This is a genomic window from Novosphingobium sp. HR1a (assembly GCF_015594425.1).
GTDB lineage: Bacteria > Pseudomonadota > Alphaproteobacteria > Sphingomonadales > Sphingomonadaceae > Novosphingobium > Novosphingobium resinovorum_A.
The window spans coordinates 1-57,671 of sequence record NZ_JABXWS010000056.1; the positions used below are offsets into that span (position 1 = coordinate 1).

A 57,671-nucleotide genomic window follows, 5' to 3' on the forward strand; every position below is an offset into this window, starting at 1 on the left:
AGAGCGCCTGAAACGGTCGACATGCAGCATGGAGACTGAATCCAACGCCGGTCCGACGCAGTCGCTGCCGTGCCTGAATGGTTAGAATTCATTCCTGCAATTGCCTAACGGCGCACTAAGCGGTAGTCCTTATTGCGCTGCAAAAAATTGGAAGAGAATCATGAGCGGACCGACTTACGATCTTGCCGGCAAGAAAGTTTACGTTGCGGGACACAAGGGTATGGTCGGGTCAGCTCTTGTCCGCCGCCTTGCTGCCGAGAAATGTGAAGTCATCTTCCCCGCAACGCGCGTGGATTTGCGCGAGCAGTCCGCCGTCCGGGACTGGATGAATGCCAGTCGTCCGGATGCCGTCTTGGTTGCCGCCGCGAAAGTTGGCGGGATTCTTGCGAACGACACGTACCCGGGGCAGTTTCTCTACGATAACCTGATGATCGAGGCCAACGTCATCGAAAGCTCGCGGCAGGTTGGTGTCGAAAAGCTGCTGTTCCTCGGATCATCGTGCATTTACCCCAAGTTCGCGGAACAACCCATCACCGAAGACGCCTTGCTAACAGGCCCCCTCGAGCCCACGAACGAGTGGTATGCAATCGCCAAGATTGCAGGAATCAAGCTCTGCCAAGCCTACCGAAAGGAATATGGCCTGGACTACATTTCGGCGATGCCTACAAATCTTTATGGCCCCGGAGACAATTTCGACCTTACATCCAGTCACGTCATGCCCGCCCTCATCCGCAAAACGCATGAGGCAAAGCGCATCGGCGCCCCCTCGATAGAAATCTGGGGGTCGGGTTCACCGAGAAGGGAGTTCCTGCACGTCGACGACCTGGCAGACGCCTGCATCATGTTGCTGAAGAAATATTCCGGCCACGAGCATGTTAACATCGGCTCCGGTGACGATGTGACGATCCTCGAACTAACCGAGATGGTGATGAAGGCAATCGGCTTCGATGGCGAGATCATCAAAGACGAGACCAAACCGGACGGGACGCCGCGCAAACTCATGAGCGCCGACAAGCTGCGTTCGATGGGATGGAGCCCTTCGATCGGGCTTCTTGAGGGAATTCAATCCGCCTACGATTGGTTCCTTGACCACAAGTCGGCCATGGCCTGATGCGCATTCTGTTTCTCGGACTGAATTACGCTCCCGAGGAAATCGGTATCGGTCTCTACAGCGGAGACATGACCAAAGCTTGGGTAAAAGCGGGTTACGACGTACGCGCGGTCGTCGCCGTACCCTACTATCCTGCCTGGAAGGTCCATGCCACCTATGTCGGCAAAGGCTGGCGACAATCCGTAGAAGGCGGCGTCGATATTATCCGCTGCCCAATCTATGTGCCCGCCAAACCAAGCGGCATGCGCCGGTTGATCCACCACATTTCGTTTTTAGCAACAGCGCTGCCGCCGATGGTGGCTGCAGCGCTGGGACGCAAGCGGCCGGACCTGGTTTTCACGGTCGCCCCCTCACTGATAAGCGCTCCAGTCGCATGGCTGGTGTCCCGACTGAGCGGCGCCCAATGCTGGCTCCATATTCAGGACTTCGAAATAGAGGCGGCGCTTGCGACGGGTCTGGTCGGCGATGGTGGGGGGCTTGCGAAGCTGGGGCGATGGTTCGAACAGCGCGTTATCGGCCTGTTTGACCATGTCAGTTCGATCTCGCCACAGATGTGCGCCAAGCTGGCCGAGAAGGGTGTACCCCGCTCACGCATCCATGAATTACGTAACTGGGCGGATATAGCGGCGATTACTCCCTATCAGGGACAGTCGCCCTACAAAGCGAGATGGGACGTCACCACGCCTTACGTGGCGCTATACTCCGGCAATATCGCGAACAAGCAGGGTATAGACATCGTGCTCGATGCCGCCCGGCTGCTACGTAATCGCACCGATTTGACTTTCATAATCTGCGGCCAGGGACCGAACCGCGCCGCGCTGGAAGAATTGGCCGGCGACCTTACCAATATCCAATTTCATGATCTTCAGGATCGCGAGCGCCTCAATGAGCTGCTGGGTCTGGCGACAGTACATCTTATGCCGCAACTCGCAGGTGCAGCCGATTTGGTCTTGCCTTCAAAACTGACGAATATGCTCGCATCGGGTCGGCCTGTCGTGGCCACTGCCGAACCTGGCACTGGTTTAGCCGAAGAGATCGTCGATTGCGGGATCATTACCCAACCCGGTTCTGCGAAGGCGTTTGCCGAAGGGATCGAGTCGCTGCTCGATAATCCAGCTGTTGCAGCGCACTATGGGGAAAACGGCCGTCAGCGGGCGGAAAAGCGTTGGGCCAAGGATCAGATACTCTCACGCCTGGATGCGGAGCTGATCGAGGTGGTCAATGCGTCGAAGGTATCCCACCGAATGGACCCTAAGCGGTCGGCCGGCACCATCTGAAGAAGGCGCGGCACACCCACGCCAATCGATTGCATACCGCTTATGATTCGAGGCGCCGAATTTATTTGCAGCTGTGGGCGGTGTCTCAACTGGACGCCTCGAAGAACTACCGGTTCAACGCGAGAGCGGCGCGATGGATGCTCGTAGCAGCCTTGGCGGCATGATCTCGGGTATGCTCCTTTTCCTTCGGGCGGATATGATCGGCCGCTCAGCGCCGGATCGGAGACACGCGGGCGCAGTATTGATAGTCGAAAAATTAAAAACAATTAGTCCAACCCGGATTTTAACCACCGTTTTGCATTGCAGCATTTGCGCATCCGGATTATCTCCTTTGGGAGAGTCACATAGGAATGCGGCGCAGATGACCAAGACGGCATTAATTACGGGCGTGACGGGCCAGGATGGATCGTACCTTGCAGAATTCCTCCTTGAAAAAGGATACGAAGTTCACGGCATCAAGCGCCGCGCTTCCCTTTTCAACACCGCCCGCGTCGATCATATTTACGAGGATCGCCATCAGCATGGTACCCGCTTCAAGCTCCATTACGGTGATTTGAGTGACACGTCGAACCTGACCCGGCTTATCCGCGACATCGAACCAGATGAAGTTTACAATCTGGGCGCGCAAAGCCACGTCGCAGTCAGCTTCGAGGCACCCGAATATACCGCCGACGTCGATGGGATCGGCACGCTGCGCCTGCTCGAGGCGATCCGGTTCCTTGGCCTCGAAAAGAAGACCCGTTTCTACCAGGCGTCGACCTCAGAACTCTACGGCTTGGTCCAGGAAATCCCGCAACGCGAGACCACCCCGTTCTACCCCCGCTCGCCGTACGCGGTAGCAAAACTGTATGCCTATTGGATCACAGTGAACTATCGTGAAGCCTATGGCATGTATGCCTGCAACGGCGTGCTCTTCAATCACGAATCCCCTCGCCGCGGCGAGACGTTCGTGACGCGAAAAATCACGCGCGGCCTCGCCAACATAGCGCTCGGCCTCGAGCCGTGCCTGTACATGGGCAACATCGACTCGCTGCGCGACTGGGGCCACGCGAAGGACTACGTGCGCATGCAGTGGATGATGCTGCAGCAGGAAGAAGCGCGAGACTTCGTCATCGCCACCGGCGTTCAATATTCGGTGCGTCAGTTCATTGCATGGGCAGCCAAGGAACTGGGACTGACTCTCGAGTTTTCCGGCGAAGGCGTCGATGAAATCGCAACCGTAGCGGCCATCGAGGGCAATCTCGCACCGGCTCTGGACGTTGGTGACGTGATCATGCGCATCGACCCGCGCTACTTCCGCCCCGCTGAAGTCGATACCCTGCTGGGCGATCCGGCCAAAGCCAAGGAACTGCTCGGCTGGACGCCGGAAATCACAGTGCAGGAAATGTGCGCGGAAATGGTCGCAGAAGATCACAAGGCTGCACGTCGCCACGCCCTGCTCAAGGAGCATGGCCTCGAAGTTGCCGTCAGCGTTGAAGGTTGATCAAAGCTTTGCAGACTAAATAAGACGTGAGGGCGGCGGCGAGTAAATCGTTCGCCGCCCTCATATTTTTGGCAAACGTGCATCAACTAAGCTCCTGCATCACTCTTTCAAGATGATCTTTTTCTGGGCTAACACAACAGTCCCTACTACACCGCACCGCATCACTTGCGGAAATAGTATAGTCCAAGCTCCATTCAAACGATGGAAATTTATATTATTATTGCCCTTTTTACTCTTTGGAATTCCCGGTCACTTTCGATGAATGTGGCGAGTATCAGCGGAACAAGATCTGTAATCTTAATTTCGCTGCCATATACTTGCGCATAGACACCCGCATACTCCAGAAGGCTTTGATGCAGATCGGGGTGTAAGCTGATAGAGAGCTTGACGGGTGTCGTCTCCCGCAACTTTGGCAATTTCAGTACGCTCATCTGGGCATCTCCTCATTGGGTACCTCAATGATGAGGTCCTGCCGCACCAGCAGATGAACTGGCGCACCGGCCCGGATCGTGATGGTAGGCGAGATATCGAGGTTGCGCCGGGTAATCTCGTCCGCTGCTCGGGTAGCACCTGTCTGCGTCGCCTCCCGAACGGCGCGCACCAATTCTCCGTCGCCGGAGATGGACAATTCGGTGCCCGCCCCCAGCAATGTCGCAAGAGCCATTCCCTTCGCCAAACGGCCCGTGTGATGATTGACTTGGCCTGATAGCCCTCCGCGGCCCGAGCCGTCCGTCGCCGGCATGTTATCAAGCCTCAGCGATCGCCCATCGGGCAACATCAGGCGCTGCCAGACTACGAGCACGCGGTCCTGGCCATACGCTACGGCGCTATCATAGGTGCCAATCAGCCGCGCGCCCTGCGGTATCAGGAGATGCAATCCCGTCGCGCTATCGAATACGTTCTGCGTAACCTGAGCGATGACCATGCCCGGAAGATCGGAATTCAGGCTTGTGATGAGGCTTGCCGCGATGATGCTCCCTGCCTCCAGGATGTAGGGCGACGCCGCCGCATCGACGGCATGCGGATTGACGGCGCTTCGGGCATCAAGTTTTTCAACAAATCTGACTTTCCGATCCGCCGTGGGCGCCCCTTCATTGCCATCATTGCTTTTGGATACTGGTGCGTCTTGTCCCTGACTTGTCTGGACTGGGGACATAGAGCCTTGCCGCGCGGCGATGCCTTCCACCGCAAGCAGCGGCGATCGCCACGCGGCGGACCGCTGGTCGGCGTGTCGTTCGGCAATCTGGCCTCCAGCATCCTTGTGTGCAGGCATGCCTTGCGCCCCGCGCCCGCGTTCCTGAGCTCGCAGTATGGGCCGGCCCAGATCCCCAGGGAGCGGTGGCCCAAGTTTCGGAACATCTCCGTAGCTTTTCGGCAAGGCGTCTACCATGTCCGCTGGCGCTGCGAGTTTCGGGCGCGCCAAGTCATCTTCCGCAAGTGTTCGGGAATAGATGTGCGGTTTGAGGGCGATCCAGGCGACGGCGCCAAGGGCGATGGCCGCAGCCGTACTCCCCGCGATGATGACTTCGCGGCGAAACCGTATAGCCCTTGGCGGACGCCCCCGGATCGCTAGCGTCTCCGGCTCAACCTTCGGCACCCTTCCGGTCGGGTTTGAGTCCCGCGAAGCGGGCTCGCGCTGCAAGGCGCTGTCGCTTTCCGACTTGTCTTTCGCGCCGGACGCCTGATCGGGCTTGTCGTACACTGCGCTCATCGTGTCGCCCTTTCGGCACCGAGGCGGGCGATCCTGACCACCCGCTGCTTCCTGGAGCCGATCCGCAGTTCTGCCACGGCGAAGAGCCGATCTATGACGTAGAAGCGGCCTCGCATGCGATAGTTGACGAGTTCGGCCTTGCCTTCCGCGTTCAACAGAAACAGCGGCGGAGCTTCATCGACACCAATGGCTGCGGGGAACTCTACAAAGGTCTGGCGGCCGTCGTCGAATGCCCGCAGCGGACGCCATGACGGCTTGTCGCCGCTGATGGTGTAACCGAAATTGAGCGTCTCGACCGCGAGCCCGGCGGCCACGGGTCGTACCCGCTCGGCCGCCTCGCTCGCGCGCTTGATCGCAAGCATGTCATCGAGCGGATAATTCCAGGACAGCGCCGTCAATCCGCCAGTGCCCCCGCTCGTCAACTGCAGATGATAGGTTCGCCGGTCAGTCGTGATCACCAGGTTGGTCGCCAATCCTGCACTGAAAGGCTTGACCAGGACATGCGTGTGCTTGTCTGCGCCGCTGCCGCTTGCCGTATCGCCGATTACCCAGCGCGCGGTGTCACCCGCCGCGACCGCAATCAGCGCTTCGCCGGACTGGAGCATGATGTCGGTAATCATGCCGGGCTCGGTCGAGGCCCGGTAGATCGCACCATCCGACCACAGGTACACGTGGCGCTGATTGACCCATGTGCCTGCCGAGGGTTGGCGCAGCGACGGTTCGCCGCTCGGTAGAGCCGAGACCTCGGGCAGTACGGGCGAAGTCGGCTGAAATGGGCTGCCGGTCGCGAGCGCGATTGCAGCCAGGACATGACCGCTCATGGCAGGGTCTCCATCGGTGACAGTGAAGGGGAAGCTGGCGTTCTGGGGCCGACCAGATGGGCTGAGCCGGCAGAGTCTGCATTCGGCTGCGTGGACGTCTCGCCGGTGCTTTCGTATTCGCGGCTCCAGTCGATCGCATCGACATATATGCCGAGCGGATTGCGGCGCAGGGTATCTGTATCGCGCGGTGGTTTTTCAATTAGGGTCAGAATTGCAGTCCAGCGGCTGCTGGCGCTCAGGCTGCCCCGCTCGAACTCCTGCTCCATCCACTTAACCTGAAAGCTCTTGTCGGATGCGCGGACAACGCTCGTGATCTGCACCGATACTGTGCGCTCGCCAATCCGGGTCAGTGCACCCGAGGCCCGGGCATATTCGCTGAGGAACTTTGCCCCACGCTGGGTCGTGTAATCGTAAGCTTCGAGCCAGTCACGCCGCGCGATCACCGGGTCCAGCGACAGGCCGCGGACGTGAGCGATGAATTTGGCCAGTGCCCAGGCGACCTGAGGATCAGTCGGACGATAGTTCGTTTCAGCCTTCGATATCGCCCTCGGCTCGCCCAGACGATCGACGGCCACGACATAAGGGACGACCCGGCTCTGCAACGATTGCCACAAAAGCCCTGTCGCCATCGCCCCTGCAAGCCCGAGACAACCGAAAGCGATGTAACGCCAGCTGCGTGCCTGGACCCGCGCCGAGCCGATTCGCTCATCCCAGAGCTGACCGGCGCGCTGATAAGGCGTTTCCGACTGCGGGCTTCGCCCATAAGTCGATGTGCTACGTTTGAAGCGCATGGCCTAGTCATTCCTTTCGCTGATGTCTGGTGAAGCGCCGCCGCCGTGATGATCGCCCTGCTGAACGGCATGAAGCGCGAGTTGGCGATGGTGGCGTGCGGCGTGATCTGCCTGGGCTTTTCGCGCCCAGGGCGGAGCGGCCTGCGCTGCGCGCGGCGCGGACGGCGGGGAGTGCGAACTTTCGAAGGCGGCGTCGGCAGCGGCCCGCCCTTGCGCAGCCGCCTGGCCCAGTCCGAAACCTCCCGAGGCGCGTGATCGCACAGCATGACCGGCCGCCTTTGCCACCCCTCCCAGACCAGCTTTCACCGAGGCGCTTCCGGCACTTTGCTGACCCAGCGCGTAGCCTCGCGCTGCACCGGCGCCCATCGACGCGCCCGCACGGATCGAGCCCATACCGGCGGCGGCAGCGAGACGCGCTCCGCCGATTGCCGCACCGCCCGTCACCATGGCCGCCGCCCCCGCACCGGCCATGGTGCCCAGCGCAGCGCCGGCGCCTAGCTGCGGGGCACCTGAGGCCAGCCCACTCGCGACCGCCGGGGCAAATATGCCCAGGCCCAGCAGGGCAAGGCTGGCCAGGACCAGGCTCATGGCCTCGCCAATGTCGGGCTCCCGCCCCTGCAGCCCTGCCGTGAACTGATCGAAAAAGGTGGAACCGATGCCGACAATGACCGCCAGCACCATGACCTTGATGCCTGAGCTCACCACATGGCCGAGCACCCGCTCGGCGAGAAAGCTGGTGCGGTTCCACAGGGCGAACGGCACCAGGATGAAACCCGCGAGGCTGACCAGCTTGAATTCGAGGATGCAGACGAACATCTGCACGGCCAGCACGAAGAAAGCGAGAATGACGATAAGCCAGGCGACCAGCAGCACCGCAATGGCCAGGAAATTGTCGAAGAAGCTGGTGAAGCCCAGCATTTGGGAAACCTGCTCGAGCAGCGGCCACGCCGCCGAAAAGCCGATCCCGGCAAGCCTGCCGGGCTTCAGAAGGTCGGCCGCGCTCAGATTGCCGCCACCGGCGGTGAGCCCGGCCTGCGCGAAGGAGCGGTAGATGATCTCGGAAAGCGCGGGAAAGCTGTTGATGATGTAGGCGAAGGCGCCGACGTAGAGTATCTTGCGGATGAGGCGGCCAAGGACGTTGTCTTCGCCGCCCAGCGTCCAGAACAGCGCTGCAATCGTAACGTCGATGCCGATCAGCGTCGCCGTCAGGAAGCGCACATCACCGCCGAGCAGACCAAAGCCACTTTCGATATAGGCGATGAACGTAGCCATGAACTGGTCGATGACATTGAGGTCGTCCATTGGCGCTAAGCTTCCTTTCTCAGTGCTGTTCGTGACCCTCACGGTGTCGCGGGACGGGACCCGGAGAGGCAGCAGCCCCCGCCCCGCGACGCGGCAGCGCAGGGGAGACGCTGCCGCAAACGCTCACTCGCAAACTCGCGCCGATCACGACGGCGATCGTCAGTCTGACCCTGCCGCGCCGGATGCCCTTTGGCGGCTTGGTCCGGCCGGGTTCGCAGCGGCTCGGATGCCCCCGTTTTCGGCTCAATGCGGGGTATAGGCCGAGCCAGTGCCGAGGAACTTGGCCGCCGCGCTTTGCGCCTGCGCGCGGGCCTGCGCCTCGTTGGCGCCCGACACAGTCTGCGAGCGAAATTGCGCGGCCATCATCTGCTGAACCTGCAACTGCTGCTTCACGACGAGCGCGAGGAGCTGATTGGTCGCCTGCTGGGCCTGGAGCGAGCCTTCCGCCCCCTGGCTTCTTTCCACCAGCGCCGTCAGCGCGGTTCTGTCGGTCTCGACGTTCTCGGCAATCTGTGCCTGGACGCTTGCCGTCTGGCGATAGGCGGCAAGCTCGGTATCGAGCCGCGCGCGGGCCGCCGCGACCTGTGCGTCCTGCTTCAGTGACTGCCGGAAGGCGTCCGGATAAAGGTCGCCGAATTGCTTGTCGACGTCTGCGATCCGAAACTGGATGCGCCCCGCCTGCCCCATGAGCCTGTCGATCTGCTGCAGCGTGCCGGTAAGTTCCTCCAGCTCGGGAAAGCTGATGGTCGAGAGGTTCTTGCCTTCATTGATCAGGCTTTGCGCCTGATTTTGCAGCGCCTTGATCTGATTGTTGACTTGCTGGAGCGTGCGCGCCGCAGTCAGAACATTCTGCGCATAGTTTGACGGATCATAAACGACCAGCGCGTGTGCTGGCTTGCTCGAGAACAGGCCGGCTACCCCAAAGGCGGCCACCACCGTAACGCCAAGCGCAGCTGCGGCGCCAATGGATGCTGTGCGTGACTTAACTTTCATCGGTCGTCTCCTGGGTTGCAGGTAGGTAGGGGGCAACGGTGTCGGACAGCTCGGCTGCCCAGGTAAGCCCGGCGCCTTCGAGGAAGCGGGCCAGGAAGCGATCGCTTCCATGCTCCTCGAGCTGTGCATCGATGCGGGCTTGGCTTGCCGGGTCGGAAGATCCGCAAAGCGCCAAGGCTACGTCTCCCAGTCCAAGCTCGAATAGCCGATTGCCGCGAGCGGACTGCAGATAGTACTCGCGCTTGGGACTGGCCCGCGCGACGAGTTCGATCTGCCGGGCGCTGAGGCCGAAACGCTCGTAAGTCTGCCGGCTTAGCGGTTCGACAGCGCGGTCATTGGGAAGCAGGATACGTTGCGGGCAGCTTTCCAGGATGGCCGGGGCGATCGGGGAGGCAGCGATGTCGGAAAGGCTCTGCGTCGCGAAAACGACGGACACATTGCGCTTTCTGAGGACTTTGAGCCACTCGCGGATGCGAGCTGCGAACAGCGGATGGTCAAGGAAGATCCAGGCCTCATCAAGCACCAGCAGGGTGGGACGGCCATCGAAGCGCGCCTCGAGGCGGTGGAACAGGTAGCTGAGCACCGGGGCGACCACGCCCTTGCTCGCCATCAGCGCTTCGGTCTCGAAACACTGGATGTCGAGGAAACGCATGTCGCTTTCGACCGCATCGAGCAGCGCGCCGTAAGGTCCCTCGATTGTGTAGGGGCTCAGCGCCGCGCGCAGATCAGTGGATTGCAGGAGCAGCGTGAAGCCGGTCATCGTGCGCTCGTCAGCGGGCGCGCTTGCCAGGCTGGTCAATGCCGACCACACCTGATCCTTGACGCCGGGCGTGACGGTCAGGTTCTCCTGGACCAGCAAAGCCGCGATCCACTCGGCCGCCCAAGCGCGCTGCGCCGGACCGTCGATTGCGCGCAGGGGCTGGAAAGCGAGACCAGCCCGCGCACCTGACGCGGCGTTGCCGATATCGTCAGCGATGCCCTCGCCCGCGCCAAGACCCAGCGCGTGATGCGCCCCGCCGCAGGCAAGCACTGCCGCCCGGGCGGACAAACCCTTGTCGAAGATATAGACCTGCGCCCGGGGATACCGGCGAAACTGCAGGATCATCAGCGCAAGCAACACGGACTTTCCCGCGCCGGTCGGACCGGCGATGAACATGTGTCCGACATCGCCCACGTGGGTGGAGATACGAAACGGCGTCGAGCCGGACGTGCGCACATGAAGCAGGGGCGAGCCACCAAGGTGCTCGTTGCGTTCGGGTCCCGCCCACACCGCGGAGAGCGGCATGAGATGGGCGAGATTAAGGGTATGAACGAGGGGCTGGCGCACATTGGCATAGACATGGCCGGGCAGCGACGAAAGCCATGCCTCAACGCCGTTGACGCGCTCACGGATCGTCGTGAAGCCCAGGCCCCCGAGGATCTTCTCGACACTGCGCACCTTGGCTTCCACGCCGTCACGGCTGGCGTCCGCGAGGGTCACCGTCGTCGTCAGATATCCAAAGGCGACATGGTCGCCGCCAAGCGCCTGAAGGGCGAGATCGGCATCCGCGACCTTGTTATCGGCATCGCTGTCGAGCAGCTGCGCCGGACTGTTGTAAAGCACCTCGCGCAGCATGGCGCTCAGGGACTTGCGCTTGTTGAACCATTGCCTGCGCAGCGAAGTGAGCTGCCGGTTCGCCTCGGCCTTGTCGAGGGCGATGAAGCGGGTGACCCAGCGGTATCCGAATGCCTGGTGATTGAGCGCATCGAGCAGCGCCGGGCGGCTGACATTGGGGAAACCCAATACCGAGATCGAACGCAAGTGCAGATTGCCCAGTTGCGGCTCCAGCCCGCCCACGAGCGGGGTATCGACGAGCAGTCCGTCGAGATACATGGGGGTCTCGGGAACGGCCACGTCCTGTCGCCGTTCGGAAATCGTATTGTGCAAGTATGCGAGCAACGCATCGCTGCCCAGGACTTCCACATATGGCATGATCCCGCTGAAAAGATCGAAGGCGCGGTCGGTCTCGGTGATGAATCGGGCCAGCTCAGCGCGCCAGTCCCTGCCCCTTACCGCATCACCGCGTTCGACAAGCCGGCGCCCGGCGGCATCCTGACGGTCCGCCGCAGGAAGCCAGGTGAGCCCAAGATAATAGGCGCTTTCATAATGGCCCCCTTCGGCCAGAAACGCGGCGCGGCGCTCCTGCTCCACCATCCAGCTTGCCGGATCTGGAAAGCTGTCCTGCGGATAATGCGCGGCTTCGCGCCGCTCCGCCTCGAAAAACAAGGCCCATCCCGAGCCGAAGCGGCGCAGTACGTTGTTGACCCGGGCCGACACAGACACCAGCTCGGCTTCGGTCGCCGATTCCAGATCCGGTCCGCGATAGCCAAGGACCCGCAGAAAGCTGCCATCCTTGTTGAGCACGACGCCCGGAGCGACCAGCGCAGCCCAAGGCAGATGGTCGGCGAGCCGGTTCGCCTGCGCGCGATATTCGGAGAGGTTCAACATGCGAAATACCCCTTCTGGCGCAAATGGCGCAGCACGACGGGGGCGAAATCGGGATCGCGTTTCGCGGCGAGGACGGCGAGGCTGTGCCCCGCCGCCCAGATCACGAGTCCGGCCAGCCATTGCTGCAGACCGAGCCCGATCGCCGCCGCCAGCGTGCCATTGACGATCGCGATTCCACGCGGCGCACCGCCAAGGAAGAGCGGCGCGCCCAGGCTCGTATGGATCGGCACCTCGAAACCCTCGATGGGACCGCCGTGCCGCCCTTCGCCGCTCATGCGACCAGTGCTCCGCCGCCGAAGCTGAAAAAGGACAGGAAGAAGCTTGAGGCTGCGAACGCGATCGACAGGCCGAAAACAATCTGGATCAGGCGCCGAAAACCGCCAGCCGTCTCACCAAAGGCAAGGGTGAGGCCGGTCACGATGATGATGATTACCGCAACGATCTTGGCGACCGGACCCTGTACCGATTCGAGCACCTGCTCAAGCGGTTCCTCCCAAGGCATTCCCGAACCCGATGCGAACGCGCGCCCCGTAAAAGCCCATGACAGCGCGTTCGCGCCAACAAATACGGCAAGGCTCGAGGTAGCCATGGCTCGGGTCCGTGGCGGGCTAAGATGAATCCTGCTCATGTGTAGGTCTCCTGTGTGCTGGAGGGTGGAAGAAGGTTGCTCAGGCGATAGTCACCGCTCTTGGGATCAAGGCCGTCGAGACGGGCGATCGTGGAAACCCGGCGCGCGAGCCCGCGCCCGGAGATGAACACGATGAGATCGATGGCGTCCGCGATAAGGCGGCGCGGAACCGTGACGACGGCTTCCTGAACGAGGCTTTCGATGCGATGCAGCGCCGCTGCGGCACCGTTTGCGTGGATCGTTGCGATCCCTCCCGGGTGGCCGGTGTTCCACGCCTTTAGCATCTCGAGTGCCTCGGAGCCGCGAACCTCGCCGACGATGACACGGTCCGGCCGCAGCCGCAGCGTTGAGCGAACGAGATCGGCGATAGTGACGAAGCCCGGCCGAGTCCGCAGGGCCACAGTGTCCGGCACCGGGCTTTGCAGTTCGCGGGTGTCCTCAATGAGGATCACCCGTTCATCGATCGCGGTCAGTTCGGCCAGCAGGGCATTGGCAAGTGTCGTCTTGCCCGAGCTTGTACCGCCGACGACGAGGATGTTTCGGCGGTCAAGCACCGCCTCGCGCAGAACGGCGGCGCCTTGGACCGAGATGAAGCCGTCGGCAACATAGTCACCGAGCGTATGGATGCGCGCGGCGGGCTTTCGGATTGCAAAGCACGGGCCGCTCGAGACCGGCGGCAATATCCCTTCGAAGCGCTCGCCGGCGCCTGCAGTGTGGGCCGGGAGTTCCGCGGAGACGGTGGGGCGACGGGCATGGACTTCTCCGCGCGCACCGCTCGCGACCAGCCGCACGATTCGCTCGATTTGCTCGGCCGCGATTCTCACGCCGGTGTCGACGAGACCTTCGCCGAGAATGTCGAGACGCAATGCGCCGTCGGGATTGACCATGATTTCGATGACGCGCGGATTGCGCAGCGCCGCCTCGATTTCCGGCCCCATCGCGCTGTGCAGCATGACCCGCCGCCGGGTCGCCGAGAGCGTCTCGCCTGCCTGCCCGCTCATCGCGGCGCTCCCTTTTCCAGGGTACGTTCTCCCGTGGCGACCTTCCGCGCCACCTGGGTCAGGAACGCCTCGAACCGGACGCCCCCTGCCGCCCGTCCGGCCCGATCGCTGTCTGCGAGCGGAGGATGGATCGCCAGCTCGTAGCGAATGAACAGCGCAAGCGTCTCAAGCTCGATGTGACTGTCGCGCACCAGACGATCAAGCAGCGTGGTGATGCGATCGAGCCGCGGACCGAACCGCTCATCAAGATCGGATGCATCCCGCCGGTCGAGCCAGTCCGAGACGGCCCGGGCAAGAAGCTGCGAGCGGGATACGCCCGGACGGGCGGCCATTGCCGTGAACCGGTCGCTGACCGCCTGCGGCAGGAAGAGCTGATGACGGACCTTGCCCTTCACAGCTGGAGCCCCAGCTGCAACGGGTCGGCGCGATCAGACTGTTCCAGACCGAACACCACCGGCGCCAGGCGCCTTTGCACCAGGCGGTCGATCCCGGCTCTTTCGGCGGACAGATCGTCCTGTTCATCATCGAGACCGAGCGCGTCGCTCGCGGTGGCGGGACATGAAGGCGCAGAAGCCCTCTCCTGTTCGGGCAAACGCACCTGCTCACGGCCACCGGCTTCAACCCATTGCTCCCCTTGCGCTGCTGCGTCGAGGCGCGGGTCAATCGCGCGGATAGCGTTGCCCCAGTCATTGCCGCGCCGCGGCGGCAGGTCTCGAGGACCGCTGGGAACCAGCTGCGGCGGAGGCAGAATGCGCGCGGAAAATGCCGGATCCTCGTAGTATCGCAGCTTGGCCGCACGGATCGGCGGCGTACCCGAAACGAGCACCAGCTCGTCGCCGGGAGCCAGCTGCATGACTTCGCCCGGGGTTAGCAAAGCGCGGGCGGTCTCCTGCCGGCTGACCATGACATGCGCGAGCCAGGGCGCCAGCCGATGCCCGGCGTAGTTTCGCATCGAGCGCTGCTCCGTCGCCGTGCCCAGCGCGTCGGAAAGCCGCTTCGCCGTGCGTTCGTCGTTGGTGGCGAAGGCGACGCGCACATGACAGTTGTCGAGGATGGCGTTGTGCTCGCCGTACGCCTTTTCGATTTGATTGAGACTCTGTGCGATCAGGAAGGCACGCACGCCGTACCCCGCCATGAAGGCCAGGCTGGTCTCGAAGAAATCAAGCCGGCCAAGCGCGGGGAATTCGTCGAGCATCAGCAGCAGCTTGTGATGCTTGGAAGCGCCGCGCGGTGCGCGCGAGACCTCAGGCAGCTGCTCGGTGAGCCGCCGGCCGATCTGGTTGAGGATCAGCCGGATAAGTGGCTTAGTGCGGCTGATGTCGGACGGCGGCACCACAAGGTAAAGCGAGACCGGATGGGTCGCCGCGACGAGATCGGCGATGCGCCAGTCCGATGCGCTGGTAACCGCGGAAACGGTCGGATCACGGTACAGCCCGAGAAACGACATCGCCGTCGAGAGGACGCCCGAGCGCTCATTCCCGGACTTGTTGAGCAGTTCACGCGCGGCCGAAGCCACGACGGGATGGACGCGGGCGGCCTCTGCGGTGCCAAGGTGGTTGGTCGTCATCATTGCCCGCAGCGTTGCCTCGAAGGTACGCTCGGGGTCGGAGAGGAAGGTGGCGACGCGCGCGAGTGACTTTTCTTCCTCGGCGTAGAGGATGTGCAGAATCGCGCCGACCAGAAGTGAATGGCTGGTCTTTTCCCAATGGCTGCGACGTTCGAGCGCGCCTTCGGGGTCGACGAGGATATCCGCGATGTTTTGCACGTCGCGAACTTCGTTCTCGCCGCGGCGCACTTCGAGCAGGGGATTGTACCGGGCCGAAAGAGGATCGGTCGGATTGAACAGGAGGCAATGCGAAAATCGCGAACGCCAACCGGCCGTCAATGCCCAGTTCTCTCCCTTGATGTCGTGAATGACGGCAGAACCGGTCCAGCCAAGCAGGGTCGGAACGACGAGCCCGACGCCCTTGCCCGATCGGGTCGGAGCGAACGCCATGACATGCTCGGGCCCATCGTGGCGCAGGTAATGGGGTCCGAAACGTCCGAGGAACACACCGCGATTGGCCAACAATCCGGCTAATCTGGCGTCGCGCCGCGTCGCCCAGCGCGCCGAACCGTAGGTAGTGACCTCGCGGCGCTGACGCGCGCGCCACAGCGACCCGAAGACCGCTGCGCCGCAGCCGACCAGACCACTCGCCGCCGCGATCGCGCCTGCCTCGTCAAAGATCTGGGGCGCATAGGCATCGAAATGGAACCACCAGATGAAAAGGGACCACGGTGCATAGACGGGCCATCCGGCAAGATCGGCCCACGGCGCACCGAGTTCGGGCTGATAGGAAAGCGCTGCGGCCGCCCACTGCGTTGCAGACCAGATGCCTGCAAGGATTATGGCCAGCACCACAATCAATTGGCCAATGAGAAGCTTGGTCGGGGTCACAAGGATCTCCAGTCGCGGCTCAGCGGGGCTGAACGAACAGACAGGAGCCTGCCTCTTATCACGCTCTGGCGGCAGAGACCGTGCGGTGCCTAGGTGTACCTTTCAGGGCCATTCGGGCCCGGGACCGCTTTACGGGAGCGGAACGTCAGGCAAACCGCACCCGCCTCGGATCGAAGGCGGGGCGATGCGAGACTTTCGAGACTACAACGCGGCAAAGGAGGAAAACCGGCCGGCAGCCGAGCACAGGAAAAAGCTCTGCGGCCGTGATGCGATCACTTTGGCGGTAATTGGGCCGCAATGATCGCCGACATGGCCGGTCCCGGCGATAACGACCGCGGCTCGCGAAGCGAGACATCACGCGCGAATAGCATGGCTAACCCTCGCGGCCTTGCCTACGTGGCGCACCCTACTTGGCCAAATCGAACCTGCCCGACAGGGCAGACCAGCCAGCAACAGCCGGCTGACCGGATTGGTCCGGCCCAAAACACAGGCACTGTCCTGAACCGGGCATCGTGTGATGCTGGCCGCCGTTCATAGCCGGGACGAAGTTGTGCTCGGGGCCCTTCCACTTCACCGACAAGCGGGTAGGGCTATCGACCGATGTTGCGACCGCTCGTCGAAATCGGCACGCCTGCTCAGACCGGCGCATTCACCTCTTGCGTATCCATCGGTTGGAATGCCGTTTGCGCACGATCGGGCCGTCGCAGCCGCGGCAGAGCCGCACATACATGCTGCCATTCCATCGATCCTTCCCTTTGGCAGGGATGTGGCGATTCATCAGGCACTTGAAAAATTGAAACACGAGATTGATCCTGGGGGGGGATAGTCAATGCATTGCCGATACCGGCGCGTTGAAATGCTGGGCCAAAGAATCAGACGGCCGCAGCAGGAGGTCCCTGCCGCGGCCGTCGTCATTCGCTGCTGCGCAAGCGAGCGGATCAGGATCCGTTCGACTTGTTGTCGTCAACCGCCTTGTACACGCCGAAACCGGCGGCGCCGGCTGCGAGCAGGCCAAGGACGACGACGCCGCCGTCAGCCTTGTTCTTCGCCTTCACGGCGGCCGAGCGACGCTCGCCAACACCGCTCAGGCTGCTGATCTTGCCAACCGAGGCTGCAGCCGTGGTACCGGCCTGAGCCGCGACCGGGGCAGCCAGCACTGCGGCGGCGCCGAGTGCGAGCATGGTCTGCTTCAGCTTCATGTGACCTCCTTCATCATAGCCATCTGGGGGGCGCTTACCATCTCAGCCCCCAGACCGCTGAAAGTATTTGATCCGAGATGGTTCCATTGTGCAATCCAACGCTTCGGCATGCACGTCAAGCGCGCCGGTCTGCCGCCCGAGCAGCGGCCGTTCTCTGCAGGGACGACTTTCGCTACGTGAAACCACGCAATACCCGCACTATCCGTCCGCTTGGTGAGGTGCATCGAGGAGGGCGAGACGAATGCGCCCGCGGGTGCCGCCACCACTAAGGTCGCGATTATCGCGACGCTGTGACGTTTCCGTCACAATACTTGTCCGCGCAGAGGCCACGTCCCGTCATTTTGAACGCAACGCCTCTTGCGCCCGCGGCCGATTCGCCTAGGCTAATTTGTCACCGGCCCATGTTCGATCTGGCAGTTAGAACACCGCTTTTTGAAGGTGCACCCCTCGGTTCTGGAGTTACAGAACCACGGTGTCTGCAGAACGAACTGCAGTCGCTTCAACCATTGGCGGATCACAGCCAATCCTTTCCATAAAATACGGGAGGGATTTAACACAATGCTGCAAGTGCGTTCAATCGCCGCTCTGCGAGGGGCATGACAAAGCCCGTGACTTGCGGCGTTTCGGCACCACGCACGCTCGCTGATCTGCGGCCCCCGCCTTCCCCCCGAAAGGTTTCCGTGTCCGGCGCCGTCACAAACGATCCCCGCCCCTCTCTCTGTGCCGATCTGGCTCGCAAAGTCTGAGCGCCAGGGGACGAGCGTGAAGTCATGGATTTTCTCGACCAGGGCATAATTGCCCCCTCCACTTCGATCCTGTGCGCGTTACCCCGCGCGCCCCGGGCACCTCCGATGAGGTCTCGACGTGAGCATTGAAGGTCGCCCGATATCTTCGACGCCAATCTCGAAGTCTGATCGGTGCGACTATCGCAAACTTCTAAAACGTCTGCGAGGGGTGGATCACGCCAGACGCAAGCCCGCAGACCTCCGGGCCTTAGATTCGACAGGAATTGGCACGGCATGGCGCGGGCACGTCCCCCCTCGCAACCGCTATCTCTGTCGACCCTGTGAAGGCAGAAACAACGGAAGGGGTTTGGGATACACAGAAAGTAGGCAGATAGCGAAGCGCATGTCTCCCTTACACCGGGCGGATTTCGCTCAGTTTGCGTTCCCACGCCAACGCATGTTCCACGATCATACCCAGATCGTCGTACTGGGGCGTCCACGGAAGCGTCGACTTGATGCGCTCGTTGTTGGAGATGAGCGCATCGGGATCGCCCGCGCGGCGCCCCTCGAAGCGGCGGTCGATGGTGAGGTTGGTCACGCGGTCTACTGCATCCAGCACTTCAAGCACCGAGAAGCCGCGACCATACCCGCAGTTCATGGTCAGCGACTGCAACGGCTGGGCAATGATCGCCTCGAGCGCCAGAACGTGCGCACTGGCGAGATCCGAGACGTGGATGTAGTCGCGTACACCGGTGCCATCGGGTGTGTCGAAATCGGTGCCGAATACGCCGACATGACTGCGTTTTCCCAGCGCCGCTTCCACCGCCACCTTGATCAAATGCGTGGCACCTGCGGTCGACTGACCGGTGCGGCCCTGCGGGTCGGCTCCGGCCACATTGAAATAGCGTAGCACGCAATAGTTGAACGGGTGAGCGCGGCTGACGTCACCCAGCATCGCTTCGGTCATCAACTTGGACATGCCGTAGGGGTTGATCGGCTCCTTCGGCGCATCCTCGGTCACGGGCGACACCTTGGGGATACCATAAGTCGCTGCTGTCGAGCTGAAGATGAAGTGCGGTACGCCCGCCGTTATTGCCGCTTCGATCAGGGCCCGGCTCTTGGCTGTGTTGTTGTGATAGTATTTGAGGGGATTCTCGACCGATTCGGGCACCACCACCGAACCGGCGAAGTGCATGATCGCACCTTTGCCGTCACCCATACCCTGGTCAGCAAAGATGCGGGCGAGCAGGTCTGCGTCGTCAATATCGCCTTCATAGAAGGTGACGCCTTCGGGAATGGCGAAGCGGAAACCGGTGACCAGATTGTCGATCACCGCCACGGACCACCCTGCGTCCTTTAACGCCAGCACTGCATGGCTGCCGATATAACCGGCGCCGCCGGTAACGAGGACGGGATGCTTGGTGATCATGAATGTCCTTGATAAAGCGGGGTCGTTGAGAGTGTGGCGGAAGACCCAGAGCTAACGCACTAGATGCGCAATGTCTCGATCCTGTTACGAAATTTATCGAACTGAACAGATTGCGGGTGAGCGCGTGACCGGCCTGGCGATGTCCACTCCATCCACACGGATCTCCCTTCAGAGTTGCCTGTACCGCATCACGGTCGTCGGCAGATAGCATACATGCCCACTCGGCATATTGTAGACATGTAAGGTTGCAATGATTTTCCACCACAACCTAATGAGCAAGAAAGAGAGATTGTCACGGGTGCGATGGACCCATGTACGATGACCCTATGGTGCGGTGCACCCACGCAGCTGATGAGCCGTGCGGGTTCACGGTTTTCGCAGCAGTGCCTGCCGCCTCGTGGCAAAGCCATTAAACCTGGGCATCGGGGAGTACGAAGACGCTAGCCGATTTCCGGCCCCTGCCGACCCCGCTGCAGGGTCCAGTGTGGCATGGTGTCATCTCGAACAATCCCCGCGCCCTCTTTGCCGACCTGCCTCGCGAAATCACGGCTCCAGGGGACGAGCGTAAAGTCACGCGCGTTCTCGATCACCGCATAACCGCCGGCCTCCGCTTCGATCCTGCGCGCGATGCGCCCTTCTATGCGCACCTCGGATGCGGCCTCAACATAAGGCTTGCCAAGGTCGCGGGATACTTCCTCAGCCAGACGCAACAGCTCACGGCGCTCCAACTGTGCGAGCGCACCGCAGCGCAGCCTGAATCCGTGCGCATCTTCGTGCGCGAGATCCTGCTCCACCAGCCATTGCCGCCGGACGGCAAGAGCACCGCGCAGCTCGCGTCCGAAACCCTGGTCACGCGCGCCGGATACATGGGGGTCGGAAAGCTCGTGATCGAGCCATGTCACGCCGTCGAAGGTCGCCAGCTGCGCCAGCGGTCGCTTCGCCAGGACCTCAATCTCCACCGGGTAGTCACGCAATTGTCGTTCCTCGAGCGCGCCGACCCGCTCCAGAAAATCTCCCGGGATCGTCCACGTGCCCGCCGCATCTCGTTGCTTGATCAAACCTGCACGGCAGAAGGCCTCCAGACGCTGTTCGTAAATCAGGGTCTGCGCCGTGCTCGCGTGCGGATCGTGACGGAGATGGAGGCGCTGGGAATACTCCCCCGAATTGGCCGCTGCAACCGTCCCGATCGTGCGATCAATGGTGACGGTCCCGCTTTCCTGTGCCGCCGCCGCCCGGATAGCAGCCTGCTCTGCGATCTCGCTGCCGGATCCCATCACTCCAAGATCAAGATAGTGCATGTGGCCATCGACACCGTCCACCAGCAGGAATTGACGCTGGCGGTGCTGGTCACGAACGCCGTACATCTGCACTTTGCCAATGAGCGGGCCGGCGGCAGGCGTGTGGATGCGAATCTCGCGCTCCAACCCCGAACGGGTCAATTCGCGCTGCATCACGCGGATGATATCGGCGCGCTCACCCATTTGCGTTAGCGTGCTTTCGATAGCGACGTCGAGACGCCAGCGCTGCGGGCCTGCGCTGCGGGCAAGCTCCATGGCTTCCAGCCGGTGCAGTCGCCTGATCTCGTAAGCGCGCCAGATCGGATCCGCCGCTTCAGGCATGACGCAGCGCTCGCTGTCCAGACGCGAGAGAAGTCGCCGATCGATTGCGGTCAGGCGCTCCTGGTCCGCATCCCGGCTGAGGCGGGCCTCGATGTCCTGATCGGATGCCAGGCCAAGCTCACGAGTCGCCAGTTCCGCAGCGCGCTCGCGCAGGCCGTGCGCGAGGTACTCGCGGGCGATCACAAGATCCCTGCCCTTGTCATCCACCCCGCGCACCACGACGTGAGTGTGAGGGTGCCCGGTATCGTGGTGGTCGACCGCGGCCCAGTCGAGTCCGGTTCCAAGGTCCTTTTCCACCTGATCCATGAGACGGCGCATATAAGGTTTGAGGTCCTCGTAGCGCTCGCCGTCTTCCAGCGAGATGATGGCCCGAAACTGGTGCCTGTCCCCGGCGCATCGGGCGAGAAATTCGCGGCCATCGACCGGCTCGCCCCCGCGGCCGTAAAGTTCGCCAGCTTCGCCGCCGCGCGTAACGCCGTCGCGCTGGATGTAATTGAGGTGCGCGCGCGCTGCATGAAGCCCCCGGCCTTTGAGGTGCACGAGGCTCGTCTTGACGACGGCGCGGCGCGACCTCGAAAGGCCTTGCGAATTTCGCGTAGAAAGCAGTCTTCCAATCGCGGCGGCGCGACCGATGCGACTGCCATCGAAGCGCGTGCCCGAGCGCTTCGCCCTGACGCCGTGAACCCGGGCGCCGGCGTCCACTCGTGCTGCGTACTTGCGCGTCGCTTTGCCGGTATTGCCCTGCCGCCCGAGGCGCGGCTCGAATTCGTCATCGCTCATTGCATCGCCCGCCCGTTCCGGGCGTCTCGCGGCTGCCCCCCGCCTGTTTCGCGTGTCTCGTGCAATAAGCATTTCAGGATAAGGGGTTGCATGTCGTTTGGAGACACAGCTTCTATCTTGTTAATCGCCTCGATCGGCTCCTCGCGCCCCGCTTGGCCGATCTGCCGCGGCAATGCCAAGAATGCTATCCGGTCGCTGGCATCACCGGCCCCTAAAGCCGGCATGTCAGGTAACCGCGAAGGCGCGCTGCTGTCTCCCGGGCTGGCACAGTGTCCGGCACCCTCCATGCCCGCAGCGCGCCAGGGTCCTGCGATGCCGCAGGGATAGTGGAATTGCACCTGCGCAAGGCACATGATGAATATGGCCGAGCCGGCACGTCGCGGCGGATGCTTCCCACGCGCGGGCCAGCTGCAAACCAGGAAAATTGTGCAACTGATCGCGCCGCGCATGGCCCGCCGATTTCGTATTGAGCGTGGTGCCACCGCGCCGTCACGGGCCTGCAAGCCGCCTGGATCTTCAGGCCAGCGCGCCCGACACGCCGCTGCGATCCACGGTGCTACGAGCACCGGAATACCGCGCAGTGCCACGCGCATCATCGCCTGCGGATCGCGAACAGGGGATCGATCGCAGCGTCATCGCCGGGTCCATCCTTCGAAGCGCTTTCGCCTCCGCCGGGGACCACGAAGATCGAGCGCGATGCAAGGGACGGCGCATCACGGGCAGGGCCGGTCACGCGCGCAAGATAGTCTCTCGTTTCGCGGGGCAAGGGCCGCCCGGAGAGATGCTCTTCGTAGCGCGCGGGACCGGCATTGTATGCAGCGAAAAGACCTGGATAGCCGAAACGCGCGTGCAGCATGCTGAGGTAGCATGTCCCTGCCAGAATGTTGTCGCGAGGATCGTCCGGATCATCCCCAAGATGCAAGCGGTCACGCATCTCGGCCCAGGTCCCGGGCATCAGCTGCATGAGCCCGATCGCGCCCTTGCCACTGCGAATTGGGCGTCCGTCCTGAAGCGTACGGCCGGCGCTTTCCGCCTGGATGACACGCTCGATCCAGCTTCGCGGTACCGCGAACCGGGCGGCGGCCTCACCAATCAGCGCGCTCCACCGGTCCACGCTCCTGGTCGCGGCCACTGCCGGCGTGCCCGTAACGGCCGGCATCAATAGCAGCGCCATCATCCAGGCCGGCCTCACCGCGCCCATAGGAGCGTCGCCCGGCCAATGACGTACTGCTGGCTCGTAATCCCGAAATAGCGTCCGTCAAATGAGGCTGGGTTACCGGCCATAAGCAGAAGAAATTGCCCCGATCGCAGGCGCAGGCAGCCTCTCCACCACGGCATTGTGCGCCCGGCACGATCCCGCCCGAGACGGCCGGCCAGAAAGACGCCGTTGCGAAAAATCTTGCCGCCCCGTGCACAGACCCGGTCGCCAGGCCCGGCGGCGACGCGTTTCACCAATGGCACATGGGCAGCGAGATATCGCCGCTCGGCCGCAAAGTCTTCCCAGGCAGGTGTGAGCCGGGCGACAACCATTTCGCCGGTGCGAATATTGGCGCCGGGCGAGACCGTATAGAGCCCGCGCGGGGCACTCGAACTCGCATTCCACACCAGGCGCGGTGTGGGAGGAAACGCGCTCGTCAGGGCAAGACCTGCCGCGAGTATTCCCGCTGCGATAGTGCGGCGTCTTGGCCGGCATTGGGGCGGCGCAGACATGCGCCGCGGTTGTGGCCCGGCACCGATCGCGGCGCTGTGCGCACGCAGGTCGGGCGCACTCATCGCTTCAGCTCACGTTCGGCGTTGGCCTCGCTCCAAGCCTCGAGATCGTCGATGTGGTAATGCACCAGCTGGCTGTGGCGCCGATATGTCGGTCCGTCACCGCGCCGGCGCAGTCGCTTGAGGAGACGCGGCGAAACCTTGAGATAAGCCGCTGCCTGATCGGTGTTGAGGAAGGGGGAGCCGCGCCGGGCACGCTGCGCCCTTTCGACGTCATCGGGGATGTTCATCGGTAAGGTCCTCTTCGCCCCGGGGCGGCCCGCCGCCGCCCTGTTGAGGACCCTCGATCTGAAACAAACGCCAGTCCGCCGGCAGGGTCGAAAACGTCCGGGGGGTAAATTCGACCACGCCGGGCCGTTCAATGCCGGCGGGCGCAGGGCGCATCAGATAATCGGTATCTGGGTGTGAAAATTGGGCGCAGCGACGCCGTCCGCGCCGTGCATCGCCCGAAGAGGTGGTGCGGCCAAAATCCGGTGACACGGACGGGTCCGCAGCAATGCCCATCGCGAAGGAGCCATACCGCCACCGGCAAAGCGCCGGCGTAGTCCAGAGCGACCAGCGCGGTGGTCGGTGCGCTCCCCAAACATTCGTCGGTTTCGCTTTGTCGCCTGGGCAGAGGCTGGAACCGCTATTATCGATGCCTGCCACTTGCTGGCCTGTACGGGATTTCGCCGATGGGCCTTTCGGAACCTGGCAATGGGCCCGGCGCTTGTCCGACAGCATGGCCGCATCATTTTGAGTGTTCATTGGCCCGGGTATGATCACCTACGCGCCTGAAAGTCGTGTCGAGCGGAGGGTCGCAGCGACCAGACCTTGGCACGATATCTGCACGCACGTGCAGGCCATCATCGCGCGCATCTCGGCGCCCGGTCAGCGGGCTTGCAGGCCCGCTCGGGAACATCGATTTGGTCCGCGCCATTGATTAAGTCACCCTCCCAAATTCGCGTGATTCCTGGCAGGGAACTTTGCCATTTCTGCCGAAATCCGCATCGTTCGATCCGCTGCCGAGGCGAGCCGGCCGGAGGCCCTGGCTTCGCTTCTTCTGGCGCCGGGTCAAGTCGCTGCAAAGTCGCTGCACTGGCGCTTTCAGCACCGCGCCGAGTTCCTCAATGCAGCGAAAAGTCGGCAATTCGCCGCGCCAAAGGCCCTTGATGACGTGGCACGGCAAGGGCCGGTGGCAAGCGTCCTGATGCTCCCTGGAAACTGCAGGCGCACCTCATGGGAGCGCGCTGAACAGCCGTCCTCTTCGAGCATGTCGTGAACCACTTCACTGCCTGTCCGCCTGTCCTTCTTCGTCATCGTCATGCTCATAGTCACCGTGTCCTGCCCACAACAAAGACGCTGATCGCCATGCCAGCGTCGGACATTGCCACGCCCTGGATAAGGGCATGGCGAGACCTGCTGCACACCCATCGCGGGGCGTTCGATGACGCAATGGGGAGCGCCGGCAGACGTCCGCAATCCGCGGCCGGTCCCGCCGCATGCGGCGCAGCGGGACCGGCTTTGCGAGCCGAAATTGGCAGGAAAGTTAGTCCTGCCGCTGCCCGCATGAGAGCAGCCAGTCCGCAGCCTTGCTTGCTGCGCTCGCGGCGCGAAAAATCGCCTTTTCGTCAGCGCGAATCAGGTGAAGCCACGTCGCAATGTAATCGGAATGCCGGACGCTGGGCTCGATACCCAGCGCTGCGCAAGTGAACGCTGATGTGAGTTCGGCCGTCAATTCTTCCCGGGCGTAAGCCTCAGATCCGAAGTGACCGGTCTGATCGCGCTCCAGGCGTCCCTTGCCGCCGACCCAGTGGCCCAGTTCGTGCAGTGCCGTCCGGTACCAGTCGGCGGGCTCGGGAAAGGCTGCCTGAGGAGGCACCTGCACATAATCGAATCCCGGCGCATAGAAAGCGTCTACGCCGCCCACCCGGAAATCCGCGCCCGTGTCGGCAATGAGCCGGTCCGCCTGCCCGATCGCCAGAACCGGATCGGGCAGTTCAACCGGCGCCGTAAGATCATCGCAGAGACCCTCGCACTGGTCCAGATTGAAAACCACAAACCGTTTCAGAAACGCAATCGTCTTCGCCTGTGCGCCCTCGCTCTGGGCCCGTGCTGCCTCATCCCTGGGGACGAACCTGTCAGCGTAGCACACAGTGGTGCCCTTCTCGCCGCGCCGGACGTTGCCACCAGCCGCCTCGGCCTGCCGGTATGTAAGCCATCGCTGCGAGGAGAACCCGTTACCCGCTCCCGCTGCCCATAAAATGAGCACATTTATCCCGGAATAGTAGCGGCCCGACGCCGCATTTCTCGGCATCATGCAGGGACAACGCGAAGGATCCCACGGCTTCACCCAAGGCAGGCGCCCGTCTTCCAGTTCGGCGATGATCCGCGCGGTGACCTCACCATAGAGGCTGTGATGGCTCATCTTCTCTGCTCCTTTCTCAACCGCCATTGACCGGCGCCAGGGTGGCGGGGGGCGGCAGGAGCATGCTCGACAGCCCCGCCGGCCTAAGGCGGGGCGCACCTGCAAAGGCCGAAATGAAATGGAGGAGCCGGGCGCGAAGCGGACGGGTTGCGGCCCGGCGAGGCGGGGCTACAGGGCAGCGACGCCCCCCGCCACTTTGGAGCCGACAAGGCCCAGCGCCGCCGCGCGCCCGCGCGGCGCCCGCATCCGGGATGCCTAGGGCATCCCGAGCGAACCGCGATGCGGGACGAGACTTTCGCGCCAGGGATCGTTGCGGCCTTGCCGGCGAGACGCCGCCAGGCGGCTCGACTGGAGCGTCAGCGAAAGCAGAGCCCGGCCCGGCCGTGGGGCCGGGGGCGCCCCTGCTAAGCTTCAGCGCCGCGGATGGGAGAAGGAAAGCACCTGCATCGGCATTTTTGCCTGATGACGCGTTGTACTGCCTGTCCCGAAGCAGGCGGGCTCACACGGACGGGACTTACTGCCGGGTCAACGGGAGTTCGATCGGCTCGTGCGCCAAAGCGTCTGCCATGGTCAATTTTCTAAGCTGGACGAAGAACTCCAGCAGCTCGAATTCATCCTGCGGCCAGCCGCTGAAGAATGCATTGTCTAGCGCACGATTGACCTGCGCGATTCCCACGCAATCGCTGTCATTGTCCATTTGCAAACCGCCTCCGGATACCATCGGCCTTCAGCGTAGGGGCGAATGCATATCTATCTGAAGTTACAATTGCGAAAGCCATTGTGCCTCCATTTGCGCGGTCGCTACGCCTGATTTACGGAACCGCTGCTATCGCCGGCCGCTTGCCTGTCGCAGGAACGCGTGAGGGATGGCCCCTCCTGTCACCAGACAGGATCTCGCTGAATTCTGCGCACTGCGCGACAATACCCCGGCTTCTACTGGGAGAACCGTGATGGGCCGGCAAGTTCGCGAGGATTTGCACCATTCGGCTCCGGCAAGCGGCTGCTTGCTCTGTTCATCACCAGGCGAAGTGCAGTGTCCGAGGCCCTCCCGGCGGCGGCTTTTCCGGCTGCAGCCCGCAGTCTTCAGCAAGGGCCGCTTTGTGAGGGAACAATGAAGGGAACATCGAGATGGGAAAATTGACGGTTTTTCATGTCCGCGCCGCCAAGAACGGGCGTCACTGCGATGGCGACGGCCTCTACCTTATGGTCAATGGAAATCGCGCACGCTCGTGGGTGCTGCGCATTCAGCATCAAGGACGGCGGCGCGATATCGGCCTGGGGTCAGTCGATCTTGGTCGCCGCCGCCAGGATGATCCGGTCCATGCGGTGGAAATCTTGCGCAGGAAGGTGCTCACCCTTGCCGAGGCTCGCGACAAAGCCGCAATCCTGCGCCGGCTGACGCTCGCTGGACTCGATCCGGTGGCCGAGCGCGACCGCGAGGTGCAGCGTAGTCCCACTTTCGCACAAGCCGTCGATCTGGCGCACGCAGAGCTCTCGAGGGGGTGGACCGCCAAGCATGCGGCCGATTTCAAATCGACCATGCTCAGCTATGCCATACCCACACTTGGTAGCCACAGCGTCGACATTATCGACCACGCCATGATCCGGGCCACTCTGGCTCCGGTGTGGACAGACAAACCGTCTACCGCAAAGAAGGTGTTCACCCGCATCAATCAGGTGCTGGCCTATTGCCATGCGACCGGCTTGCGCACGCAGGACGTCCCGCAAAAACAGGTCGTTCGCCGGGGCCTCGCGCGCCAATCACAAAGTCAGCACCATCCGGCTGTCCCATTCCGACAGGTGCCCGTGTTCATGCATGACCTGCTTGGCGGGACAGAAAGCTCCGGACGGCTCGCACTTGCCTTTGCAGCGCTGACCGCTTCACGCAGCGGGGAAGTGCGTCAGGCAACCTGGGACCAGATCGACCTCGACACAAAAATTTGGTCTAAGCCTGCGCACATCATGAAATCGCGTAGAGCGAGCAGCGTACCGCTAAGTGAAGCAGCGCTCGTCATCTTGCGCCGGGCCGCAGTGCTGAGAGGCAAATCGCACGTGGTATTCCCAGGGCGCAGCGGTGCTTTGCTCAATAACGGAGCCCTTCGCAACTCAATGCTCGCACAAGGATGGGGCCATGCGACGGTCCACGGACTTCGTTCAAGTTTTCGGGATTGGGCCGCAGAAGAGATGCCTGCCATACCCGCAATGGTCGCCGAAATGATACTCTCGCACAGCGTGCTTTCGCAAACCGAGAGAGCTTATCTGCGAAGCGACCTCACCGCCATGCGGCGGACGCTGATGGAAGCCTGGGCCGCATTCATCATGCCCCAACCGGAGAAGCTCGCCAGCGGCGCTAGCGCCCCGTGTTCGGGCCTTCTCACGATCGATCGGTGAACTGCCAGCAGGCCGTCATCTTGCTGGCACGGTGTAGCCGGTGAAGGTCAAACGTTCAGCCGGCCGACCCACCGGACTTTCCCGGCTACTTGACCCACTGCCGGGCAAGCCCCCATGTGATCAGATATTTTCCCGCATCACGCTCATTGACATAAATGTGGGCGAGCGTGCGGCCATAGGCATCCTTGCCGAGGCGTTCGATGGTCACATGCCCCTGACCGATCAGGTTCTTCAGGGCATCGCGGCTCTCGTTCCCAAGCTGGAAGTCGCACCATGGCGGGTTTTTGGAAGCCGCCAGCTTCTTGCGCTGCGCCTTCTCGCAGCGCGCAGAGCCATCAAGTTCTGGGGCATCGATATCCGCCAGGCGCACCCGCTCCCCGCTGCAGAGACGGATGGTATCGCCATCATGGATCGACGAGACGCAAATGCCGGAAGCGGAGGCAGACGCTGCGGCGATCGCCAGTAGGAGGGACATCGCAGCGATGTAACTGGCGCTACGATGCCTGTCGCATGAAAATAGATCCAGTCCGGATGAAAAGGCTGTCCGCCCGCGTGGCGAGGCGGCAACGCTTGGCGCGTGAAGTGTCCCCGCGCCAAGCGTGCATGTCGGGAGGGGTCATCATGCGGCGGCAGATTTCAGAACGCCACGCTCAGCCCCGCGCGCGCCGAAAAGTCCGTGCCGGTGCTGGTCTGCTCGGTTCGTGCCGAGATTTTCCAGGTGAAATCATAGCCGCCTGCCAGCATGCTCACTTCGCCGATCCATGCGCCTTTGAGGCTGTCGCCGGCGATCGTGAAGGCATCGCCTGCATCGTAGCTGTCACCGCCGTTGAAGTAGGCCGTCGTGCTGCCGAGCTTTCCGGTCAGGACCTCGCGCCGCCCGGCTTCGAGCTGGAAGGTCAGCGGACGCCAGTCGGGCGAGATCGTGCCCAGCGAGTAGGAGGCCGTGACCGTCGGAGTGGCGGTCAGCATCTTGCTGGTGCGGCTCGCGACGGTGAGCGCCATCGCGTCGCTGTCGGCGGTTTCGGCGTAACCGTCTTCCCTCAGCCACATCTGCTCCAGCTCCAGCTTGGGCTTGAGGCTGAAGCGGCGCGACATGTCGAACCGATACGAGGCGCCGGCCAGGCCCGAGAACAGCCAGCCCTTCCAGTTGCCGTCGGCCGAGTACGAGAAGTCGGTATCGTCGATCGTGCCGGTGTAGGTCCGGGTCGAATCGATCGAAATGCGCGAGGCGCCGATGCGTGCCCACGCGAGCAGCGGACCGTTCTGGGTGCGCCAGAACAGGCCGAGGTCATGCTGGCCGATATCGAGCTTGCCGGTACCACCGTTGTTCTTCACCTTGCCTTGCATCCAGGCGTAGGAGACGCCGAAGTTGCCAAGATCGGTATGCCGCTCGACACCGCCCGAGAGGCCCCAGCCATTGGCCTTGTAACCAGCCGAGCCGGCGGCATCCTTGCTCGCGCGCCAGTAGATCGGCTCGAACCAGCCGCCGATGTCGGAGATATCGAACAGGGTCGTATCATCGCTGATGTGACGGGCGGCGAGACGATCGGCTGTGGTTACGGCCTTGAACACGCCGCCGGCATGATCGGGCAGCAGCCCGCCGACCTGGTCGCGCAGCGTTGCCGAATCCTCGACCTGCAGCAGGCTGTCGGTGATGTCGTCATCGTTCTGCGCGGTCGCGTAGACCGCGTCCCAGGCCGAAGCCTGCGACTTGGTAAGGCCGAGTTCGCCGGTCGTCTTGCGCGAAAGGGTCAGGTAGACGTTGTCCTCATCGCTTGTAACCGCACCGTTGTAGATGAACGGCGTGTCGACCGACGCGTTGAGCGAACCCTCGATTGCGAGATTGTCCGAGGTGAGCACGGTATAGGTGCCCTCGGCGGTCGCGAGGCTATTGACCGTCGCCGTTACGCTGGTGCCATCGGCCAATGTCGCGCTCTTGACCACGATCGTCGAGCTCTCGTCCCCGTCGACGTAGACGCCGATCGTCCCGCTCGATCCGACCGTAAGAGTGCCGAAGCTGACTGTCGTCGCCTCATCGGGAATGAGCGTGCCGCCGTTGACGGTCACCGCGACGTTGTCCGCATTGGCGAACTGGCCCGAGTACGTGGCGGTGTCGTTGATGGTGACGGTGCCGGTCTCCCCGGCGAAGTCCATCGTGCCCGAATAGCTCGATTCGCCCGAGAGCGTCGCGGTCGCCGTGCCGCTGCCGAAATAGATGTCACCCGAGTACAGAGCATCCTCGGACAAGGCCAGAGTATCGTCACCCGCCCCGAAATACGTGTCGCCGATGATCTGACCGGTCGAAGCCGAAAGGCTGTCGTTGCCCGACCCCAGCAGGATGTTGCCGCTGATCTGGGCATAGATGGAGGGATCTTCCTCGTCATTGTCCTCGACGTACTCGGCGCTCGTCTCGGCATCATCGTCGTTGAGGTACTGGGTGATGGTGACCCCGGTGGTGTTCGCCGACAGGTCGATCGCGGTGCGCGTGTCGGTGCTCGAGCCACCGGCGGTGATGAAGCCGGTGTTCTCGATCGAGGTCAGCGTGCCGGACAGGTCGCGGATCGCGGTCGTCGAGCCTTCACCGCTGGAGGTGAGCGAAGCCGAGATCGTCCCGCTGTTGTAAAGGTTCGTGACCGTGCTACCTTCGTTGATGAGCAGCGCCGTCGCCGATTGATCGTAGGAGATCGCGCTGAGCGTGCCCGAGACGCCGATGCCGTCAGTCAGGGTGACGTTGCCGCCCTCGCCGCCGATCACCAGGCCGTAGGCATCGGTATTGCTGTAGTAGGAGTTGGCCGTCACCGACCCGTCGATGACGATCGAGTAGGTGCCCATGTTGCCGGTGACCGAACCGACGGTGATGTCGCTGGTTCCACCGACTTGGATCGCGGGCCCATTGCCATATGTGGTGATGACGCCGGTGGCTTCGTCGCTGTCGTCGACGCCGTCTCCATCCTCGTCGTCATTGTCATCATCGCGGTCGATCGGCGCGGCCGCCACATAGATGCCGCCATCGACGTTGCCAGTGATCGAAACTGCCGCGGTCCCCGTACGCAGCGCCGCGCGCGAGAGCACTTCGGTCGTGCCATCATCGTCGGTGTAGGAGTAGCCCTTGGTCACCGTGCCCTGGATCGTCACCGTTCCGCTGACGTCGCCGGCCACGTTGATCCCGCTCGATCCTGAGCCGACGACCGAGACGGTGCCCTCAACGGTCAGATCGCCATCGATCCCTTGCGCCGAGATGCCCACCGCGTTGTCACCGATTACCTTGATCGTGCCGATATTGGTGATCGAGCCGGTCCAGTCACCGTCGAGCACGATGCCGCCCGAGTTCTGGCCCTCTACCGTAATCGAACCTTCATTGAGGATCGTGCCTGCCGCATCGCCGGTCACATGGACGCCATAGCGGTTGCTGGCCGAGGCGATGTTGTCGGTGACGATGCCGTCCGAATCCTCATCATCGACGACGTAGTCCTCCAGCACGGTGATCACGCCGTCTTCGCCGATGTCGAGGCTCGAGGTCGTCCCGGAATTGACGGTGATGCCCGAGGTGTTGCTGGCGTCGCCCATTTCCAGGGTGCCGCCCATGGTCACGGTCGAATCGCTGTCGATGGTGATGCCGCTGCCGCTGGCCAGCGCGATCGTGCCGTTCTCGCCCACCGTCACGTTGCCGGCACTCGAGGTGGAGAGCGCGCTCGTAGTATCCTTGGTCACCGAGGTATCGGCAAGCGAGGGCGTGGAGACGAGCGCGAGCGCGAGCGCTCCGAGGCTGGCGGTATTCTTGAACGAACGCATGGCGAGGGTGTCCCGAAAAGGATGAATTTCAACTGGTCTTGGTGGAAGGCCGGGCGGCCTCAGGTCGCGATGCCGATGAGAGCCGTACCGGTGTATCCGGCGCTCACGCTGCCACTGAGGCTCGGCGTCTGCTGGGCGATCTGGGCAGACGTGTTGTCGCCGAACACGTTGTCGGACGAAAGCGAGATCGCGTTGTAGTTGGCGATGCTGGCGGTGTAGCGGGTGTCGCCGGTGAACACGGCCGTGTTGTTGGCGGCCGGCATGGCGAGCTGCGAGATCAGCGTCGCCGTGCGCCCGGTGCTGGCCGAAGTCAGGCCGCCCGTGAACACCTCGAAATGGATGTGCGGCCAGCGGCCCGAATAGCAGGCCGGGTAGATCGTGGTGAAGGTGACCTTGCCGTCACTGTCGGTCACCTGCACCCCGCGCAGATAGCTCTCGGTCGTGACCCCGCTGGAGTAAAGCGAATAGAGGCCCGCCGCATCGCAGTGCCACACGTAGATCGCAGCGCCCTCGATCGGCGTGCAGCCATTGCTGACGTCGACGAGCTGCAGTTCGATCGTGAGTTGCACGCCATCGGCGGTATTGGTCGAGCCGATGAAGCTGGAACGGATATCGGAGCGTACCACGCCGCTCTGGGTGAGCACGTTCGAGGTGGAACCGCTGGCCGTGTTGGTGCCGTCGGCCGGGTAAGGACCATTGGTCTCGGTGGGATCGGCGATGCAGCTTGCATCCGAGGTGCCCCCCGAAGTGGACGATGAGGAGGTGCTCGACGTCGAGGAGGACGAACTGGACGTGGATGACGACGAGGTCGAAGAGGAACTGGTGGCGCCCGAGCTCGACGAACTGGAGGAATCGTCCCCGCCGCACGCGGCCAGCGCCGCTGCCGTGCCCGCGCTGGCCATGAAAGCCAGTGCCCGGCGCCGGGCGAACATCTCGCGTCCTATCGCCTGAAGGTCTTCGGCCAGCCCATGGCCGTGCGGCTCCCCGCCAGAGGCGCCCCGCTCCCGAGTTCCCATCACCGTCCTCCTTCGCGTCCGGCGTGATCGCTGGACCTGAGCGGCGAGGACTGTGCTGCGGGCTTTGCCCGGGGATTTCAGTCGAATTGCAAGAGAATTGCGATCAGTTTGCTATCGCGCCAACGAAGTACAGGCAGCGCGCTAACCGGCCGGGCGATCGTCCGCTACCGCCGGGACGAACAGGTAACCCTCGTTACGAACGGTGCGGATGATATCGCTGCCGCCCTCGCCGTCGGAGAGCTTGCGCCTCAGACGCGAAAGCTGGACGTCGATGGCCCGGTCGTAATGATCCGAATCCTCACCGCGCGACCAGTCGAGCAGCTGGTCGCGCGTCAGCACGCGGCGCGGATGCTCGGCGAAGGCCCGCAGCAGGCGGAATTCGCCATCCGACAGCGAGATAAGCGCATTGGTCGGATCGAACAGCAGGCGCAGGCCCAGATCCATGCGCCATCCCGCGAAATGCAGACAGTCACCCGAATCGGCCTCGATCGTGCGGGGCGTGGCCACCTCGGCCAATGCTCCGGCGGGCGCGGCCACGGCCCTGCGGCGCAGAACGGTGCGGATGCGGGCCAGAAGCTCGCGCGGATTGCACGGCTTGGCGAGATAGTCGTCGGCGCCCATCTCCAGCCCGACGATCCGGTCTACGTCGCTGCCGACCGCAGAAAGCATGATCACCGGCGGCGCATCGGGCCCCAGTTGGCGCAGGGCGGTGAGTCCATCCTCGCGCGGCATCATGACGTCGAGCACGATCAGGTCGAAACTCTCGCTCGCCAGCAGCTTGCGCATCTCAAGCGGATCGGCCGCCGTAGTGGCGTCGTAGCCGTGCTTGGCGAGGAAATCGCCGATCAGCGAGCGAATGCCCTCGTCGTCGTCCACGATGAGAATGCGGGTGTGCAGGTCCATTGCATGCGGTTCTAGGATCATTGTGCGCTGATGGATAGTGCGTGTTCCGGGCGGATTTCAGCCGTCGTTACACCCTGCGACACCCCTGAAATGTCGCTGCAAAGCAGTGAAATCCACAGGCAACCTCGCCCCCCGAAAAGCTGAGTCATGGACAGTCGAGCTTGCCGCGATACGTATCGGCCAGCCGTGTTCGCGGATCTTAGTGCGCCCCCCGCGCCCTTTCCCGCGACATGCGGTTCCGCTGCGTTCAAGGCCACCGTCCGGGATCCCTCCGCCAAGGGGTCTCGCGGTGCCGGGGCCATCGACCGAGCGGGTTCTGTAGTCGCACCCGTCCCGTTCGCCGGTGGCCCCGGAACAAATCGAAAAGAAATTACCCAAAAGGCTCTCCACGCGTCGGATAATTTCTTGATTGATAGTCTGCAAAACGACACAAGTGCGTGGTACTTGCCGCGCCAGCAGCTGATTGGGCGCCTTAAACGCGCTTACAGCCAGAAAGTTTCCAGCCGGACCCGCCTCTTTTGGCGATTCATGTCCGGCCCGGTCCGTGGTGACCGTTCCCGCCACCCGCTTCGGTGGGCGGCGGGAACGCGGAGCGGGGACAGGAGGGACGTGTCCCTCTCTCCTGTCCCCGCTTCGCATATCACCCGCAGGCGGCTTGCCTGCGACAATCCTCCGTCTCGAATTTGCCAACCTCCCATGGCAAAGCACAAGCCATGACCCTTCCCGAGATTCCACGCCGACTCGGCATGCCGCTGGCCATGCAGATGGTCGCGATCCTCGTGTGCGCCCTGCTGGCAGCGCAGGCGGTGACGCTCGCACTGACCGTCATCCTGCCGCCGCGCCCGGCCGAACGATGGAACATGGACGAAGTCGCCGGCGCGCTCGGCGGCGGCCCCGCCCCCAAGCGCCTCGAACGCAAAGCCATGCGCGGCCCGCCCGATGTCAGCGGACAAGGCTGGCTGGTCTCGGAATCCTCGCGCGATGCGCTGGCCCGGCGCATCGGCCAGCCCGCGAACGAGGTGGTCCTCGCCTTCTACACCCAGCTTCCCGTCGGCGGCGTCGCAGTGCCGAGCAGCGGGCGATCGCCGCTCGCCGTGAAATCCTCTGGTTCGGGCAGCCTATCCTCGCTGCTGATCGACGAGGCCCAGGCCCAGGCCATTCCCGGCGGACCGCCTGCGAGCGGATCCGCCGGTCCCACCGGCATGCCGGGCGGCGGATTTCCCGGCGGCCGCATGCCGGGCGGAAACTTTCCCGGCGGCGGCTTTCCGGGCAGCGGAGGCCCGCGCGGACCTGCACAGCCCGGTTCGTCCATGCCCCGTCCCAACCTGCCAGGCGGTCAAATCGGCGGCGGGACGAGAGGCGCTACCCCCGGCCAGGCCGGGGGCGGACGCCCTGGTGCAGGCAGCGCAAGCAGCCCCGGAAATGCCGCTGGCAATACCGCGGGGATCGGAGCCGGTGAAGGCGGGCGACCGATTGGCAGCCCTGGCGCCACCCGCGGCCCCGGCGCTTTCGCCCAGCCCGGGCTGACGCCCGGGATCGGCTTGGCTCCGCCCAGTCCCGTCATCGCCATCGCACCGCCGATCGCCCAGCCGAGCGCGGCGGCCGAGCCGATCGCCGAGACCCAGCGAGCACCCGCTCGTCCGGCCGCCCGGTCCACCACGACAGCCGCCATCCCGACTGCGGCCATTCAACCGCAGCCCGTCGCCTCTGCCCACCCGGTTGCAGCAGCCGCGGCCATACGCGCACCGGATGTGCGCCCGCAGACGGCTTCCTCTCCGCAGCCCATCCCGTTCCGCCGTGTGACGAGTTCGCTGTTCGATGTCACCTCGCCCCCGTTCATCGAAGGGGATTTCGTTGCCGCCGCGCGGCAGGCGGATGGCAGCTGGCTCGCGGTGGCCCCCCGCGCCGAGCCTTTTCCCAATGCCTGGCAGACCAGGGTAATGCTGTGGTTCGCGCTGTCTCTGGCGATCGTCAGCCCGCTGGCCTGGCTGTTCGTACGCCGTATCGTCGTGCCCTTGCGCGATTTTGCCAGGGCCGCCGAGCAACTCGGCCGCGATCCCTCGGCGACCATCCTTCCGCTCTCCGGCCCGGCGGAGATCGGCCGCGCGGCGAACGCCTTCAACCAGATGCGCCACCGCCTTCGTGCTTTCGTCGACGATCGCACCGCCATGGTCGGGGCAATCAGCCACGACTTGCGCACGCCGCTGACGCGGCTGCGCTTCCGCATCGAGGACGTGCCCGATGACCAGCGCGAGGGTCTGCTGAAGGAAGTGACCGAGATGGAAGCGATGATCAGCCAGGTCATCGCCTTCATCCGCGACGCCTCGACACCCGGTCCGCGCCAGCGGCTCGACTTCGCAGAACTCATCGCCGGCAGTGTCGCCGACTGGCAGCTTGTCGGGGCCAATGTCGAGATCGAGCGCAATGCCCACATCCCGGTCGAGGTCGATCCGGTCGGCATCCGCCGCCTGCTCGGCAACCTGCTGGAAAACGCGGTCAAGTATGGCGACAGCGCCCGCGTGCGTGTCTCCCTCAGCGGCAACGAGGCCGTCGCGGAGATCGTCGATGCCGGCCCGGGTATCCCCGAGGACGAGTTCGATCGTGCCTTCGAGCCGTTCTACCGCAGTGAAGCCGCGCGCAAGTCGGGCCGCAACGGCAGCGGGCTCGGCCTCGCCGTCTGCCGCTCGATCGCGCGGGCGCACGGCGGCGACGTCTCGTTCGCACACGGTCAGGATGGCTTCGTAGCGCGCGTGACAGTGCCTGCCGCGTTCGTCCCGACCCTGCGCAAAGCCGCCTGAGCGAACGGCAGAGCCATGCTCAGACATTTGCACGCCCTTGGTGCGTCACTGGCGCTGTCGCTATCCCTTCAGCCTGCTGCCGCGCAAGAGACCGAGGGTGCCGCCGAAACCACGACGGCCGCGACTTCATCCCGCGAGGCCGAGACTGGCACGATCGGTGACACGAGCGCCGCGCAAGTCGCCCCGCTGAGATGGACGGCGGCGGCGTCCGGCGGCATCAGCGCGCGCGACGATGGTCCGGACGGCAGTTGGCAGTCGCTCAGCCTGACGCGCACCGTTGGCCGCGGCTACTTGCGCGCCAGCGCGATGCGCTACCACGGTACGCTGCAACAGTCGGACGTCGCGCTGCCCTCGGACTATTACGTCGGGACACTCGGAGCGGGGGGAAACTTCGACAACTGGGTGATCGACGGCTGGGTCAGCTTCGGCAGGCAGGATTACGGCCGGATCAGCACCTCGCTGGGCAGCCGCGCCAGTACCGGCGCCAAGGGTAGCGACTATTACGCCATCGGTGGCGATTTCGGCCGTGTAATGCCGCTGGGGTCGCGCTTCTTTCTCACTTCGACGGTGGCCGCATCGTTTGCCGATGGAAAGCTGCTGCGCCCGGCGCCCGAAGTCACAGGCCTGCGCGATCAGGAAACCGACGAGCCGACCTGGTCGGCCAATGCTACGATGCGCATCGATTATGCATTCGGCAGTGCTCGGGAGCACTATGCCGGACTGTCCTTGTCGCGGAACTGGACCAGCAACGGCCTTTCCGCATTGCAGATTCGGCCCAATCGGGACCCCGACGCACAATTGCCATTCCGGCTCGACAGCAAGCACTATGCGGACAGTTGGTTCGAAATAGGCGCTACGACCAATATGAAGCTGGGACGCAGCCTGTACCTCGATTTGTTCACCACGCGCAGTTTCGGCGTGAAAGCTGGGAATGTAACGTCCGCAGGAGCCACCTTGCGGCGCTCGTTCTGACCTGCCCCCTCAAAAAGCGGCGGCAGGTTATCTTCTGCTCCACCATTTTGCCTTAGCATCCGCGTTCGCAATCGAATTGAAACGGACAGGCGGCAGAGCGCGCGAAATGATGACAGGAAAAGTTTCGAAGGTGGCGGAAGCAAGTGTCCTCGTGACCGGTGCAGCCGGATTCATCGGTGCCGCCGTTGCCGAGGCCCTGATGGCCCGCGGTCAGTCGGTGATCGGAATCGATAACCTCAACGACTATTATGCAGTCTCGCTCAAGCGCGCGCGCCTCGATGGGCTCGCTACGCGTCATGGCAACCTGTTTCAGTTTCGGGAACTCGACTTCGCCGACATGTCTGCGCTCACCGCAGCGTTGGGGTCTTTCACGTTCGAAACCATCGTCCACCTCGGGGCGCAGGCCGGCGTACGGTACTCTCTGGAGAATCCGCAGGCCTATGTCGCCTCCAACCTTGCCGGGCACGTCAACATGTTGGAAGTCGCCCGCGCCCGGCAGGTGGCCCATATGGTCTACGCCAGTTCAAGTTCAGTCTACGGCGGAAATGCGAAGCTCCCCTTCGCGGTGGAAGACCGCGCGGATCATCCCGTCTCGCTGTACGCGGCGACGAAGAAAGCCGATGAACTGATGAGCGAGACTTACGCTCATCTCTTCCGCCTGCCTCTCACCGGGCTGAGATTCTTCACCGTCTACGGCCCTTGGGGCAGACCCGACATGGCGATGTGGAAGTTCGCCGAACGGATTCTCAGTGACCGACCGATCGATGTCTACAATCAAGGCGAGATGAGCCGCGACTTCACTTACATCGACGACATCGTCAGCGGCGTCCTCGCCTGCCTCGACTGCCCGCCGGCCGACGACGGCGCGCAAAAGGCAGGCGGCAGCGTCAAGCCGCACGCGCTTTACAACATCGGCAACAACAAGTCCGAGCACCTGCTGCGCCTCATCGAAGTGCTGGAGGATGCCTGCGGCCGCAAGGCGAGGCGCAACCTCCTGCCGATGCAGCCCGGGGACGTCGCTGCGACTTACGCCGACATCACCGCGCTGACCCGCGATACCGGCTATATGCCGAGTACGCCGATCGAAACGGGCGTGCCGCGTTTCGTTGATTGGTTCCGGAATTACACCGGCGTGTGACAGCGTATCCTGGCGAAAGCTGGAAACTCACCAGATCAACGCTGCAACAATGGCAATCATCACCCAAAGCATCGCGTTGAATTTCACTATCGTGCCGAGATCAAAGGGCGGCACCTCGATATAAGTATTGTAGGTGTTGATCATCATAGACCTGTTGTTCAGCGTCGCATGTGGCAACCTCTCAGGATTGAAACAGCGCCCTGCCCGCGAAGTTCCTGAAATTTAATTGCCCGTTTAGGTTCCCGCTCTCTCGCGGATCATCGCGAAGCCATGCAGCAGGTGGTCGAGCTGGCCGTCCGGCACCGGCGCAAATGCCAGCTCCTCGCCGCCCTGCCGGATCGCCCCGATCTGCCCGGCCACCTCCTCAAGGCTCCATTGCGGCCGAAATACTCCCGCATTTTCCGCAACCCAGGCACGCGCCAGACGGCCCCCCATGGCAACGTACATCTCGCCGCTCACCGCGCATTGCTCGTGACAAAGGTAGGCGACCATCGGCGCCACCATCTCGGGTTCCATCGGCGGGAACCCGCTCGTGTCGATCCCTTGGGACATGCGCGTGACTGCCGCCGGCACGATGAGATTGGAGCGCACATTGCTATGCTGCCCCTCGATCGCGGCCGTGTTCGACAGGCCCATGAAAGCCGCTCTGCACAACGAATACGTGACATTGTCGGCCTTGCCGTAAAGTCCATTTATCGAACTGGTGAGGACGATCCGGCCGTAGCCTTGCGCCATCATACGGGGAAACGCCTCCCGCATGACGTGGTAAGCGCCCTTCAAGTGCACATCGAGCACCGCGCTGAAGTCCTCGTAGCCAAGGTTCGAGAGCGAGCCGCGCCGCACGTTGCCTGCCGAATGGATCAGAATGTCGACCCGCCCGAAGGCATCCAGCGCGGTATCGATGATCGCCTTGCCCCCTTCGGGCGTCGCGACACTGTCGAGACTGGCGACCGCTTGACCGCCGGCAGCGCGTATCTCGGCGACAAGAGCCTCGGCGGGTCCTTCCCCGGTCGCATCACCTGCCATCGAGACACCCGGATCGTTGACGACGACCTTGCATCCCCGCCTCGCCAGCAGCAGCGCATGTGCGCGGCCGAGGCCCCGGCCGCCGCCGGTAATCACTGCGACGCGATCGTCGAAACGCAATTCGGCCATGGCCTGTCCTCACCTCAATTGCGCCAAGCTTACCGGCGCGCTGCCGTCAGGCAACGATCCCGGCGCTGCGCAGCATCGCGATCCGCTCGGGCGATAGATCGAGCACTTCGGCCAGAATCGCATCGGTATGCTGGCCCAGCACCGGCGGCGCCTCGGGCACCGGCTGCTCCGCGTCGGTGAAACGGATCGACCGATTGACGATGGGGATCGTGCCCAGGACGGCGTGCTCGGTCTCGACGACCATGCCGCGCGCCTGCGCCTGGGGCTGGGCCAGAGCCTCGCTCACACCCAGGATCGGCGCATGCGGCACCTCGTGGGCAGTGAAGATTGCGGCCAGTTCATCGACGCAATGGCGCGCGGTGAAATCCGCGATGATCGCGTTGACCTCCTCGCGGGCGTCGCGGCGCTTTTCCAGAGTGTCGTAGCGCGGGTCCTCAGCGAGTTCCTCGCGTCCGATCGAGCGGCAGATGCGTGCCCAGAAGCCGGGTGTCAGGCAGGCGATGACGATGGATGCCTCGCGCGCCGGGAAAATTCCGTAAGGCACGAGGTTGGGATGCTGCGAGCCGACCCGCTGCGGGTCCGAACCGGTGAAGAAGGCCAGCTGCGCAATGTAGCCGAGCATGCCCATCAGGCCATCCATCAGGCTGATGTCGATATGACGCCCCTCTCCGGTACGTTCCCGCTCGTAGAGCGCCGACAGCACGCCGATCGGCCCGTTGATGCCGCCGACGAGATCACCGAGCGGGATGCCCAGCTTGGTCGGCAGCCCACCCGCCTCGCCGTTCATCGACAGCGCGCCGGACATCGCCTGGAGCACGATGTCGAAGCTCGGCCGGTCCCTGAGCGGACCGGTCTGGCCGTAGCCGGAGATCGAACAGTAGATCAGTCGGGGATTGGCCGCGTGCAGTTCCTCCCAGCCGAGCCCCAGCCGCTCCATCACGCCCGGACGGTAGTTCTCGACCAGCACATCGCACTGCGCGGCAAGGTCCTTGACGAGTGCCAGCCCCTCGGGGGTCTTGAGATCGACGACGATCGACTTCTTGCCCCGGTTGACCGCGAGGTAATAGTGGCTCTCGCCATCCCGGATGGGAGGAAAGCTGCGGGTTTCGTCCCCGGTGCCGGGCGGCTCGATCTTGAACACCTCGGCGCCGAGGTCGGCCAGCGCCAGGCTCGCGGCGGGGCCGGCCAGGACGCGCGTGAAGTCGATCACGCGAACGCCCGCCAGGGGACCGGACCAGCCGGCCGTCCCTCGCACGGTCACGCCAGTGCCTCCCGGAAGAAGCGCAAGATCGCCTCGATCGCATCACGCCCTTCGGGCAACGCGACCTGGTAGTGGTAGCAATGCCCCATGCCTTCCGCGACAATCAGGCTGGAGCGGATGCTCGCCTTGAGCAGCTGCGAATGCGTGAAGATGGCCGGACTGAGGTCCATTGCCCGGGTCCCGGTCACGATCAGCGCCGGAGGGAAGGCTGCCAGAATCTCCGGATGCCAGCCGGGCCAGGCGCTCGGATCGCGAAGATCGCAACCTGCGAAGTATCCGCGCGTGATATCGACAGGGGCGCTTCCATCGGCAGGGGGCGGGGGAAACGAGGCATCGATGTAACCCGTGACGTAAGCCGATTCGCCCGTGCCGAAGGGCACTGCCCCCGCTCCGAACACGCCGATGGCACCCGCCTGGGGCAGGTCATGGCTCGCCAGCCAGGCAGCCGCCTGCGCCGTGAGGGCACCGCCTGCAGAGCCGCCATAAATTCCGATGCGTCCCGGCGCATAGTCGGCAAGGAGTGCGCGATAGACTGCAGCGACGTCCTCCACGCCCGCCGGATGGCGATGCTCGGGCGCCATACGGTAATTGACGCTGACGACGCGGATGCGGCCGAGCGCGGCGATCGGGATGGCTTCGACGAGGGCGACCCCATCCCAGCCGACGCAGAACGCACCGCCATGCAGATTGATGAGGACGCGCTGCGGGTCGTGCCCACCTTCGACCGGCGTGACATCGAGCACCTCGACGCCGCCGATCTCGCCTCGCGTGACAATGACCGGGAACGTCGCCCGCAGCCGCTCGATCTGCGGCGCCATGTAAGCGTTGATCTGTGCGCGGCGGACGGCGATGTCATCCTCTTGGCCCGACGCATCGAACACCGGCATCGCCGCGCGCAGCCGCTGCAAGGCCGCCGCTTCCTCGCTGACCAGGCCGGAGACCGGCAGGGTAAAGGCGGGCACCTGAACGCTACCGTCGGGAAGAAACGCCGGCATCGCGCGGGTCATCGTGTCCATGGCCTTTCCCCATCCGCCGGCGTCGCGCCTTCGCGGGTATTCGTCGCCGAGCCTAGGCCCGGCGACGGTCAAGATCACCCCCGCTTCACGCCTTGCTCGGCAATTCCGCCACGGCGGTACCGAAGGCCGACAGTTCGCCGCGGTGCGTGGTCGCCTTCTGCGCCACTTCGACGTACTTCTTGCCGTTCTCCTCGAACTTGCGGGTCACCTCGCCGGTAATGACGATGGCGTCGCCGTCCGGGTTGTGACGGCGGATCTGGCAGCTCGACTTGTGCAGGAAGCCGTCGTCGCCGATCCAGTCGGTCATGTGGTGGGTCAGCCAGGAGCAGCGCTCCGGGCCGTAGTCGTAGGCGCCCGGCGCGCCGACCTCGAGCGCGAAGGCTTCGTCCCAGTGCACGCGCTCGGGGCAGTCGGGCACGTTGAAGCGGTTGCGGATACCGAGGCCCGGGTGCGCCTTCTGCATCTTGTAGGCGAGCTTGTTGGCGCGGATGTAAAGGCCGCCCCAGCCCTGCGCATAGCAGATGAAGCCGGTAACGGTCATCGGGCCCTTCATCATCGGCGGCAGCTTGTCGCCGACGTTCACGTCCTCGAAGTAGCGGGGCACCGCTCCGCGCTGCTCTTCCTGGTCGTAGATCTCGTAGAACTCATCGAGCTGTTCCTGGGTGAAGGGCTCCACGCGGCCCCGCGCCTCGGTGTACTTGGTACCGCGTTCGCGCGCCTCGTCACGGTCGGTGCGGAACACCCAGCTGTCCGCGCCCGCGACGTGGTCACCGTGCTGGTTGTAGAAGTCGACGTGATAGATCTGCTGGAACGAGCGGCCCGCGAACTTGGTCTGGTGCTCGACCAGATCCTTCAGGTAGGCCTCGACCCTGATGGTGTCGTTGCGCAGCACCGGCTTGTGCCAGGTCCAGTCGGCGCCCGCCCACATCGCGTGGACGCCCGAGAGACCACCGCAATAGCCCGAGATGATACGGCTGGTGGTGAAGAGGAACGAAGGCAGCGCGACGAGCGAGCCGTACTTGGTCTTCGCGGCGTATTCCGGGTCGCACCACAACGGATTGTCGTCGCCGATGCCGTGGGCATAGTGGCGGATGGCGTCGCGGGTGGCCTCGTAGTTCCATGGCTCTACAGTGTTCTCGATTTTCACGCCGATGCGCTGGCGCAAGTCGTCGAGCCCCTCCTCGGTGATCTTGGGGAACTTGTTCTTCGGTTCTGCTGTGGTGGCCATTTCTCTGCTCTCCTGGATGTCTCAGCCGACCGCTTCGGCGGCTTTCGCGGCTTCACGGTCGCGCAGCATCTTGCGGTGGACCTTGCCTGCGGGGTTCTTGGGTAGCTCGTCGACGAATTCGACGAGACGCGGAAATTCATGCTGGGCGAGGCGTTCGCGGGTGAAGTCCTGAAGCTCGCGCACGAAGGCGTCGTCGGCGGCGCGGTTCGAGACGACGAAGGCCTTCACCACCTGCCCGCGCTGCTCGTCGGGCACGCCGATCACGCCGCATTCGAGGACATTGTCATGGCGCAGCATGGTGTTCTCGATCTCGACCGCGCTCATCGTCCAGCCGGCCGAGATGATGACGTCGTCGGCGCGGCCGCAATGGTAGAAATAGCCGTCCGCGTCGGTCTTGGCGCGGTCCTTGGTGGTCATCCAGCCGCCGCCGCGGAACAGCATCAGCTCGCCGATCTCACCGGGATCGCAGACCGAGCCGTCCGGGCGCTGGACTTCCAGCCGCTGCCCCGGCACCGCCTTGCCGAGCGCGCCGGGCTTGACCGGGAAGTCGTCCGCACCGGGGTAGTTCACCAGCACCACGCCGATCTCGGTGGTGCCGTACATCGAACAGGCCGGCACCTTGAACCACTGGTCGATCCACTCCAGAGTCGCCGGATCGATCGGCTCTCCCGTGAACGACAGCTTGTCGAAGCGGAACGTGAAGTCCGCCGCCCGGCCGCTGTTCTTCATCATGCGGTAGTGCGTCGCGGCCGCCGACATGTTGGTGATGCCAAAGTCGTCTAGTGCCTGCATCAGCCGCACCGGGTCGAAGCGGCCGGCGAACGTCCCCGTCGTCACCCCCAGCGCCAGCGGGGCGAGCGTTCCGTGCCACAGGCCATGCCCCCAGGCCGGGCTCGAGGGACAGAAGAATGCGTCCCCGGGCCGGATGCCGGTGCCGTAGAGCGCGGCGAACATCAGCGTCACCAGCGTGCGGTGCGAGTGCTTCACCGCCTCTGGCAATTCGCGCGTCGTACCGCTGGTGTACTGGAACACGGCCATGTCATTGGCGCGTGTTCTGGGCTCGTAGCGGGTTGGAAGATCGTCAAGCGAGGTGAGAAAAGCCTCGTCCGCCACGATCACCTTTGGCTTGCCGTCTACCGCGACCGAGCGTGCAAGCTCCGCTTTTTCGGCATTCGTGACCAGAATCTCGGGCTCGCAGTCGCCGATGCGCAAACGCAGCGCGTCGGGCCCGAACAGGGTGAACAGCGGAACCGAGATCGCCCCGGTCTGCATCGCCCCGAACAGGCACACGTAGAAGGGGAGCGAGGGCTCGAGCATGAAGGCGATCCGCTCACCGGGCCGCACGCCTCGCGCATCGAGCCAGTGCGCGAACTGCGCCGCGCCCTTCGCGATCGTGTCGAAGCTCAGGACTTCGTCCGCGCCATCGGCATGGGCGATCCGCACCGCGTCGCGCTCCGAACCGTCGGCATGGCGGGTCACGCATTCATGCGCGATGTTGAAGTACTCTCGGTCGCCGTCGAACAACTCCCACAGCGCCGCCGACGAAGCATGGGCCTGTGCATCAGCATAGCGCGTGTAGTCGGTCAGCCCTGAAATCATTTTGGCCATCAACCGTCCTGTCCCCTGGCTCATTTCCGCCGGGTCGAATCGCCGCGACGAAGGTTGTCCTTGTGTTCAGCACTGCTGCCACAACGGCCTTGTTTTTGTAAATATTGAATGTTATTCTATATATTGAATGAAAAGCGGTGTTGATACAGCTAAGGCCAGCAAGGCCCCAGCCATCGCCCGGGCGGCAGCGGTGCTGCGCCTGCTGGGCAAGCATGGTGCGCCTCTCGGCGTTCAGGCGATCGCCCGTGAACTCGGCCTCGTACCCAGCACGTGTCTGTATGTGCTGCGCGCCCTGGTGGCAGAGGATCTGGTGGCCTTCGATGCCGACACCAAACGCTATTCGCTCGACGCCGGCGTGCTGACACTGGCTCGTGCCTGGTTGCGCAAGGATCAGTTCAACGACCTTGCCCAGCCGGCTCTGGACCGAATTGCCCGCGAGTTCGGAACGACAGCCATGGGGGTCCAAGTCTTCGGCCTGGACCACATCATCGTCACCGCGATGTCGCAATCAGGCCAGAACTTCCAGCTCTCGACGCAAGTCGGCAGCCGTTTCCCGGCGTTGGTGTCAGCAACCGGACGATGCATCGCCGCTTTCGGAGGGTACCCGCAAAGCGAACTGAAACCGCGATTTGATCAGCTGCGCTGGGACGAGCCACCAAGCTGGGAAGACTGGCTTGCGCAGGTAGACGACGCGCGCGTTTCAGGTGTCGCGGTGGATGCAGGGCACTACCTGTCAGGGGTCACGGTGGTAGCCGCGCCTGTATGGAAGGGGGGCAGGCCCAGCCATGCGCTTGTGGCGATAGGGATTGGCGCAGCCTTACGCAACGAACTGCCGCGGCTGAAGGAGGCCCTCAAGGCTGCGGCCAGCGCGCTCAGCGGGCAGATCGCAGCCTAGTCGGCAATTGAGCGAGCCGGCCCGCGTGTTGTCACCGCTGACGTCGCGGATCGGCGGGGATCGGTGGTGACCTTGGCCCTCGACAGATATCAGCTGCCTCCGACTTGCGAAAAGGCACAGGGCGCGCTCGATCACAAAGGGTTCATGTAAGACATCACGAAGGGACATCTGCACCTTGACGCTTGGAGCGACAGATGTTCGAACCTGCTCGTGACTGACGATTCCCCCAATTCCGCCGCCAAGTCCCCTCCGTCAATAACCAGGGCAGAGGCCCGCGCGGATGAAGCGGCGGCGATCCGCCGCCGCTGGATTACGCTGGGCGAAGTCCTTACGGTGATCGCGGTCACTATCTCCGGCTTGACCTTGTGGAATAGCTGGAGCCAGCGCAGCGAGACTGAAGCCGGAAAGAACGCCGATGCCCGGCGTGCTTCCACCAAGGCGGCGATGCTCATTCTTGTGGCAGCCCGGACGGATGATGACGAACTGGTCCTGAAGCCCGCATCGCCCGAGCAATCGGTTCAGAGCCAGAGTATCGCCTTTCCCAGCGCACTCGCTCTTGCTGCCGCGGAAACCACGGGAGAACCTAGGATTGAGGCGCGATGGTTTGAGAACGCGCTCAAGAAGGCCCGCAGCCGAGCCAGACTGCCTGACAGCAGCCGCGGTGACGAGAAGCTGCCAATCCTCGTCACTACCCGTTTCCTGGCTGACGGCAAACTCCACGAGGAGTTGGCGATCTACGACATCGGTTACAGCATCGCGGGTCGCTGGCTGGGCGGCCACAGCATCACGCTGCGCGGCGTCTCACTGGTGGCCCGCACCCGCAAGTCTGCAGGAAAGAGCCTGCTCGATGCACGCTGGAAAGCGGTCTTGGCACAAGCAGGAACTTGAAACACAGGGATTTTTTCCGATCTTGCACTCGTTGCCAGCGCAGGAGGTGCCTGCGGCGCTGCGCTGCGGCGCTATATCCGTTTCTGATGCATGCCTGACGGCTCGCGTAATGAGGCTGCCAATCATCGCGCGTTGGCAGTCCAATCCTCCCGTCTTGCGACTGTCGCATTCCACCGGCATTGCGAGGACACAAGCACGGGTTGCCGCGCGTGAGGCTCTCGTCTGCGCATATTCGCTGGAAATGCGCGGCGCTTTCGCGTCTGGAGCGCCCGCTCACACCGAGCTTCAGGAGACCGTTTCCCAATGTTGCGCAAACTGGCCCGGCTTTGGGCGTTATTCCTTCTCGTCCTGATCGCCTCGCAGGCCCAGGCGCAGCTGCTGCCGACGCCCAAGGCCGAGGAATCCAAGACGACCGAGACGGACGCGGCCACAGCCACTCCGGCACCCGCCGCCGCGCCCCCGACCGATCCGTTAGGGCGCGAGACGCCGCGCGATGCCGTGTCAGGGCTGCTCGCGGCGTTGGCAGAGCGGGACTATCCTTTGGCCGCCAACTATTTCGAGGCCCGCTCCAACGGGGAGCAACTCGCGAAGGAGATGCAGGCGGTACTCGACGCGGGCGGATCGCTGTTGCCGTTCGGGGCGCTGTCGAACGATCCGGCGGGCGTGCTCGACGACGGGCTCAAGCCCGCGCAGGAGCGCGTGGGCGACCTCGGCGACGCCGGCAAGACCCCGATCCTGCTGACGCACGGCACCAACCGCGCGGGCACCCGGATTTGGCGCATCGCCCGCCAAACGAGTGCCGCCGCGCATACCCTGCAGCCTAGGACGAAGCAGGCCGAGGACGAAGGCCCAGAGATCGCCGGCGCGTCGCTGGAGGACTGGGTGCGCCTGCTGGGCATAGCCGCACTGGTGTTCTTGGGCTTCCAGCTGATCAACGCCGGGTTGCTCTTCACGATGGGGCGGATCATCGCCGACAAGGAGAATAGCCGCGTCTACCGGCTGACCCAGGCGGCGATGCCGCCGCTCAGCCTGTTCTTCGCTACCGTAGTTTTCATGTTCTGGGCGGGATCGATGCCGGTCTCGATCGTCGCGCGGCAGCTGTTGCTGCGCTACATCGGGATATTCGCGTGGGTGGCGCTGGCCTGGTTCCTGTTCCGCATGGTCGATTCCGTTTCGGCCCTGCTGATCAGCCGCATGGCCGGGCAAGAGCGGCGGCAGGCGGTCTCGGTCGTCACGCTGATCAGACGCGCGGCCAAGATCCTGCTGCTGTTCATCGCCATGGTCGCGGTCCTCGATACCTTCGGCATCGACGTGACAACGGGCGTGGCAGCGCTCGGCATCGGCGGTATCGCCCTGGCGCTGGGCGCGCAGAAGACGGTCGAGAACCTTGTCGGCTCCGTCACCCTGATCGCCGACAAGCCGGTACAGGTGGGCGATTTCTGCAAGGTCGGGGAGGTGACCGGGACGGTGGAAGACATCGGCATCCGCTCCACCCGCATCCGCACACTTGAACGCACCGTCGTCACCATCCCCAACGGCGATTTCTCGTCGCGCCAGATCGAGAATTACGCGCAGCGTGACCGCTTCTTGTTCAATCCCACAATCGGGGTGGAATACGGCATCGGCTCGGCCAAGCTGCTGGAGGCAGTGGAGCTGATCGAGAGCGTGCTGGACGCGCACGACCGGATCATCAAGCCAGGCGCCCGGGCGCGGTTCAAGAACTTCGGCGCCAGTTCGCTCGACATCGAGGTGTTCTCATACATCGAGGCGGCGGATCTCGACCAGAGCCTGGTGATCCGGCAGGACCTGCTGCTGCTAATCTTCGCTGCGCTGGAGCAGGCTGAAGTCGGCATCGCCTTCCCGACCAGCACCGTCCACCTCACGCCGCACAAGGCGCCAACGACGCGGCCCGCCTCGCTCGACATCGATCCCGCGCCGCAGCGGGGAGCGTGAATCTCCGCCATGCGGAGCAAGCCGGACGGAGGATTTATCAACGCCTTATTGCCGGGGCGCGGCTTTTAAGATCGATTGCATAGTATAGTGTCGGAAATTGCGGGTCACTGGTGAATATTGCGTTTACCATCGGCAAGCGGGGGTCGACCTTATTTCTCGGGTCAGGGGCAGCGGGCCGAAGCAATTCGGTGCGGTACTTTGAGAGCGCGGATGGCGGATAATTCAAGTTGGGGCCTGGGTGACGGCAGCACCCGGACTTCAGGGGCGCAGCAGGAATACTGGTTTTCGCTCAGGCTCCGGGTCGATGCACCCGCGCAGCTATGGCAGGCGGCTGCCTTGCGCTGCCTCAGCCAGTCCGACCTGACGCAAGACGAAGTCGAGGACCTAATCGGCCCGATCGAGGATCCCTCGATCACTGACTGCCTGATGATGCTCGCCCTGCCCGAGCGGATTCCCGGCTGCACCCGGCTCGATACGACCCTGCAGCAAAGCGCGGCGGGAGCGCCTGCAGCCGCACGCGAACGCAGCGACGCGATGGAATGAGATAGTCCTCCCTGTCGCGCAGCGATTGGGAGGGGGCCGCCGAGACAGTCGGTGGTGAAGAGGGGGATAACCCCTCCGTCTGCCCTGCCGACTGCGACCTCCCCCTCCCTGCGGAACAGCGAGGATGCGCTCACTCCTTCGTCGAGGTCGTCGGTGTAGTCAGCGCCACCAGCCCGGTCGCGGACAGGCGGATGCCGTTGACGCCAAGCATGATGCTGGTCCCGTCGGTGACCACGTCGTCCACCACGCCTACCGAGTTGATCGTCGTGTTGAGGTTCGATCCGTCCGACGCCTGCGCCTTGATCGAGAGGGTATAGGCGCCTGCGGCGGCTTTGGTACCGTCGGTCTGGAGGCCGTCCCATTTATAGGTGCCTTGGGTCTCGCTGGGGTCGAGGCTGACGGTCGCCACGGTGCCGCCCAGCGCGTCCTTGATCGTCGCGGTGACGGTGGAGGGGGTGCCATCGACATAGTAAGTCCACTTGGCCGGATTGTCACTCAGCCCCGCCACGGCACTGTCGAAGCGCGCTTCACGGCCGATGTAGCTCGATGCCTGCGCCATCTGCTGCGACAGGAGCTGGCCGAGGATGTCGTCGAGCTTGCCGGTCTGCTGGATCGACTGCTCCACCTGCGAATACTGCACCAGCTGCTGGGTGTATTCCGAGGTGTCCATCGGGTCGAGCGGGTCCTGGTTGGTCATCTGCGTGGTCAGCAGCTTGAGAAACAGGTTGTAATCGGCCAGCAGGCTGGTCGTGGATGCCGCCGTGGTGCTGGAGGTTCTGGACGTCGAGGCAGTGTCGGTAACGGTTGCCATGCTGGTGCTGCCTTATGCCATGAGGTCGAGATTGCCGCTGCCGCGCAGCGAGCGGAGAAGGGGGGCGGCCTCTTCCGGGGCGCCGGTGAATTCGCTGCTTGCGCCCTGCGACCGCGCGGACGGACGGTGCTGACCCGCGCTGCCGTTGCCGCTGCCAAAGCTGCCGCCGGAACTGTCGAACCGCAGCGACTGGGCATCGGCGCGCACGCCCGCATCGCTGAGCGCGCGGTCGAGATGCATGCTTTCGCGCCGCAGCAGGTCGAGCGCGGCGGGCTGGTCGGCCGAGACCACGGCGCGCAGGGTGCCGTCGTCGTCGAAGCCCATGCGCACGTCGATCCGGCCCATGTGGCGCGGGTCGAGGCGGATCAGCAAGGCATCGCGCAGACCCTCCGGCCCGCCGTCCAACGCCCGCGCGATGGCGATGCCGACGTCCGCGCCGAAGTGCCCCTCGCGCATGGATACGCTCGCCTCGGCGGGGGCGAGGGCGGGAGCATTGCGCGCGATTTCATAGGGAAGTGCTGGGGGTCGCGTGGTCGCCGCTTCCAGCGTCTGGGTGAACAGCGGGGCGGACACGCGAGCCTCGGGCTCCGGGGTGGCGGTGTCCTCGGCGGCCTGCGGCGCGGCGTGGGCGACGGGCGCGGCGGTGCGGGCGGCCGCAGGTTCAGGCGTCTCGGCTGCGGCGGATGGCGGGGAAGCGGAAGGAGCGGCCGCCACAATCGGCACGCCAGTGGCCTCGGAGGTGGCCAGAGCGGCGGCGGCGGGCTCTGAAGGAGCGGGGGTTTTCGCGGCCTTGCGCTTTACCGGACGGGCGGCCTCGGACGTTTCTGCCTTCGGTTCGACGGCGGGGGTCTCGGATGGCAGCGCGTCTTCGACCAGCCCGGCCGCTGCGAGCGTAACCGGCGGAACGTCGATGGATACCTCCGCTCCGACGAGTCGCTCCTGCTGCGCCGGCGCGGCGGTCGGCAGGTTCCCGACCTCCTCCCCCTTCCTCGGGAGTGGCGGCGTGTCTTCCCCGGGCACCACAGTCTCGAGGGCTTCCGGGCGTGCCCGGACCGGTTCGACAGGTGGAGCCATAACCTCTGCGGACGTGGCCGCGAGTGCCGGAACCTCGGGGACATCCACGGTTGCCCCGGCGGTCGGGTTTGCCGCTGGCGATGCAGCCGCAAGGGTCGGAGCAGACGCGGCTGCGGGGATTTCCGGCACCTTGGGTTCGGGGAGAGACGGAACCGACACAGCGGTCGCATCCGTCAACGTCAGAGACAAAGCTGCAGTCGCCCCGACCGGCTCGGCCGGGGCCTGCGGCGCCGTGACGCTCGCCGCCGCCACTTGCGGCGCGATCCGGCTGGAGAGCGGAAGAGCCTGAGCTGCGACAGGCGGCGCTTCGCCCGCCTGCGCGGCCTCATCGACTTTGGCGCCGACGCTCGCCAGCGCGGCAAGGAAAGCGCCGGGTTCCGCATCCCCGACGCTCGGCGTGGGAGTGCCCGAGCCAGTAACGGTCGGGAAGAGGGTCGTCACGGGAACGGGCATCGGTTCATCATAGGATGCTCGTGCACCGGGCGGTCGCGGCTGCGATCTTATGCGCAGGGCTGATCGATGGGCTTGCCTTCCCTAAATCACGATCGCGCCCTATGGTGATCGATAGAAAGGTATCTTATCGCTGATCCGCATGATGGCCGAAGGGTCGGACGGCTTCGCGGGGGGCTTGAGCGCGCACAACTATCGCACGATCACCGACGCCGCCACCGCGACGCGCGATCTGGCCGAGCTTGTCGAACTGGGCGCGCTGGAGCGGGTGGGGGAGCGGCGCTATGCGCGCTATCATCCGCGGATTGCGAGCAGCGACGGCGGGGTGTGATAGCAGATGGCCCCGTCATCCCAGCGATAGCTGGGACAGCTGGCCGTGAACAGCCCACCTCGCGGCGCGCGGCGCAAGGGCTTGGACAAGCTCAGCCTGAGCGGAATTGTGAGGTTTACGCCACTCCCGCTCACCCTGAGCTTGTCGAAGGGTCCCAGCCTTCGCTGGGATGACGGGGTTTATTTGCCCCATCCGTGTCAGCCCCTACCCGATCGCGCCCAGACTGCGCAGGCGCGCCCTCGGATGGATCTCGTTCTGCGAGAGCACCACCGTCGCGGGCCTCACCCGCTCGATGATCGAGCGCACGAAAGGCCGCAGGCTCGGGCTCGTCAGCAGGCACGGGATTTCTCCCTGCCCGGCGAGGCGGTCGTACGTCTCGCGCACCGAGGCGATGAAAGCCTGCAACTGCGAGGGCGCCATGGCGAGGTGGCGGTCGTCGCCCTGCCCGATGATCGCCTCGGAGAACGCCTCGTCCCACACCGCACCGAGCGCGACGATGGGGATGGTCCCGTCCAGCGTGTGCTGCGCCGAGATCTGCCGCGCAAGCCGCGCACGAACGTGCTCGGTGACTTGCGTGAGGTTGGAGGTCAGCGGGCTCGCCTCGGCTACGCCTTCCATGATCGTCGGTAGGTCGCGGATCGAGACGCCCTCGGCCAGCAGGTTCTGCAGCACCCGTTGCACGCCCGAGACGGAGATGCGCGAGGGCACGATGTCGGCGATCAGCTTGGCCGAATCCTTGTGGACCTCGTCAAGCAGCTTCTGCGTCTCGGCATAGGAAAGAAGATCGGCGATGTTGTCCTTGACGATCTCTGTCAGGTGGGTGGTAACGACAGTGCCGCAGTCCACTACTGTCAGGCCGCGGAAGCCCGCTTCCTGGCGCAGTTCGCGGTCGATCCACTGGGCCGGAAGCTTGAACACGGGCTCCTGCGTGGCCTCGCCCGAGAGGCCGGTCTCGCCCCCGCCGGCGTTGATCACCAGCAGCTTGCCGATGCGCAGTTCACCCCGCGCGGTCTCGGTTTCCTTGACGTAGACGACGTACTCGTTCGCTTGCAGCGCCATGTTGTCGATGATGCGCACCGAAGGCAGGACGAAGCCGTAGTCGGTCGCCATCTGGCGGCGCAGCGCGCGGACCTGATCGTCGAGGCGCGGCTCCGCGCTAGCGTCGTTGATCAGCGGGAGCAGGCCATAGCCCAACTCGATGCGCAGCGCGTCGATCGCAAGGGTGCGGGCGATCGGCTCCTCGGCCTGCGCTGCCTTCTGGCGGGCCTGAGCGGCGGCCTCCTCGACGCGGGCGGCGGCCACCGCCCCTTCCGCCTTCTTCGTCATCGTCCACGCGAGCCATCCGCAGAGCCCGCCGAGGATCGCGAAGGGCAAGAACGGCAGGCCCGGCATCAGCGCCAGCATGCCCATCAGCGCGCCCGCGATGCCGAACGCCTTGGGATAACGGCCCAGCTGATCGCCCAGCGCCGCGCCGGTCTTGCCGACGACGCCGCCCTTGGACACCAGCAGGCCCGCCGCCGTCGAGACGATCAGCGCCGGGATCTGGCTGACGAGGCCGTCGCCCACGGTGAGGATGGTATAAGTCGTGAACGCCTGTCCGAACGGCACGCCGTGGATCGCGACGCCGACGATCAGCCCGACGATGATGTTGATCGCGGTGATCAGCAGCGCGGCGACGGCATCGCCCTTCACGAACTTCGAGGCGCCGTCCATGGCGCCGTAGAAGCCGCTCTCCTGCTCGATCTCGGAACGGCGTTCGCGGGCGACGTCCTCGGTGATGGTCCCGGCGTTGAGGTCGGCGTCGATCGCCATCTGCTTGCCCGGCATCGCGTCGAGGCTGAAGCGCGCCGCCACTTCGGCGATGCGGCCCGCGCCCTTGGTGATTACCACGAAGTTGATGACGATCAGGATCGCGAAAATGGTGAGGCCGATGACGGTCTCGCCGCCCATCAGGAACTCGCCGAAGGCGGCGATCACGCCGCCCGCCGCCTGATGCCCCTCATGCCCGTGGCCGAGGATCAGGCGGGTGGAGGCAAGGTTCAGGCCAAGGCGCAGCATCGTGGTGATGAGCAGGATCGTCGGAAAGCTGGAAAGCTGCAGCGGCTTCTCGATGAACAGCGCCGTCATCAGGATGAGGACGGAAGCAGTGATCGAGAGCGCGAGGCCCATGTCGAGCATCCACGCCGGCATCGGCAGGATGAGCATCGCGATGATCGCGCCCACACCCAGCGCCAACGCCAGGTCACGCCCCGGTCCGAGGCGGACGAGGAACTGCGTGACCTGCGGCGGGAGCGCGGACTTGGTGGGCGCGGTGGCCATCGGGTCAGGCTGCCGTTTGCGGCAGGGTTGCGAAAGGCTGCGCCTGACCCTTCGACACGCTCAGCGTGAGCGGGGGAAAAGTAGACTTTCCAATCCCGCTCAGGCTGAGCGTGTCGAAGCCCCCGAGGCTGGGCGCACCGTTCATCACACCCCGGCTGCCATCTCGGCCCGCACCACGCCCGCAAGAGCCGGGGGCACCGCCATCCCGTCCGCCTGGAACGAGCGCAACTTGTTGCGCATGGTCCGCACCGAAATGCCCAGCATTGCTGCCGCCGCGCTGCGGTTGCCGCCGCAGTGGCGCAGGGTCTGGAGAATCAGTTCGCGCTCGACATCGGCGATGTTCTGTCCGACGAGGCCGGAGACCGATGCCGTGACGGACCCCTCCGAACGCCCGCCGCGCAGCCGCGCGAGCACGTCCTTGAGGTTCACCGCAAGGTCCACCACCACCATGTCGGCTTCGGATCCGGTCCAGCCTTCAAAGGCCGCAGGTGCGGATTCCACGCCGATACGGGTGGCCGAGCCGCGCACCATCTCGTTGGCAAGGCCCACCGCGTCGCCCAGTTCGCCGACCAGCATCAGCCGGGTGGCATCATGATCACGCGAACCCATCATGCTTCCTTGCGGACGATTTCGGTCAGCGTGACGCCCAGCGTGGCGTCGATCAGCACGACTTCGCCGCGCGCGATGATGCGGTTGTTGACGAAGATGTCGACCGGCTCGCCGACGCGGCGGTCCAGCTCCACGACCATGCCGGGCTTGAGCCGCAGCAGGTCGCCGATGTCCATCTTCGATCGGCCGAGCACTGCCTGCACTTTCACCGGCACGTCGAACACGGCGTGCAGGTCGTCGGGCGTCGGCGGCGTGGAGGGACGCGGCGGCAGCGCGGTTTCGCCGCTCAGGACCGGGGCCGGTTCCTCAGGCAGATGCGCCGGGGTCAGCTGGTGCCGGGTGTCGAGCTCGTCGCTCATCGGATACCTTTCACGTGTTCATCCACTGGCGGATGACGGAGGCGGATTCCGCCGGGTTGGAAGCGATGGTGTCGCCTATACGCTTGATCGCGGAGAGCTTCACCCGCCCATCGACATGGGCAAGCGCCACTTCCTGATCGAGCAGCGGGGTATCGTCCGCAGCCCCGCCCATCGGTTCAAGCTGCGCCATTGAGAGGCTGCCCGCAGGCTGGCGGCGGTCCTCGCCCTCGGGAAGATCACCGGAGGGCGGCGGCAGCAGCGCGGGCGCGTTCTGGCGGCGCAGCATGCGGATGGCGAAGAGGACGATACCGCCCACCAGCACGATCTTCAGCACGTCGAGGATGCGATCGACGGTCAGGCCGAACGGCAGGCCGCCATCGATGCCGTCCACGTCTTGCGCGGCGAAGGGCATGTTCTCCACCACCACGCTGTCGCCGCGATCGCTGTCGAAGCCGACGGCGTTCTCCACGAGGCGCTGCAGGCGATCGAGCTGCGGCTGCGGCAGGCCCTTCTCGCCGCCGTCCACCATGACCGCCACGGTCAGGCGCTTGACCTGCCCCGGCGTGCGCACGGCGACCTTCTGGACGCGGCTGTTCTGGTACGTGGTGTCCTCGGACGTCTCGTTCTGCGCTGCGTTGCGGCTGTCGCCGTTCGCGCCGTTCTGCGCGGCGGCCGCGTTCTCGGGCAACTGGGTGGCGACGGTCGCGCCTTGCGCGCCGGGGGTCTTCTCGGTGCTCTGGTTGCTGGATTCGACGCTGACCTGATGCTGGATAACCTGCTTGTCGGGGTCGAAGGTCTCGGATTCCTCACGCACCTGATCGCGTTCGAGCACGGCAGACACTTCGGCGCGGACTTTGCCGTGGCCGACGATCGGCTCCACCATGGTCTCGATCTGGTCGCGCAGGCGGGCTTCGACGGCGGCCTGGCGTTCCTCGATGTCGCCGGAACTGCCTTGCCCTTCGCCCGCCCGCGCCAGCAGCGCACCGGTCTGGTCCACCACCGACACCGCCTCGGGCGAGAGGTCGGGCACCGCCGAGGACACCAGGTAGCGGATCGCCTGAACCGCCTCGGCCGGAAGCCGCCCGGTGGTCTTGACCGTGACCGAGGCGCTGGCCTTGCGCGGCTCGGTTTCGAACATGGCGCGCTCGGGCATGACGACGTGGACGCGGGCGCGGCTGACACGGTCCAGGCTTTCGATCGAACGGGTCAGTTCACCCTCGATCGCGCGCGTCTCGTTCAGCTTCGCGCGCGAGGAGGAGATGCCGAAGGGCTCCTCCTGGTCGAGCACTTCGTAGCCGATCTTGCCGCCCAGCTGCTCGGAGGCCATCGCCATGCGCAGTTCGGGCAGCTTGTCGGCAGGCGCGAGGATAGCGGTTCCGTCGGCCGACAGCTGGAAGGGCACGCCCTGCCCCTTGAGCTTCTCGGTGATGGTCGATGCGGCCGAGGGATCGAGGTCGGTATAGAGATAGCCCATCGCGCTGTCAGGCGTACGCGTGGCCATCCAGCCGAGGCCGAGCAGCAGCGCCAGCGCGACGCCGCCCATCATCGCGGCGCGGCGCACTCCAATCTGCCCGATGAAATTGCGCAACGCTTCCAAGTCCGGCCTTCCGAGATCCCGGCGCCGCCCCTGTCGCGCGCCCAGAGGGCATTATAGGATGAGACTAGGCAAGACTTGCCGGGATGCGCAAAAATGTGTGGTCTCTTTATCATCCCTGTTCCGCAGGAATGGGGAGGTGGCAGCCCGCAGGGCTGACGGCGGGGTTTCTCCCCCTGCACCACCTGTTGTGTCGGCGGTCCCCCTCCCCATCGCTACGCGTCGGGGAGGATTTGGCGTCAGAGCAAAACCCCCGCGAGTTCCGCCATCACCGCGGCGCGGCGCGCCTCGGCATCGACGTTGAGGCCGCCCGAAGTCCATTCGATGCGCGCGTCGCCCTGCGGCACGGCCTCGTCGTCGATCACGGTGATCGCCAGCGGGCGGCCGCATTTCGCCTCGCGCGCCTCGACGAGGACGTCCACTTCGTCGCGCATTTCCGGGTTCACGCGGACCACCAGCGCGGTGCCTTGCGCCACTTGCTCCAGCGCGCGGGCCAGTGCCTCGTCCACGGCGCGCGCGGGAGAGGTTTCGATGGCGTGGCCGGCCAGCATTTCTGCCGCGTGGAGGGCGACCGCGCCCGCCTCGCCGATCATGC

At 64.3% G+C, this 57,671-nt stretch carries 49 protein-coding genes (1 of these 49 running past the window's edge); 13 read left to right on the top strand and 36 right to left on the bottom strand.

Annotated features, from left to right (window positions below):
• Nucleotides 1–160: 160 nt before the first annotated feature.
• The 3 genes from HWN72_RS14870 (at nt 161) to gmd (ending at nt 3,871) form a co-directional block, all read left to right on the top strand.
• Complete coding sequence (locus HWN72_RS14870) at nt 161–1,111, top strand: GDP-L-fucose synthase (protein WP_211150563.1); 951 nt, start codon at nt 161–163, stop codon at nt 1,109–1,111.
• Nucleotides 1,111–2,388, top strand: coding sequence for a WcaI family glycosyltransferase (locus tag HWN72_RS14875; protein ID WP_211150564.1), 1,278 nt, complete (start codon nt 1,111–1,113; stop codon nt 2,386–2,388). Before HWN72_RS14870 ends, HWN72_RS14875 begins: the two co-directional genes overlap by 1 nt.
• A 361-nt stretch (nt 2,389–2,749) precedes the next feature.
• Entirely contained in the window at nt 2,750–3,871 is a 1,122-nt protein-coding gene (gene gmd / locus HWN72_RS14880; protein ID WP_211150565.1) for a GDP-mannose 4,6-dehydratase, read from the top strand.
• A 209-nt stretch (nt 3,872–4,080) separates the two neighbouring features.
• Here the strand turns inward: gmd and HWN72_RS14885 are convergent, their stop codons facing one another.
• The 20 genes from HWN72_RS14885 to HWN72_RS14980 form a co-directional block, all read right to left on the bottom strand.
• The gene (locus HWN72_RS14885) at nt 4,081–4,302 is read right to left on the bottom strand and encodes a DUF2274 domain-containing protein (RefSeq protein WP_211150566.1); all 222 of its coding nucleotides are present in this window, start codon (nt 4,300–4,302) and stop codon (nt 4,081–4,083) included.
• Nucleotides 4,299–5,582, bottom strand: coding sequence for a TrbI/VirB10 family protein (locus HWN72_RS14890; protein ID WP_211150567.1), 1,284 nt, complete (start codon nt 5,580–5,582; stop codon nt 4,299–4,301). The genes HWN72_RS14885 and HWN72_RS14890 overlap by 4 nt, the downstream gene beginning before the upstream one ends.
• Entirely contained in the window at nt 5,579–6,403 is an 825-nt protein-coding gene (gene trbG / locus HWN72_RS14895) for a P-type conjugative transfer protein TrbG (protein ID WP_211150568.1), read from the bottom strand. Before trbG ends, HWN72_RS14890 begins: the two co-directional genes overlap by 4 nt.
• Entirely contained in the window at nt 6,400–7,194 is a 795-nt protein-coding gene (gene trbF, locus HWN72_RS14900) for a conjugal transfer protein TrbF (RefSeq protein WP_211150569.1), read from the bottom strand. Before trbF ends, trbG begins: the two co-directional genes overlap by 4 nt.
• A 3-nt stretch (nt 7,195–7,197) precedes the next feature.
• Entirely contained in the window at nt 7,198–8,496 is a 1,299-nt protein-coding gene (gene trbL, locus HWN72_RS14905) for a P-type conjugative transfer protein TrbL (RefSeq protein ID WP_211150570.1), read from the bottom strand.
• A 243-nt stretch (nt 8,497–8,739) separates the two neighbouring features.
• Nucleotides 8,740–9,489 (bottom strand): P-type conjugative transfer protein TrbJ, encoded by a 750-nt coding sequence (gene trbJ, locus HWN72_RS14910; protein WP_211150595.1) that lies wholly within the window; start codon nt 9,487–9,489, stop codon nt 8,740–8,742.
• Nucleotides 9,479–11,977 carry a conjugal transfer protein TrbE gene (gene trbE / locus HWN72_RS14915; RefSeq protein ID WP_211150571.1) on the bottom strand — a complete coding sequence of 833 codons (2,499 nt, stop codon included), beginning with the start codon at nt 11,975–11,977 and terminating at the stop codon, nt 9,479–9,481. The genes trbJ and trbE overlap by 11 nt, the downstream gene beginning before the upstream one ends.
• Nucleotides 11,971–12,252 carry a VirB3 family type IV secretion system protein gene (locus HWN72_RS14920; protein WP_211150572.1) on the bottom strand — a complete coding sequence of 94 codons (282 nt, stop codon included), beginning with the start codon at nt 12,250–12,252 and terminating at the stop codon, nt 11,971–11,973. The genes trbE and HWN72_RS14920 overlap by 7 nt, the downstream gene beginning before the upstream one ends.
• Nucleotides 12,249–12,566 (bottom strand): TrbC/VirB2 family protein, encoded by a 318-nt coding sequence (locus HWN72_RS14925; RefSeq protein WP_211150573.1) that lies wholly within the window; start codon nt 12,564–12,566, stop codon nt 12,249–12,251. Before HWN72_RS14925 ends, HWN72_RS14920 begins: the two co-directional genes overlap by 4 nt.
• A 35-nt stretch (nt 12,567–12,601) precedes the next feature.
• Nucleotides 12,602–13,606: a P-type conjugative transfer ATPase TrbB gene (trbB, locus tag HWN72_RS14930; protein WP_211150574.1), complete on the bottom strand. Its 1,005-nt coding sequence runs from the start codon at nt 13,604–13,606 to the stop codon at nt 12,602–12,604.
• Nucleotides 13,603–14,001 carry a CopG family transcriptional regulator gene (locus tag HWN72_RS14935; RefSeq protein WP_211150575.1) on the bottom strand — a complete coding sequence of 133 codons (399 nt, stop codon included), beginning with the start codon at nt 13,999–14,001 and terminating at the stop codon, nt 13,603–13,605. Before HWN72_RS14935 ends, trbB begins: the two co-directional genes overlap by 4 nt.
• Nucleotides 13,998–16,043: a conjugal transfer protein TraG gene (locus tag HWN72_RS14940; protein WP_211150576.1), complete on the bottom strand. Its 2,046-nt coding sequence runs from the start codon at nt 16,041–16,043 to the stop codon at nt 13,998–14,000. Before HWN72_RS14940 ends, HWN72_RS14935 begins: the two co-directional genes overlap by 4 nt.
• Before the next feature lie 938 nt (nt 16,044–16,981).
• Nucleotides 16,982–17,242, bottom strand: coding sequence for a hypothetical protein (locus tag HWN72_RS14945; RefSeq protein WP_008828257.1), 261 nt, complete (start codon nt 17,240–17,242; stop codon nt 16,982–16,984).
• A 1,137-nt stretch (nt 17,243–18,379) separates the two neighbouring features.
• On the bottom strand, nt 18,380–19,396 hold the full coding sequence (gene galE, locus HWN72_RS14950) for a UDP-glucose 4-epimerase GalE (RefSeq protein WP_036527480.1): 1,017 nt from the start codon (nt 19,394–19,396) through the stop codon (nt 18,380–18,382).
• Between the two features lie 440 nt (nt 19,397–19,836).
• Nucleotides 19,837–21,717, bottom strand: coding sequence for a DUF3363 domain-containing protein (locus HWN72_RS14955; protein ID WP_309141573.1), 1,881 nt, complete (start codon nt 21,715–21,717; stop codon nt 19,837–19,839).
• 670 nt (nt 21,718–22,387) lie between these two features.
• The gene (locus HWN72_RS14960) at nt 22,388–22,996 is read right to left on the bottom strand and encodes a lytic transglycosylase domain-containing protein (protein ID WP_211150578.1); all 609 of its coding nucleotides are present in this window, start codon (nt 22,994–22,996) and stop codon (nt 22,388–22,390) included.
• Complete coding sequence (locus tag HWN72_RS14965; RefSeq protein ID WP_248006028.1) at nt 22,984–23,568, bottom strand: S26 family signal peptidase; 585 nt, start codon at nt 23,566–23,568, stop codon at nt 22,984–22,986. The genes HWN72_RS14960 and HWN72_RS14965 overlap by 13 nt, the downstream gene beginning before the upstream one ends.
• Complete coding sequence (locus HWN72_RS14970; RefSeq protein ID WP_036527468.1) at nt 23,565–23,795, bottom strand: helix-turn-helix domain-containing protein; 231 nt, start codon at nt 23,793–23,795, stop codon at nt 23,565–23,567. The genes HWN72_RS14965 and HWN72_RS14970 overlap by 4 nt, the downstream gene beginning before the upstream one ends.
• 1,298 nt (nt 23,796–25,093) lie before the next feature.
• A complete protein-coding gene (locus HWN72_RS14975; protein WP_211150579.1) occupies nt 25,094–25,972 on the bottom strand; it encodes an ArdC family protein in 879 nt (292 codons plus the stop codon).
• A gap of 514 nt (nt 25,973–26,486) precedes the next feature.
• Nucleotides 26,487–26,669: a hypothetical protein gene (locus tag HWN72_RS14980; RefSeq protein WP_211150580.1), complete on the bottom strand. Its 183-nt coding sequence runs from the start codon at nt 26,667–26,669 to the stop codon at nt 26,487–26,489.
• 431 nt (nt 26,670–27,100) lie between these two features.
• Here HWN72_RS14980 and HWN72_RS14985 point away from each other — a divergent pair, with 431 nt between their 5' ends.
• Nucleotides 27,101–28,363, top strand: a complete 1,263-nt coding sequence (locus tag HWN72_RS14985; RefSeq protein WP_211150581.1) for an integrase arm-type DNA-binding domain-containing protein — start codon at nt 27,101–27,103, stop codon at nt 28,361–28,363.
• A gap of 85 nt (nt 28,364–28,448) precedes the next feature.
• Here the strand turns inward: HWN72_RS14985 and HWN72_RS14990 are convergent, their stop codons facing one another.
• From HWN72_RS14990 to HWN72_RS15000, 3 genes are all read right to left on the bottom strand, one after another.
• A complete protein-coding gene (locus tag HWN72_RS14990) occupies nt 28,449–28,733 on the bottom strand; it encodes a thermonuclease family protein (RefSeq protein WP_081799101.1) in 285 nt (94 codons plus the stop codon).
• A gap of 266 nt (nt 28,734–28,999) precedes the next feature.
• The gene (locus HWN72_RS14995) at nt 29,000–32,155 is read right to left on the bottom strand and encodes an autotransporter domain-containing protein (protein ID WP_211150582.1); all 3,156 of its coding nucleotides are present in this window, start codon (nt 32,153–32,155) and stop codon (nt 29,000–29,002) included.
• 59 nt (nt 32,156–32,214) lie between these two features.
• Nucleotides 32,215–32,799: an intradiol ring-cleavage dioxygenase gene (locus HWN72_RS15000; RefSeq protein ID WP_289357472.1), complete on the bottom strand. Its 585-nt coding sequence runs from the start codon at nt 32,797–32,799 to the stop codon at nt 32,215–32,217.
• 73 nt (nt 32,800–32,872) lie between these two features.
• On the opposite strand from HWN72_RS15000, the gene HWN72_RS15005 reads away from it, so the two are divergent.
• A complete protein-coding gene (locus HWN72_RS15005; protein ID WP_036527459.1) occupies nt 32,873–33,106 on the top strand; it encodes a hypothetical protein in 234 nt (77 codons plus the stop codon).
• Between the two features lie 206 nt (nt 33,107–33,312).
• Here HWN72_RS15005 and HWN72_RS15010 read toward each other — a convergent pair whose 3' ends face one another.
• Nucleotides 33,313–34,074 carry a response regulator gene (locus HWN72_RS15010; RefSeq protein WP_248006029.1) on the bottom strand — a complete coding sequence of 254 codons (762 nt, stop codon included), beginning with the start codon at nt 34,072–34,074 and terminating at the stop codon, nt 33,313–33,315.
• Between the two features lie 713 nt (nt 34,075–34,787).
• Between HWN72_RS15010 and HWN72_RS31715 the strand changes: the two genes are divergently transcribed.
• From HWN72_RS31715 to HWN72_RS15025, 3 genes are all read left to right on the top strand, one after another.
• Nucleotides 34,788–36,872 (top strand): ATP-binding protein, encoded by a 2,085-nt coding sequence (locus tag HWN72_RS31715; protein WP_211150584.1) that lies wholly within the window; start codon nt 34,788–34,790, stop codon nt 36,870–36,872.
• Nucleotides 36,873–36,887: 15 nt separating this feature from the next.
• Nucleotides 36,888–37,844: an autotransporter outer membrane beta-barrel domain-containing protein gene (locus tag HWN72_RS15020; RefSeq protein WP_211150585.1), complete on the top strand. Its 957-nt coding sequence runs from the start codon at nt 36,888–36,890 to the stop codon at nt 37,842–37,844.
• Nucleotides 37,845–37,950: 106 nt separating this feature from the next.
• Nucleotides 37,951–38,982: an NAD-dependent epimerase/dehydratase family protein gene (locus HWN72_RS15025; RefSeq protein WP_211150586.1), complete on the top strand. Its 1,032-nt coding sequence runs from the start codon at nt 37,951–37,953 to the stop codon at nt 38,980–38,982.
• 234 nt (nt 38,983–39,216) lie between these two features.
• On the opposite strand, the gene HWN72_RS15030 is transcribed toward HWN72_RS15025, so the two are convergent.
• The 5 genes from HWN72_RS15030 to HWN72_RS15050 form a co-directional block, all read right to left on the bottom strand.
• Nucleotides 39,217–40,137: an SDR family NAD(P)-dependent oxidoreductase gene (locus HWN72_RS15030; protein WP_211150587.1), complete on the bottom strand. Its 921-nt coding sequence runs from the start codon at nt 40,135–40,137 to the stop codon at nt 39,217–39,219.
• A gap of 46 nt (nt 40,138–40,183) precedes the next feature.
• Nucleotides 40,184–41,398, bottom strand: coding sequence for a CaiB/BaiF CoA-transferase family protein (locus HWN72_RS15035; RefSeq protein WP_211150588.1), 1,215 nt, complete (start codon nt 41,396–41,398; stop codon nt 40,184–40,186).
• A complete protein-coding gene (locus HWN72_RS15040) occupies nt 41,395–42,414 on the bottom strand; it encodes an alpha/beta hydrolase (RefSeq protein ID WP_211150589.1) in 1,020 nt (339 codons plus the stop codon). The genes HWN72_RS15035 and HWN72_RS15040 overlap by 4 nt, the downstream gene beginning before the upstream one ends.
• 85 nt (nt 42,415–42,499) lie before the next feature.
• The gene (locus HWN72_RS15045) at nt 42,500–43,642 is read right to left on the bottom strand and encodes a MaoC family dehydratase N-terminal domain-containing protein (RefSeq protein ID WP_036527447.1); all 1,143 of its coding nucleotides are present in this window, start codon (nt 43,640–43,642) and stop codon (nt 42,500–42,502) included.
• 21 nt (nt 43,643–43,663) lie between these two features.
• A complete protein-coding gene (locus HWN72_RS15050; RefSeq protein WP_211150590.1) occupies nt 43,664–45,250 on the bottom strand; it encodes an acyl-CoA synthetase in 1,587 nt (528 codons plus the stop codon).
• A gap of 127 nt (nt 45,251–45,377) precedes the next feature.
• Here HWN72_RS15050 and HWN72_RS15055 point away from each other — a divergent pair, with 127 nt between their 5' ends.
• The 4 genes from HWN72_RS15055 to HWN72_RS15070 all read left to right on the top strand — a co-directional run bounded on the left by HWN72_RS15055 (nt 45,378) and on the right by HWN72_RS15070 (nt 49,529).
• Complete coding sequence (locus tag HWN72_RS15055; protein ID WP_036527445.1) at nt 45,378–46,145, top strand: IclR family transcriptional regulator; 768 nt, start codon at nt 45,378–45,380, stop codon at nt 46,143–46,145.
• A gap of 210 nt (nt 46,146–46,355) precedes the next feature.
• The gene (locus HWN72_RS15060; RefSeq protein ID WP_289357473.1) at nt 46,356–47,033 is read left to right on the top strand and encodes a hypothetical protein; all 678 of its coding nucleotides are present in this window, start codon (nt 46,356–46,358) and stop codon (nt 47,031–47,033) included.
• Between the two features lie 303 nt (nt 47,034–47,336).
• A complete protein-coding gene (locus HWN72_RS15065; protein ID WP_081799093.1) occupies nt 47,337–48,986 on the top strand; it encodes a mechanosensitive ion channel family protein in 1,650 nt (549 codons plus the stop codon).
• Nucleotides 48,987–49,196: 210 nt separating this feature from the next.
• Nucleotides 49,197–49,529 carry a hypothetical protein gene (locus tag HWN72_RS15070; protein WP_051586966.1) on the top strand — a complete coding sequence of 111 codons (333 nt, stop codon included), beginning with the start codon at nt 49,197–49,199 and terminating at the stop codon, nt 49,527–49,529.
• Nucleotides 49,530–49,659: 130 nt separating this feature from the next.
• Here HWN72_RS15070 and HWN72_RS15075 read toward each other — a convergent pair whose 3' ends face one another.
• Together HWN72_RS15075 and HWN72_RS31820 are read right to left on the bottom strand one after the other, a co-directional pair.
• Nucleotides 49,660–50,340 carry a flagellar hook assembly protein FlgD gene (locus tag HWN72_RS15075; protein ID WP_036527443.1) on the bottom strand — a complete coding sequence of 227 codons (681 nt, stop codon included), beginning with the start codon at nt 50,338–50,340 and terminating at the stop codon, nt 49,660–49,662.
• Nucleotides 50,341–50,352: 12 nt separating this feature from the next.
• Entirely contained in the window at nt 50,353–51,855 is a 1,503-nt protein-coding gene (locus HWN72_RS31820) for a flagellar hook-length control protein FliK (protein ID WP_211150591.1), read from the bottom strand.
• Between the two features lie 154 nt (nt 51,856–52,009).
• Here HWN72_RS31820 and HWN72_RS15085 point away from each other — a divergent pair, with 154 nt between their 5' ends.
• Nucleotides 52,010–52,195, top strand: coding sequence for a hypothetical protein (locus tag HWN72_RS15085; RefSeq protein WP_370424609.1), 186 nt, complete (start codon nt 52,010–52,012; stop codon nt 52,193–52,195).
• Between the two features lie 204 nt (nt 52,196–52,399).
• Here HWN72_RS15085 and flhA read toward each other — a convergent pair whose 3' ends face one another.
• The 5 genes from flhA to HWN72_RS15110 form a co-directional block, all read right to left on the bottom strand.
• Complete coding sequence (flhA, locus tag HWN72_RS15090) at nt 52,400–54,514, bottom strand: flagellar biosynthesis protein FlhA (protein WP_036527435.1); 2,115 nt, start codon at nt 54,512–54,514, stop codon at nt 52,400–52,402.
• Between the two features lie 144 nt (nt 54,515–54,658).
• The gene (locus HWN72_RS15095; RefSeq protein WP_036527430.1) at nt 54,659–55,123 is read right to left on the bottom strand and encodes a helix-turn-helix domain-containing protein; all 465 of its coding nucleotides are present in this window, start codon (nt 55,121–55,123) and stop codon (nt 54,659–54,661) included.
• Nucleotides 55,123–55,482: a flagellar motor switch protein FliN gene (fliN, locus tag HWN72_RS15100; RefSeq protein ID WP_008831931.1), complete on the bottom strand. Its 360-nt coding sequence runs from the start codon at nt 55,480–55,482 to the stop codon at nt 55,123–55,125. The genes HWN72_RS15095 and fliN overlap by 1 nt, the downstream gene beginning before the upstream one ends.
• Before the next feature lie 10 nt (nt 55,483–55,492).
• Nucleotides 55,493–57,079 carry a flagellar basal-body MS-ring/collar protein FliF gene (fliF, locus tag HWN72_RS15105; protein ID WP_036527428.1) on the bottom strand — a complete coding sequence of 529 codons (1,587 nt, stop codon included), beginning with the start codon at nt 57,077–57,079 and terminating at the stop codon, nt 55,493–55,495.
• 236 nt (nt 57,080–57,315) lie between these two features.
• A protein-coding gene (locus HWN72_RS15110) for a FliH/SctL family protein (protein ID WP_036527426.1) crosses the window boundary here: on the bottom strand, nt 57,316–57,671 show its 3' portion. 361 nt of this gene lie beyond the right edge of the window; 356 of the gene's 717 nt are visible here — the last part of the coding sequence; its start codon lies off the right edge, out of view; it ends in the stop codon at nt 57,316–57,318.

Excerpts from the sequence above, each read along its gene's own strand:
- galE (WP_036527480.1), bottom strand. The coding sequence starts at position 19,396 with ATGATCACCAAGCATCCCGTCCTCGTTACCGGCGGCGCCGGTTATATC.
- HWN72_RS15045 (WP_036527447.1), bottom strand. The coding sequence starts at position 43,642 with ATGGCCACCACAGCAGAACCGAAGAACAAGTTCCCCAAGATCACCGAG.
- HWN72_RS14875 (WP_211150564.1), top strand. The coding sequence starts at position 1,111 with ATGCGCATTCTGTTTCTCGGACTGAATTACGCTCCCGAGGAAATCGGT.
- HWN72_RS14920 (WP_211150572.1), bottom strand. The coding sequence starts at position 12,252 with ATGAGCGGCGAAGGGCGGCACGGCGGTCCCATCGAGGGTTTCGAGGTG.
- HWN72_RS14980 (WP_211150580.1), bottom strand. The coding sequence starts at position 26,669 with ATGGACAATGACAGCGATTGCGTGGGAATCGCGCAGGTCAATCGTGCG.
- HWN72_RS14970 (WP_036527468.1), bottom strand. The coding sequence starts at position 23,795 with ATGAACATCCCCGATGACGTCGAAAGGGCGCAGCGTGCCCGGCGCGGC.
- HWN72_RS14870 (WP_211150563.1), top strand. The coding sequence starts at position 161 with ATGAGCGGACCGACTTACGATCTTGCCGGCAAGAAAGTTTACGTTGCG.
- HWN72_RS15030 (WP_211150587.1), bottom strand. The coding sequence starts at position 40,137 with ATGGCCGAATTGCGTTTCGACGATCGCGTCGCAGTGATTACCGGCGGC.
- trbB (WP_211150574.1), bottom strand. The coding sequence starts at position 13,606 with ATGAGCGGGCAGGCAGGCGAGACGCTCTCGGCGACCCGGCGGCGGGTC.
- trbF (WP_211150569.1), bottom strand. The coding sequence starts at position 7,194 with ATGCGCTTCAAACGTAGCACATCGACTTATGGGCGAAGCCCGCAGTCG.
- HWN72_RS15040 (WP_211150589.1), bottom strand. The coding sequence starts at position 42,414 with ATGGACACGATGACCCGCGCGATGCCGGCGTTTCTTCCCGACGGTAGC.
- HWN72_RS14925 (WP_211150573.1), bottom strand. The coding sequence starts at position 12,566 with ATGGCTACCTCGAGCCTTGCCGTATTTGTTGGCGCGAACGCGCTGTCA.
- HWN72_RS15085 (WP_370424609.1), top strand. The coding sequence starts at position 52,010 with ATGGCCGAAGGGTCGGACGGCTTCGCGGGGGGCTTGAGCGCGCACAAC.
- trbE (WP_211150571.1), bottom strand. The coding sequence starts at position 11,977 with ATGTTGAACCTCTCCGAATATCGCGCGCAGGCGAACCGGCTCGCCGAC.
- HWN72_RS15075 (WP_036527443.1), bottom strand. The coding sequence starts at position 50,340 with ATGGCAACCGTTACCGACACTGCCTCGACGTCCAGAACCTCCAGCACC.
- gmd (WP_211150565.1), top strand. The coding sequence starts at position 2,750 with ATGACCAAGACGGCATTAATTACGGGCGTGACGGGCCAGGATGGATCG.
- HWN72_RS15070 (WP_051586966.1), top strand. The coding sequence starts at position 49,197 with ATGGCGGATAATTCAAGTTGGGGCCTGGGTGACGGCAGCACCCGGACT.
- HWN72_RS14965 (WP_248006028.1), bottom strand. The coding sequence starts at position 23,568 with ATGAGTGCGCCCGACCTGCGTGCGCACAGCGCCGCGATCGGTGCCGGG.
- HWN72_RS15010 (WP_248006029.1), bottom strand. The coding sequence starts at position 34,074 with ATGGACCTGCACACCCGCATTCTCATCGTGGACGACGACGAGGGCATT.
- HWN72_RS14945 (WP_008828257.1), bottom strand. The coding sequence starts at position 17,242 with ATGAAGCTGAAGCAGACCATGCTCGCACTCGGCGCCGCCGCAGTGCTG.
- trbG (WP_211150568.1), bottom strand. The coding sequence starts at position 6,403 with ATGAGCGGTCATGTCCTGGCTGCAATCGCGCTCGCGACCGGCAGCCCA.
- HWN72_RS15065 (WP_081799093.1), top strand. The coding sequence starts at position 47,337 with ATGTTGCGCAAACTGGCCCGGCTTTGGGCGTTATTCCTTCTCGTCCTG.
- flhA (WP_036527435.1), bottom strand. The coding sequence starts at position 54,514 with ATGGCCACCGCGCCCACCAAGTCCGCGCTCCCGCCGCAGGTCACGCAG.
- HWN72_RS15055 (WP_036527445.1), top strand. The coding sequence starts at position 45,378 with ATGAAAAGCGGTGTTGATACAGCTAAGGCCAGCAAGGCCCCAGCCATC.
- HWN72_RS15050 (WP_211150590.1), bottom strand. The coding sequence starts at position 45,250 with ATGGCCAAAATGATTTCAGGGCTGACCGACTACACGCGCTATGCTGAT.
- fliN (WP_008831931.1), bottom strand. The coding sequence starts at position 55,482 with ATGAGCGACGAGCTCGACACCCGGCACCAGCTGACCCCGGCGCATCTG.
- HWN72_RS15020 (WP_211150585.1), top strand. The coding sequence starts at position 36,888 with ATGCTCAGACATTTGCACGCCCTTGGTGCGTCACTGGCGCTGTCGCTA.
- HWN72_RS31715 (WP_211150584.1), top strand. The coding sequence starts at position 34,788 with ATGACCCTTCCCGAGATTCCACGCCGACTCGGCATGCCGCTGGCCATG.
- HWN72_RS15095 (WP_036527430.1), bottom strand. The coding sequence starts at position 55,123 with ATGGGTTCGCGTGATCATGATGCCACCCGGCTGATGCTGGTCGGCGAA.
- HWN72_RS15025 (WP_211150586.1), top strand. The coding sequence starts at position 37,951 with ATGATGACAGGAAAAGTTTCGAAGGTGGCGGAAGCAAGTGTCCTCGTG.
- HWN72_RS14975 (WP_211150579.1), bottom strand. The coding sequence starts at position 25,972 with ATGAGCCATCACAGCCTCTATGGTGAGGTCACCGCGCGGATCATCGCC.
- HWN72_RS14890 (WP_211150567.1), bottom strand. The coding sequence starts at position 5,582 with ATGAGCGCAGTGTACGACAAGCCCGATCAGGCGTCCGGCGCGAAAGAC.
- trbJ (WP_211150595.1), bottom strand. The coding sequence starts at position 9,489 with ATGAAAGTTAAGTCACGCACAGCATCCATTGGCGCCGCAGCTGCGCTT.
- HWN72_RS14885 (WP_211150566.1), bottom strand. The coding sequence starts at position 4,302 with ATGAGCGTACTGAAATTGCCAAAGTTGCGGGAGACGACACCCGTCAAG.
- HWN72_RS14960 (WP_211150578.1), bottom strand. The coding sequence starts at position 22,996 with ATGGGCGCGGTGAGGCCGGCCTGGATGATGGCGCTGCTATTGATGCCG.
- trbL (WP_211150570.1), bottom strand. The coding sequence starts at position 8,496 with ATGGACGACCTCAATGTCATCGACCAGTTCATGGCTACGTTCATCGCC.
- HWN72_RS14985 (WP_211150581.1), top strand. The coding sequence starts at position 27,101 with ATGGGAAAATTGACGGTTTTTCATGTCCGCGCCGCCAAGAACGGGCGT.
- HWN72_RS15005 (WP_036527459.1), top strand. The coding sequence starts at position 32,873 with ATGCAGCTTGCATCCGAGGTGCCCCCCGAAGTGGACGATGAGGAGGTG.
- HWN72_RS14995 (WP_211150582.1), bottom strand. The coding sequence starts at position 32,155 with ATGCGTTCGTTCAAGAATACCGCCAGCCTCGGAGCGCTCGCGCTCGCG.